This window comes from Variovorax sucrosi (assembly GCF_051216635.1).
Classification (GTDB): domain Bacteria; phylum Pseudomonadota; class Gammaproteobacteria; order Burkholderiales; family Burkholderiaceae_C; genus Variovorax.
Genome location: NZ_JBPJZU010000007.1, coordinates 1 through 54036 on the forward strand (window position 1 = coordinate 1; position 54036 = coordinate 54036).

The following is a 54036-nucleotide window of genomic DNA, read 5'->3' on the forward strand; positions in this document are numbered from 1 at the left end:
CTGGCGTGCGTTGTCGGCGTTCTGCTTGACGGTCGACGTCAGTTCTTCCATCGAGGCCGCCGTCTGCTCCAGCGAGCTGGCCTGCTCTTCGGTGCGCGAAGACAGGTCCTGGTTGCCAGAGGCGATCTGGCTCGACGCCGTCGCGATGGTGTCGGTGCCCTGGCGCACTTCGCCGACGATCTTCGCCAGGTTGTGGTTCATTTCGTTGAGGGCCTGCAGCAGCTGCCCGACCTCGTCGCGGGAATCGACCTTCGTCGTCTGGGTCAGGTCCCCGGCGGCCACCGAACGGGCCACGTCGAGCGCGCGCCCGAGCGGCCGGGTGATGCCCCGCGTCAGCCACCAGGCCAGCGCCGCGCCCAGCGCGAGCGCCGCCACGGTGAGGCTGATGAGGCCGACGCGGCCCGAGCGGTAGAGCGCATCGATGCCGGCCGCGGCGCGGTCGATTTCGCTCTGCTGGTGCGCCAGCATGGCCTGGATGCTGGCGTCGTAGCTCGCCAGCATCGGCACCAGCTTGCTGTCGGTGACCTGGCCGGCCTCGTCCTGCTTGCCGTCGGCCTTGAGCTTGAGGATGCTGTTGCGCAGCGCGATGTACTCCGAGCGCTTGGCCCGGATGTCGGCGCTCAGCACCTCTTCCTCCGGCGACGCGAGCAGGGCCTCGAGCTTCTTCTGCGTCTCCGAGATCAGCTTGCTGGTGGCGCCGATGTTCTGCTGCAGGTAGGCCTGCACGGCGGGGTCGTTGCTCTTCACCAGCGCGAAGGTGCGAACGCTGTTGTTGCTGGTGGCATGCATCCAGGCCGCGGCCAGGCGCTCCTTGGCGAGCGATTGCTGCGCCATCCGCTGGGTGCCGTCGCCCACGCGCTGCAGGCCCATCACGCCGATCGCGGCGATGACCGCCGCCAGTGCCAGCACGAGGGCGAAGCCGGTGCCCAGCCGTGTACCGATCTTCCAGTTTTTCATCGTGTCTCTCTTTGTGGTCGGCGCGGCGTCCGCTCAGCCGAACTTCTGCATGATCCGAACGAGCTTGTGCCCGTAATCGGGGTCGGTTGCGTAGCCGGCGCGCTGCAGGCCGTGGGCGGCCGCGGCCGGGTCGCCGGTGCTCAGCACGTCGGCGTAGCGCGGGTTGCGCGTCATGAAGCGGGCGTAGTCGGTGAAGGCCTCGTCGTAGGAGCCGTAGGCGCGGAACTTGGCACGCACCTTCTGCGGCTCGCCATCGACGTATTCGGTGGTCAGGGTCTCGACGACCGGGCCCTTCCAGCTGCGGTCGGCCTTGATGCCGAACAGGTTGAAGCTCTGGGTGCCGTCGTCGCCGCGGATCTCGCGCTTGCCCCAGCCCGATTCGAGCGCAGCCTGCGCCAGGATCAGCGGTGCGGGCACGCCGCTCGCGGCGCTGGCCGACCGCGCCGAGCCGCCCATGCGGGCGACGAAGTCATCGACCTTGCCTTGCAGCGAGCCGCTGTCACCACCGCCGCCCGCGCCGCGGTCACCGTTGACGCGGTACAGATTCAGGTCCGCACCGACGCGCGGCGACGGTGCCGAGCCGATCGGGATGCCGGCGTTTTCCTTCAGCGGGAAGGACACCAGTCGGTCGAGCGCAAAGCCGGCCGGCGCGTCTGCATCGGCGCTGCCCTGACTGGCGGTGGCGGTGGCGGCGGCGCTGCGGCCGAGTTGCGCGAGCATCGCCTCGGCCAGCCCCAGGCCGCGGCCGGACAGGTTCTGCGACAGCTGCTGGTCGAGCATCGAGCGGTAGACCTTCTCGTTCTGCCCGTCCATCAGGCCGCTGGAGGGCGAGGCCTCGCGCATGCTCTTGAGCACCATGTTCATGAACATCGCCTCGAACTGCCGCGAGACCTGCTTCAGGCCTTCTTCCGGCGAGCTTCGGACGGTGTGGCGCAGGGCGTCGACGCCCTGCACGTCCAGCGCGAACCGCTGGTCGAGCGCGCCGGTGCGTGCCGCATCGGCGCCCCAGGAATTGGCTGCGGTGATGGCCACGCTGCGTCCTCAGATGATCTCGAGCTCGGCGCGCAGGGCACCGGCAGACTTCATGGCCTGGAGAATCGACACCAGGTCCTGCGGGTTGGCGCCCAGGCTGTTCAGGCCCTTGACCACGTCGGCGAGCGAGGCGCCGCCCTTGACCATCTGCAGCGCGCCGCCGCCCTGGTTGACCGAGATCTGCGAGGTCTGCGCGACCACCGTCTGACCGCCCGAGAAGGCGCCCGGCTGGCTCACCACCGGCTCGGTGTTGATCACCACCGACAGGTTGCCGTGGGCCACGGCGCAGTCCTGCACGCGGACGTTCTGGTTCATCACCACCGAGCCGGTGCGGGCGTTCACCACCACCCGGGCCGAGGCCTGCGCCGGCGTGACCTCGAGCGATTCGAGCCGCGCGAGGAAACCGACGCGGGCCTCGGGCATCGGCGCGCGCACCACGATCACGCGGGCATCCTGCGCCTCGGCCGTTCCGGGGCCGAACTCGCGGTTGATGGCATCGACCGCCTGCTTGGCGGTGCCGAAGTCGGAGCGGTTGAGTTCGACCGACAGCGTGCTGTCGTTGCCGAGCGGCGCCTCGACGCCGCGCTCGACCAGGCCGCCGGCCGGAATGCGGCCGGAGCCGAGCTGGTTGATCTGCACCTTGCTGCCGTTGGCCGACGCGCCCGCGCCGCCAACGACCATGTTGCCCTGTGCCAGCGCATAGATCTGGCCATCGACGCCCTTGAGCGGCGTCAGCAGCAGCGTGCCGCCGCGCAGGCTCTTGGCATTGCCCATCGACGACACCGTCACGTCGATGTTCTGGCCCGGCCGCGCGAAGGCCGGCAGCGTGGCCGTGACCATCACTGCTGCGACGTTCTTCAGCTGCATGTTCTGGCCCTGCGGGATCGTGATGCCCAGCTGCTGCAGCATGTTGTTCAGGCTCTGTACGGTGAACGGCGTCTGCGTCGTCTGGTCGCCGGTGCCGTCCAGCCCGACCATCAGGCCGTAGCCGATCAGCTGGTTGTCGCGCACACCCTGGATGCTCGCGAGTTCCTTCAGGCGTTCGGCATGGGCGGGCGCAGCCAGCCCCGCAGCGCACAGCGCCACGAGACCCAAGATTGAACGCAGAGTGCGCGGGAGATGCATGGCTGGTTTCTTTCGGTTCTGAAGGCGCGCCATCAGAACGGCATCACGTTGAGGAAGAAGCGCTGCATCCAGCCCATGTGCTGGGCCTCGTCGATGTAGCCCTTGGCCGTGTATTCGATGCGGGCGTCGGCCACCAGGGTCGACGGCACGGTGTTGTTCCCGGAGACGGTGCGCGGGTTCACCACGCCCGAGAAGCGAATGAACTCGGTGCCCTGGTTGATGCCCATCTGCTTCTCGCCGCTCACCAGCAGGTTGCCGTTGGGCATCACGTCGGTCACGGTCACGGTGATCACGCCGTTGAAGGTGTTGTTGGCATTCGCGCCGCCCTGCGCCTGGAGCCCATTGGTGCCGGCGAGGTTGGTGTCCTGGCCGTTGAGCAGCGAGCCGATCAGCTTGGGAATGCCGCCGGCGAAGGTGCCGGTGGTGCTGCCGGTGCGGCTGGCGTTGGCGCCCGAGTTCTTGCTGGCGTTCACGCGTTCGCTGATGACGACGGTCAGGATGTCGCCGACGTTGCGCGGCCGACGGTCCTCGAACAGGGCATTGGCACCGGGGCCGTCGCGGAAGATCGCGCCGGTCGGGCGCCGGGCGGCCGCCGTCGCCTGGCTGTCGGCACGCGCGGTCATCGGCTGGTGCACCAGCGGCTCGCGTGGAATCTGGGCGCAGCCCGCTCCCACCACGGCCACGAACAGCGCCAGGAGGCGCGCTGCGGGCGCAGCGACACCGCTTGCGGGAAGAACGGGCCTGCGCATGATCACAGCTGGGCGAGACGGGCCAGCATCTGGTCCGAGGTCTGGACGGCCTTGCTGTTGATTTCGTAGGCGCGCTGCGTGGCGATCATGTTCACCAGCTCCTCGACCACATTCACGTTCGAGGCTTCGACATAGCCCTGCGTCAGGACGCCGGCGCCTTCGAGGCCGGGGACCACCACATTGGGCGCGCCCGACGCGTCGGTCTCGTTGTAGAGGTTCTCGCCCAGGCTCTGCAGGCCGGTCGCGTTCAGGAAGGTCGCCAGCTGCAGCTGGCCGACCTGCACCGTCGCGGTGGAGCCGGCCTGCGTCACCGACACCGTGCCGTCGCGGGCGACGGTGATGCTGGTGGCGTTCTGCGGGATCGTGATCTGCGGCTGCACCTGGAAGCCGCTGGCGGTCACCAGCTGGCCCTCGGCATTGGTCTGGAACGAACCGTCGCGGGTGTACGAGGTGGTTCCGTCGGGCATCAGCACCTGGAAGAAGCCGCCGCCGTTGATGGCCACGTCCTTCGGGTTGTCGGTCTTGGTGAGGTTGCCCTGCGAGTGCAGGCGCTCGGTGGCGACCACGTGCACGCCGGTGCCCAGCTGCAGGCCCGAAGGCAGGCGCGTCTGGTCCGAGGTCTGGCCGCCGACCTGGCGCATGTTCTGGTACATCAGGTCTTCGAACACGGCGCGGCTGCGCTTGAAGCCGGTGGTGCCGACGTTGGCCAGGTTGTTGGACACGACGTCGAGCTGCGTCTGCTGCGCATCGAGGCCGGTCTTGGCGATATAGAGGGAACGGATCATGGGAAATACTCCTGTGGAACGGCGTCGGGCACGGGCGGGGCCTCGGCCTCTTAGCCGTACGCCAGCAACTTGTTGGCGGATTGCGCGTTGGTGTCGGCGGTGCTGATCGACTTCATCTGCATCTCGAAGCTGCGCGCGTTGGCGATCATGGCCACCATGGCCTCGACCGGATTGACGTTGCTGCCTTCGACCACGCCGCTCATCAGCGAGACGGCCGGGTCGGCCGCGGCAGGTTGCAGGCCCTCGCGCATGCGGAACAGGCCGTCGTCGCCGCGCACCAGGTCGAGGGCCGGCGGGTTCACCAGCTTGAGCCGGCCCACCTCGGCCACGCCCACCGCCGGGTCGCCGGCACCGCGCGCGGCGATCAGGCCGTTGCTGGCCACGGTGGCGGTCGCGCCGGGCGGAATGACCAGCGCACCGTTGTCGCCGAGCACCGGGCGTCCGCCCATCGTGGTGAGCTGGCCGTCGGCGGCCACCTGCAGATTGCCCACGCGGGTGTAGGCCTCGCCCGTGGCGGTCTGCACCACCAGCCAGCCCTCGCCCTTGACGGCGACGTCGAGTTCGCGGCCGGTCTCGGTCATCGGGCCGTGGCTGAAGTCGGCGCCGGGCGTGGTGGCGACGACGAAGGAACGCGTCTGCGCTTCCTCGCCGACCACCGGCACCGCGCGAAACGCATTGACCTGGGCGCGGAACCCGGGGGTCGAGACATTCGCCATGTTGTTGGCGACCGAGGCCTGTTGCTCCATGGCCTGCTTGGCGCCGCTCATCGCGACATACAGCATTCGATCCACTGGGTTCTCCTGAAAAGGTGACGAAGGAAGGCGAGGCTTGCGCGTCAGCGGATGTTCATCAGCGTCTGCATGACCTGGTCTTGCGTCTTCACCGTCTGCGCATTGGCCTGGTAGGTGCGCTGCGCCACGATCAGGTTGACCAGTTCGGAGGTCAGGTCGACGTTCGATGCCTCGAGCGCGCCCGAAGCCAGCGAGCCCTGCTTGGTGCCGGCGCCCGGCGTGCCGGTGAGCGCGGCGCCCGAGGCTTGCGTTTCGGCCCAGACGTTCTCGCCCATCGGCTCAAGACCGTTCGGGTTGGCGAAGGAGCTGAGCACGACCTGGCCGAGCAGGTTGGTCTGCTCGTTCGAGTAGGTGCCGGTGATGGTGCCGTCGGGGTTGATCGAGAAGGCCGTCAGCGTGCCGGAGGTGTAGCCGTCTTGCGCGAGCTTGCGGATCTCGTTCACGTTGCCGAACTGCGTCGTGCCGGTGAGGTCGACCGCCGCGGTCAGCGCTACCGAGCCGTTGCCGAAGGCCAGCGGGCCGACGTTGAACGTGCCGCCCGCGGGCGCCGTCATGTTGCCGTTGCCGTCGAAGGTGTAGCTGGCCATCGGGACCGGTGGCGTGGCCGCGGAGATGGGCGCGCCGTCGATCGTGCCGTACACGTTCCAGGTGTTGGTGGCGGGGGCGGGGGCCTTGACGAAGTAGGCACCCAGCTCGTGCGGGTTGCCCAGCGAGTCGTAGATCGGGCCCAGCGCGTTGGAATAGTTGAAGGTGTCCGAATCGGTCGCGCTGAACGGCGTCTTGGTCGGCGTCGCGAGGCGGGAGTCGAGGTTGAACGCGGCATCGATGGTGGTGGTCGCCTTCGGTGCCATGGCACTGTTCGGGACCTGGATCGCTGCCGGCGTGCCGCCGTTGATGGTGCCGGTGGCCGACACGCCGTAGCCCGTCAGCTGCAGTCCGGCGGCGTTGACGATGTAGCCCTGGTTGTCGCGGGTGAACTGGCCGTTGCGCGAGTACATGACTTCACCGCTCGGGCTGGCCAGGCGGAAGAAGCCGTCACCGTTGAGGATGGCGACGTCCAGCGGGCGGCTGCTGCTCTGCGTCACGCCCTGGGTGAAGTTCTGCGTCACGCTGGCGACCGAGGCGCCGAGGCCGACGCGCGAGCCGGCATACACGTCCTGGAAGGTCGCGGCCGCCGACTTGAAGCCGACCGTGCCGGAGTTGGCGATGTTGTTGCCGATGACGTCGAGGTTCGCGGCGGCGACAGCCAGACCGCTGATGCCTTGGGAGAAAGCCATGATGATGTCCTTGTTTCAATGCGATGAGGAAACGGCGCACCGCGAGGCGGCTGCGGCCGGGAAAAAAGAGGCGCCCGGGTTCAGAGGAACATGCGCACGTCGGCCAGGCCGATGCTCTTGCCCGTCGAGAGGTCGAGCGTCACGCCGTTGGCGCCCTGCTTCACCGCAGACACCTGGGTGAAGGTGAGCGCCTCTGCCTTGACGGCGCTGCCCGCGCCGGTCGCCGCCACGGTGAATTGGTAGTTGCCTTCGGCCACCACCTCGCCCGCATCGTTCTTGCCGTCCCACTTGACGCCGTTGGCGCCTTCGGGGAGCGCGCCGAGTTCCATCGTGCGGACCTTGTTGCCCTTGGCGTCGGTGATGGTCACGGTCACGTCGGTGGCACCCTTGGCCGGCAGTTCGACAGCGAAAGGCACCTCCTTGGGCGCCGTCACGCCCGTGGTTTCGTTCTTCACCATCTCGAGCGACAGCGCGTTGCCCGGCGACAGCACGGCGTAGCCGATCAGCGACGCGGCCTGCAGCACCTGGCTGGAACCGGTCTGGTTGACCAGCCCGCTGAGCGTGGCGTTGAGCTGCTCGATGCCGCTGACCGTGCTCATCTGCGCGAGCTGCGAGGTGAGCTCGGCGTTCTCCATCGGGTTGAGCGGATCCTGGTTGTTGAGCTGGGTGACGAGCAGCTTCAGGAAGCGCTTCTCGCTGTCCGCGGTGCTGGTGCCGTTGGTACCGGCTGCTGCTGCGGCGGCGGCAGCAGCGGCGGCAGCAGCAGCCGCGGGGTCGTTGGCGACGCTGGAAGTCGAAGGAATGGCCATGGTGTGAAAGTGAGAGTGGAGAGTTACTGACCGACGGTGAGCGTCTTGACCATCAGCGTCTTGGCGGTGTTGAGCACCTCGACGTTGGCCTGGTAGCTGCGGGATGCGGAGATCATGTTGGTCATCTCCTCGACGACGTTCACGTTGGGCATGGCCACGTAGCCGTCCGGATTCGCATGCGGGTTCTTGGGGTCGTAGACCAGCTTGGGCGGCGATGGGTCTTCGCGGATCGAGGCCACCTTCACGCCACCGACGTCGCTGCGGCCGGAGCCCGCGACCTCGAACACCACCTGCTTGGCGCGGTAGGGCTGGCCGTCGGGGCCGGCCACGCTCTCGGCGTTGGCCAGGTTGCTCGCGGTCACGTTCATGCGCTGCGACTGCGCCGTCATGGCGGAGCCGGCCACGTTGAAGATGTTCATCGAGTTGCTGGGAAAGGGCATGCTTTCTCTCCGGCGGCGGTGACCGCGGTTATTGCTGGACCGCCGACAGCAGCGTCTTGATCTTCGCGCCGATGACCGTGAGGTTCGACTCGTAGCGCAGCGCGTTGTCGGCGAAGTTGATGCGTTCCACATCCATCTCGACGGTGTTGCCGTCGATGCTGGACTGGTTGGGCACGCGGTAGAGCAGGTCCTTGTCGGGCATGGCCTGCGCTTCGGCGCGCAGATGGCGAGCGGAGGTGACGGACATGCTCATCGACTGCGACGAGCGGCCGCGCTCGACGGCCTCGTTGAGCCGGCTGCTGAAATCGAAGTCGCGCGCCTTGTAGTTGGGCGTGTCGGCGTGGGCGATGTTCGACGCCAGCACTTCCTGGCGCTGGGCCCGGAGGTTGAGTGCTTCGCGGTTGAAATTCAGGGCCGCATCGAGCTTGTCCATCATGTGCTTCCATAGGTTGGAGGGGCATCGCTTCAGCACAGGGCGTGGCGACTGATGGAAAGCGAGTCTATGCACGAGGCGCTTTCGCAATGGGCCGAACAAAGGGTGTTTTGGGTGTCACTTCCTCACTTCATGGGCAGGGGTCGCTCCCTAGAATTGCTCGCACCAAGGGGCATTCCGCGCCCCTGCAGGCGCACCCAGCGCCACCCCACCGCCATGACGCCATGCCACCTTCTCCGCCGCTCGCTGCCCGCCCTGCTCGCGGCGCTCGCCCCGCTGCTCGGCCCCACCGCGGCGGGCGCCACCGAGGCGCTTCCCGCCGCGGCCATGGCGGCCATCGAACAGCTCGTGGCGCGCCAGACGAGCGGGATGCCGGGCAAGGCCAGCGTGAGCGCCAACCTCCCCGGCACCGGCACCCTGCCGGCCTGCGACGCCTACGACGCCTTCCTGCCGACCGGCGCCGCCCCGCGCGGCCGGGTCTCGGTCGGGCTGCGCTGCCGCACCGGCGCGCCCTGGACGCGCTTCGTGCCGGCTTATGTGAAGGTCGAGGGCAGCTATTACGTGGCCTCGCGCACGATCGAGCCCGGCGATTCGCTGGGCCCGGCCGACCTGACGCAGCAGACCGGCGACCTGGCCGCCCTGCCGCGCTCGGTGGTCACCCACGGCGGCGAACTGCTGGGGGTGCGGGCCACCGGCCGCATCGCCGCCGGCGCGCCGCTGCGCAAGGAACTGCTGCGCGCGCCCACGGTGATCCAGCAGGGGCAGACGGTGCAGGTGGTCGCCCAGGGCGCCGGCTTCACCGTCAGCACCGAGGCGCGCGCCCTGGCGCAGGCCGCTGCCGGCGGGGTGGCGCGGGCCAAGACCCTCGACGGACGCATGGTCACCGGCGTGGCTGACGAGGACGGGCAGATCGTCCTGTCACAGTGAGCCCGAGCAAAACTTCACACCCGGCCTAAAGTTCTTGTTCGAGCTGCCGATATCTGGGTCAACCTGTTGAGGAACTATCTTGAAGATCAACCCACCTGCCCCACCGACCACGCCCATCGCGACGGCGCCCAAGGCGGCCAATGCCGCTGCGGCGGCAGGCGTCGATGCAGCCGAACGAACCAAGGAGGCTGCCGTGAAAGCAGCAGCGCGGGTCCGCGCCATGCCCAACCCGGCCGCCAGCGGCGAATTCGACGCGGCGCGCGTTGCAGCGATCCGCGAGGACATTCGTGCCGGCCGCTATGCGATCAACCCCGAACGGATCGCCGACGGTCTGCTGACCAGCGTGCGCCATCTGATCGATTCGAAGACCCAGCCGTGAACACCCTGCTCGCTCACCTCTGCGCCGAGATTTCCTGCGTGCACGACTTCCTGGCGGCCCTGGACCGCGAGGAGAAGGCCATGCTCGAAGGCCGGTTCCACGACCTGGCGGCCATCACCGAGGGCAAGACCCGCCTGATGGACCGCATGGCCGAGCTCGACCGGGCGCGCGAAGCGGCCCAGTGCGCGTTGGGCTACGAGCCCGGCCGCGAGGGTGCGAGCGCTGCCGCCAACGCGGCCGGCGAAGCCACCAAGCAAGCCTGGAAGAGCCTGCTGCAACTGGCCGAGCAGGCCCGCGTGGCCAACCGGCGCAACGGCTCGATGGTCTACAGCCACCTCGACTTCACCCAGCGCGCCCTGCATTTCCTGCAGGCCAGCACCGAACTCTTCTACGGCCCCGATGGCGTGCGCAAGCCGACGTCGTCGCTGCGCGGGCATCTCGCCCTGGGCTGACCCGGCCGTCGCGCGGGTCCGATCGGCCCGCTCCTTGCACCTCGGGGCGTTTCGCGTCCCGCCAGAACCGAATGTCGAACCCGCCGAGCAACGACCTCCTCACGCGGCCTTCCCGGCGCAACCGGGCACTGGCCGCTTTTCCCTGGGTGCTGCTGGCCTGCGCGCTGGCGCTGTTCGGCTTTGCGGCCTACATCGCGCTGCGCTATGCCGAAGCGGCGTCCGGCGCCGCCGGGCCGGCGGCCGGTGGGCTGTGGGGCCAGTTCGGTTTTCTCATGGGCGGCATCCTCGGGCCGGCGCTCGGCTTCCTCACGGTGGTCGGGCTGGCGATGACGCTGCTGATGCAGCTCAACGCCGCCGGTGAAGCCCGCCACGATGCCGAAACGCTGCGCCAGGAGGCCGAGTTGCGCGGCCGCCAGGCCTTCCTGGGCACCAAGCTGGCGGCACTGACCACCCTGGTCGATGCGGCCAACCACGAGATCTACCGCTCCGGCGGCTCGGTGGAGCAGCGCCAGCTCTGGGAAGACCGCAAGCGGAGCCTGCTGGCGGAGATGGACGCCACCTTCGCGATCCTGCAGGCGCTGGACCCGCAGCCCCAGCCGGCCGCGCCCGTCGAAGGCACGGCCGCCGCCTGAGAAGGCACGCCGCACGCCTCGCCCGCCGTGCGAAGCCCCAACGACAAAGCGCGCGTCCGGCCGGTGGGCCGTACGCGCGCTTCGTCGCTGTCAGATGGTGCTGCCGGCCCTCAGGGCCGGCGCCGCTCAACGGTAGTGGCCGTGCCCGCCGTAGCCGCGACCGTGACCATGTCCACGTCCATGGCCGTACCCATCACCGCGGTAATAGCCGGGCGCGGGGCGGTAGTACACCGGCGGCGGTGCGTAGTACACCGGTGCCGGACGGTAGTACACCGGCGGCGGCGGACGGTAATAGACCGGGGGCGGTGCGTAATACACCGGCGGCGCCGCGTAGTAGGTCGGTGCAGCCACGCCGAGCGCCACGCCCGGCATATTGACGCCGACGGACCAGCTCACGTCGCCACGGGCGCTGGCGGCCGATGCGCCGAGCAACGCTGCGGCAGCGACGGCACCACCGGCCATCCATTTGAAGAAGGTCGAACGTGTGAGGCTCATGACGGGACTCCTGTAAAACTTTTAGCGGACGTTTTTTCAAATCCGCGGACCGGGCGAATCGCCCATGTGTGCATTGAACGCGTCAGGTGTTAATCAGGTTCACTCCGCCCGGTGAAGTTCGTTGCCAAAGGTAACTCGTGCACCCCTCCCCCTAGAATGAACAGATGACCTCCCCAGCAGACAAAGACGCCGCCAAAACGGGCGCGGCCCCCAGTAATTTCTTGCGCCACGTCATCGAAAACGACCTCCAGCAGAACACCTATGCCGGCCGCCGGTGGGGCGGCTCGCCCGGCGACGCCAGCCACCATGCCCAGGGCATGGCCGACCCGGCCAAGGTCCGCATGCGCTTCCCGCCCGAGCCCAACGGCTACCTGCACATCGGCCACGCCAAGAGCATCTGGCTGAACTTCGAACTGGCCAAGGAATACGGCGGCGTGTGCCACCTGCGCTTCGACGATACCAACCCGGAGAAGGAAGAGCAGGAATACGTCGACAGCATCCGCGACGCGGTGCAATGGCTGGGCTACGAGACCTACCTGGCCGACCGCCCCAGCGCGCCGGGCACGATGCAGCCGCACGAGTACTTCGCGAGCGACTACTTCGACTTCATGTACCGCGCGGCCGAGTACCTGATCGAAAGCAACCTCGCCTACGTCGACGAGCAGACGCCCGAAGAGATGCGCGCCAACCGCGGCGACTTCGGCAAGCCGGGCACCGACAGCCCGTTCCGGTCGCGCACGGCGGAGCAGAACCTTGCCCGCTTCCGCGAAATGCGCGACGGAAAACTCGACGACGGTGCCGCCATCCTGCGCGCCAAGATCGACATGGCGAGCCCCAACATCAACCTGCGCGACCCGGCCCTCTACCGCATCCGCCGGGCCACGCACCACAACACCGGCGACAAGTGGTGCATCTACCCGATGTACACCTTCGCGCACCCGATCGAAGACGCGCTGGAGCAGATCACCCACTCGTTCTGCACGCTCGAATTCGAAGACCAGCGCCCCTTCTACGACTGGCTGCTCGATAACCTGGCCGCCGGCGGCCTCGTCGCCAGCCCGCACCCGCGCCAGTACGAATTCGCGCGCTTGAACGTGACCCATGTGCTCACCAGCAAGCGCAAGCTGCGCCAGCTGGTCGAGGAAGGCCACGTCGACGGCTGGGACGACCCGCGCATGCCCACGCTGGCCGGCCTGCGCCGCCGCGGCTACACGCCCGAGGCGCTCAAGCTCTTCTGCGAACGCAGCGGCACCACCAAGTCCGCCGGCGGATGGACCGACTACGCCGCGCTCGAAGCCGCACTGCGCGAAACGCTCGACCCCATCGCACCGCGCGCCATGGCCGTGCTCGACCCGGTGACGCTCGTCATCAGCAACTGGGGCGAACTGATGGGCGGCGACGAGGTGCTCGACGACTGCAGCGCGCCGGTGCACCCGCACCACCCCGAGCGCGGCGAGCGCCACTTCAAGATCGGCCGCGAAGTCTGGATCGAACGCACCGACTACGAAGACGTGCAGCCCAAGGGCTTCTTCCGCCTGTTCCCCGGCAACAAGGTGCGCCTGAAGTACGGCCACACCATCGTATGCACCGGCGCCGCGCGCGATGCCGACGGCCAACTGCTCGAAGTGCAGGCCACGCTGGTACCCGACACCAAGAGCGGCACGCCGGGCGCGGACGCGATCAAGGTGAAGGGGAACATCACCTGGGTGGCGGTGGCGGATGCGGTGGCGGCGGAGGTGCGCTTGTATGAGCGGTTGTTTGCCGAGGCACAGCCTGGCAGCGGTGAGCTGCTGGACGAATTGAACGAGAACAGCCTGGTGAAGTGCTCGGCATTCGTGGAGCCTTCACTCGCGAATGCGGAGGGCGGTGCCGGCTTCCAGTTCGAGCGGCATGGGTACTTTGTGGTGGACGCAAAGGCGGGCGCGGGGCGGCATGTGTTCAACCGGGCGGCGGGGATGCGGGACAGCTGGGGCAAATAAGGCGAAGGCGACGCGCCAAGAACGGCCATCTCCCGTCCAAGTCGAAACGACCGTCATCGCATGAAAGCACGCACTGACCTCGCCGGCAAAGGCCTCGCCGCCCTGGTCATCGGCGTGCTGCTCCTCACCGTCATCCCCAACATGCTGCGCAACCAGCTGGGTCCGACCATCGGCCAGGTGCTGCGACCGGCGGGGTGGGTCGCGCTGATGCTGGGCGCCGTCCTGCTGGTGTTGAACTACTTCGTCCGGCGTTCGAACCAGGAGCCGGTCGTCGAGCCGCAGCAGCGGTCCGTCACGCCGAACACAGCACCACTGTCGAAGAAACTGGCCGCGCGCAAGTCACCCGCCGCGCCCGTGGCACCGCCCGCGCCGATGGGCGTCCGGCAGCAAGCGAGCTGGAGCCAGATCGTGCTCGCCGACATCGAATGGCGCCGCTTCGAAGCCGTGTGCGAGGCCTTCTATGCGCAGGCGGGGCTCACGACACGCAGCCAGTCTCACGGTGCAGACGGCGGCGTGGACATCTGGCTGGAATCGCAGCACATGGACCAGCCGCGCATCGTCCAGTGCAAGCACTGGCAGGGCAAGCCGGTGGGTGTGAAGGAGATGCGCGAATTCCTCGGCGTGATGACGGCGAACAAGCTGCGGCACGGCACCTTCGTGACAAGTTCGACCTTCACCGCCGATGCGCTGGCCTTCGCGGCGGACAACGGCATCCACCTGCAGGACGGCGCGGCATTGCTGAAGCTGATCGGCCAGCGCACGCCGGAGCAGCAGGCCGCCCTGCTCGCGGTGGCCTACGAAGGCGAGTACTGGCGGCCCACCTGTGCCAGTTGCGGCACCAAGATGGTCGAGCGCACCTCGGGCAAGTTCGCGCGGCCGTTCTGGGGCTGCACGAACTATCCGACATGCCGCGGGCGGGCGATTCCGAAGGCCCGCGCCAGCACCGTCTAAACGAGGCGCTGACGGCCGCTATCCTTGCCGGACCATCACCCCAGGAGCCCTCGCATGCAAGCCGTGTCCATCCACATCGTCGACGTCGCCAACGGCGTGGTCGCCACCGGCATGCGCGTCGACATTGCGCGGGTGGACGGCGCTGCGGGCGCGCCAACGTGGAGCCCAGTGGTCTCCGGCCAGGTCGGCCGCAACGGCGTGGTCGATGGCATCGAGGGCCGCGAGCGGCTGTTCGACATCGGCGTGTACGAACTGCGCCTGCACGTCGGCGACTACTACCGCGCTCGTGGCACGGCCCTGCCCGAGCCGGCCTTCATGGACGTGCAGGTGTTCCGCTTCGGCATTGCCGACCTCTCGCAGCACTACCACCTGCCGGTGAAGCTCACGCCCTGGGGGCTGTCGTGCTTCCGCGGCGCGGCCTGAGAACGCCCGAGGCACGGGCGGCGTGCGGCCCGCCGACGAAACAGCGTGTGTGAAGCAGGGGCCTCTACACAGTGCGATACGCAAAAGGCACTGAGGCCCGGTGGCGCGACGAACAATGGCCCGGTCAACCCCGACCGACCACCTTCAGAGGCCCACCATGCGCATCCGCACCAGCGTTCTCGCCCTCACCGCGGCCACGGCCGCGTGCATCGCCGCACTCACCTTCGCCGCAGCACCGACCGGCGGCAGCGTGCCCGCCGGCAACGCCCGCGCCGCGCCGGAATTCCAGCAGATCGACACCTGGCTCAATTCGCCGCCCCTGCGGCTCGACGCGCTGCGCGGCAAGGTGGTGCTGGTCGACTTCTGGACCTACACCTGCATCAACTGCCTGAACCATCTGCCCGCGGTGAAGGACTGGCACGCTCGCTACAAGGACCAGGGCCTGGTGGTAGTGGGCGTGCACACGCCGGAGTTCGCCTACGAGAAGTCGACCAAGAATGTGCGCGAGGCCATCGAGCGGCTGCACATCCGGCATGCGGTGGCGCAGGACAACAGCTATGGCACCTGGAAAGCCTTCAACAACCAGTACTGGCCGGCCATCTACCTGATCGACAAGCAGGGGAAGATCGTCTACTCGCACTTCGGCGAAGGCCGCTACGGCGAGACCGAGAAGAAGATTCAGGCACTGCTGGCCGAGCCGGCCTCGGCCGACACGGCGCCGGCAGCCACCACGCCGAAAGGCTCATGAGATGAAGAGCCTGTGGTTCGCCCTGCTCTTCCTGGCCGGCGGCTTCTCGCACGAGGTCCGCAACCCGGTCGGCTGCGAATGCATCAGCTCCGCTACGCGCGGGCTTCTACCGCCGACGAAAAGACGTAGCCCTCGCTGCGAACCGTCTTGATGTAGCGCGGCTCGCGCGCGTCGTCGCGCAGCCGCTGGCGCAGCCGGCTGACCAGGAGGTCGATGGAACGCTCGAACAGCTCGGCGTCACGGCCCTGCGTCATGCTCAGCAGTTGGTCGCGGCTCAGCACCCGCTGCGGATGGTCGAGGAACACGCGCAGCAGCCGGTACTCGGCGCCGCTGAGCGCGACCATCGTGCCGCTCGCATCGATCAGGTGGCGGGCGATCGTGTCGACCTGCCAGTCGCCGAAAGCCAGCGTCGACGCGTCTTCGGCCGCCACATGCATGTTGGGCGGCAGCATGCGGGTGCGGCGCAGCACCGCACGGATGCGCGCCAGCAGCTCGCGCGCGGCAAAGGGCTTGGCCAGGTAATCGTCGGCGCCCATCTCGAGGCCGAGGATGCGGTCGGCCTCTTCGCTGCGCGCGGTGAGCATGAGGATCGGCGTGGCCTTGTACTTGCCCGCGCGCAGGTCACGGCACAGCGTGAGCCCGTCTTCGCCCGGCAGCATCAGGTCGAGGATGATCAGGTCGAAGGGGCCCGAACTCTCCAGCGCCGCACGCATGTGCCGGCCGGTGGGCACGCCCATCACCCGCAGCCCGTTCTTCACCAGGTAGGTGGTGAGCAGCTCGCGGATCTCGCGGTCGTCGTCGACGATGAGCACATGGTCGGAGCTTCGGGCGGTCATGGCGTGGGGGTCGTGCGTGGGCGGCATGGCAGCCGGAATGTAGCCCGGCCGCCATGCGAGTGGGAAGCGCCGATCAGGCGACCGCGAATTCGACCTCGATATTGCCTCGGGTCGCGTTCGAGTACGGGCAGGTCTGGTGCGCGCCTTCGACCAGCTGCCACTTCTGCGCATCGCTCAGACCGGGCAGCGTGACGCTGAGCTTGACCGCCAGCGCGTAGGCGACGTCGCCCGCGGTCTTGCCGAGCGACACCTCGGCATCGACCGCCACGCTGTCGGGCACCCGGATGCCGAGCCGGCCGCCGGCCAGCTTGATGGCGCCCATGAAGCAGGCCGAATAGCCGACGCCGAACAGTTGCTCGGGGTTGGTGCCGGGCTTGCCCGAGCCGGGCGGGCTGAGCTGCACGTCGAGTGCGCCGTCGCTGGATGTGCCGGCGCCGTCGCGGCCACCGGTGGTGTGGGTGTGGGCGGTGTAGAGCCGGTTCTCGATCTTCAAGGTCATGGTGACTTCTTTCGTTGGTTGCGGAATGGGAAAAGGGAACGGAATCAGGGAGCGTCAGGCGCGGGCGCGCACGAGCGTCATCACCGCATCGGCGAAGACCTGGGGCGCTTCCTGCGGCACGTTGTGGCCGGCTTTCACCACGCGATGGGTGCGCGGGCCGGTGAACTTCGCGGCCTGGGCGCTGCCGTCGGTGGCCGGCACCACGCCGTCGGAATCGCCGTCCATCGTGAGGGTCGGCACGCCGATGGTCGGGAAGGCGGCGAGCTTCTTCTCGTTGGCCTCGTAGGCCGGGAAGCCGTCTGCCAGGCCGAGACGCCAGCGGTAGTTGTGGATGACGATCGCGACGTAGTCCGGGTTGTCGAAGGACGCTGCGGTGCGCGCGAAGGTCGCGTCGTCGAAGGCCCACTTCGGCGAGTTCGTGGTCCACAGAATCCGCGCGATGTCGCGCCGGTTCGCCTCCAGCCCGAGCCGGCCGCGCTCCAGCGCGAAGTAGTACTGGTACCACCAGCCGTGTTCCGCCTTGGCCGGCAGCGGCAACTGGTTGCCGGGCCGGTTGGTCATGATGTAGCCGTTGACCGACAGCAGGCCGAGGCAGCGTTCCGGCCACAGCGCGGCGAGGATGCAGGCGGTGCGCGCGCCCCAGTCGTAGCCGACCATCACCGCCCGGTCGATCTTCAGGGCGTCGAGCAATGCGATCTGGTCCAGCGCCACCGCGGCCTGCTGCGCCGAGCGCGGGTTGGCGCTGTCGAGGAAGCGGGTGCTGCCGTGGCCGCGCAGGTGCGGCACGATGACCCGACAGCCCTGGGCCGCGAGCAGCGGTGCCACCTCGGCATAGCTGTGGATGTCGTACGGAAAGCCGTGCATCAGCAGCACCGGCACGCCGTCGGCCGGCCCCATCTCGACATAGCCGACGTCGAGCTCGCCCGCGCGGATCTGCCGCACCGGGCCGAACGCGGGCAGCGTCGGGCTCGCGGCATTCGCCACGCCCATGAGTCCGAGCTCTGCAGCGGCGAGGCCGACGACGGCGCCGCCCAGCAGCAGGCGTCGTTGAAGGTCGATGGAAGGGTGGGACATGCGTGCTCCTGTCTTTCTGTCTGTGTTGTGGGAGCCGCCATTGGATGCACCGCATGTGTTCGCGATGTGTTCGGAAACCGGCTTCTTGTATGCCCGTGTATGTCGGACGCGCCAGATACACAGGCATACAAAAGGGGCCGGCAGGTAATGTTCCGTGTCGCGGTGGTCGCCGGACACACTGCCATACACAGGCACGGCGGCAACGCGATGCGGGGTCTATAAACGGCGCCATGCCCGATCCAGCACCCTCCTCTTCGCCCCTTCCCACCGCCGCATGGCAACGGCTGCTGCCGCGCTCGCTGTTCGCGCGGGTCACGCTGATCATCGTGGTGGGCCTGGCCATCGCGCAGCTGCTGACCTTCGCGGCCGTCCGCTACGAACGCGGCATGGCGATGCGCGAGCTGATGATGATCGGCATCGAACGCGACATCGCGAGTTCCATCGCGATCCTCGACCGCCTGCCGGCCGCGGAACGCGAAGGTTGGCTGGCAAGGTTGGAGCGGCGCAACTACCGCTTCGTGCTCAACGGCCAGGCCGTCGGCACCGCGCCCGACAGCGCCACCTCGCAGGCCTTCGCAAAGGCGATCGTCGAGGCGCTGCGGCCCTTCGAGATCGTCAAGGTCGGCCAGGTCGCGCAACCCGAGGGGCTGCAGATCGAGGTGCGGCTCGGCGACGGCTCGACCGTCGTCGTGATGGCCAGGCGCGCCGACATGCCGCTGTCGCCGTGGGTGCTGTGGCTGCTCGCGCTGCAACTGCTGGTGCTGGCGCTGTGCGTCTGGCAGGCCGTGCGGCTGGTCACGCGGCCGCTGGCTCAGCTGGCGTCGGCCGCCGATGAACTGGGCCCCGACCTGAAGGCTCGCCGGCTCGACGAACAGGGGCCGACCGAAGTCGCCCATGCGGCACGCGCCTTCAACGCGATGCAGCAGCGCATCGCCGGCTACATGGCCGAGCGGGTCGAGATCCTCGCGGCGATTTCGCACGACCTGCAGACCCCCCTCACCCGCATGCGGCTGCGCACCGACCTGATGGACGAGGGGCCGGAGCAGCGCAAGTTTCGCCACGACCTGGACGCGATGAGCGTGCTGGTGAAGGAAGGCGTGACCTATGCGCGCACGCTGCACGGCACCACCGAGCCGGCGTCGCGCATCGATGCCGATGCGCTGCTCGGCAGCCTGGTCGCCGACTATGCGGACACCGGGCAGCCGGTGCGGCTCGAAGGCCAGCTCGGCGCACCCGTGGTGAGCCGGCCGAACGCGCTGCGGCGCATCGTGGCGAACCTGGTCGACAACGCGCTGAGTTTCGGCAGCCAGGTGCAGGTGCAGTTGCGCGCCGATGCGGCCGAGCGCTTCGTCGTGGCGGTGATCGACAACGGGCCGGGCATCCCGCCCGATGAGCTGGAGGCGGTGCTCAAGCCCTTCTACCGCGTCGAGGGCTCGCGCAACCGCAGCACCGGCGGCACCGGGCTGGGGCTGGCCATCGCGCATCAGCTCGCGGTCGCGATGGGCGGCCAGCTCGTGCTCCTGAACCGTGCGGAAGGCGGGCTCGAAGCCCGGCTCACGCTGCCCCGCCAATCCACTTGAGATCCACGCCTGAGAACCGACGCCGGAGACCCCGACCATGCTCATCCTCGCCCTCGCCTACCTCGGTGGCGTGCTCACCATCCTGAGCCCCTGCATCCTGCCGGTGCTGCCCTTCGTCTTCGCGCGGGCCGACCGCCCCTTCCGCGCGCATGGCCTGCCGATGCTGGCGGGCATGGCGCTGTCCTTCGCGGCCATCGCCACGCTGGCGGCGGTCGGGGGCGGCTGGGTCGTCACGCTCAACGAATACGGGCGCACCGCCGCCATTGCCCTGCTCGCGCTGTTCGGGCTCACGCTGCTGTTCCCGGCGCTGGCCGACCGGCTGAGCCGGCCGCTGGTGGCCTGGGGCCAGCGCCTGGCGGCATCGCCATCGAATGCATCCGGTGCCTCGGCCTCCTGGCTGTCGCCGCTGTTGCTGGGCGTGGGCACCGGGCTGCTGTGGGCGCCGTGCGCCGGGCCGATCCTCGGACTGATTCTGACCGGTGCCGCGCTGAATGGCGCGAGCGTCGGCACCTCGCTGTTGCTGCTCGCCTATGCCGCCGGCGCCTGCACCTCGCTGGCCGCCGCCCTGCTGCTGGGCCGGCGGGTGTTCGAGCGCATGAAGGGCTCGCTGCGCACCGGCGAGCGGGTGCGGCAGGTCGCCGGTGCGGCCGTGCTGCTGGGTGTGGGCGCGATCGCGCTGGGGCTGGACACGGGATGGTTGTCGCGCCTGTCGATCGGCACCACCGGCACGCTCGAACAGGCACTGGTCGACCGGCTCGCCCCGCCCCCGGCGCAGCCGACGAGCGATGCGACCGAGCCGGAAAGCCCGATGCAGAAGGTCGCAGCGCAGGCGCCATCGCCCGCTCGTGGCCCGCGCGCCGACGGCCCGTTGTCGGCGCTGGCCGGCGCCACCGGCTGGATCAACTCGCCAGCGCTCGGCGCCGACGCGTTGCGCGGCAAGGTGGTGCTGGTCGACTTCTGGACCTACTCCTGCATCAATTGCCTGCGCACGCTGCCCTACCTGCGCGCCTGGGCCGAAAAGTACAAGGACGCCGGCCTGGTGGTGGTCGGCGTGCATTCGCCGGAATTCGCCTTCGAGAAGCGCAGGTCCAACGTGGAGAAAGCCGTCGGCGACCTGCACATCGGCTTCCCGGTAGCGCTGGACAGCGACTTCGCCGTCTGGCGCGCCTTCGGCAACCAGTCGTGGCCGGCGTTCTACTTCATCGATGCAGAGGGCCGGGTGCGCCATCGGGCGGCGGGCGAAGGCGACTACGACCAGATGGAGCGCGTGATCCAGCGCCTGCTGGCCGAGGCGGGACAGACCGGCGTGCCGTGGACGCTGGCCGCGCCCGAGGGCGAAGGCACGCAGGCGGCACCGGGCGCGACACCGGCCCGCTCCGGCGAGACCTACCTCGGCTACGAACGCGCCAGCGGCTTCGCCACGCCGGGCGGCATCGTGCCCGACCGCGTGACCTCCTATGCGCCAGCATCGCCGCTGCGCACCAACGAGTGGGCCCTCAGTGGCGACTGGAAGGTGCAAAAGGAAACGGCGGTGCTGGCGCGCCCGCTGGGGCGCATCGCCTACCGCTTCCAGGCACGCGACCTGCACCTGGTGCTGGGCCCGGCGGACAACGGCCAACCCGTGCGATTCCGCGTGCGCATCGATGGCCGGCCACCGGGCCCCGACCACGGCGCCGACACCGACGCCGAAGGCAACGGCACCATCGAGGCGCAGAAGCTCTACCAGCTGGTGCGCCAGCGCGAGAACGGCAAGCCGCGCCTGTTCGAGATCGAGTTCCTCGACGCCGGCGCGCAGGCCTACGCCTTCACCTTCGGCTGAGCGCGCGCGGCGGCCCCCCCCGGCGCAGCCGGCGCTTCGCGCCCGCGGCTGACATGCGGTGCCGGCGCGGCACGCCAGAATGCCTCACACCCTGCCCTTGCCGTCCAGGCTCCGACCCCGATGAAAAACTTCCTGCGCCTGTACTCCCTCATCCATGCGCTGATGGCGCTGCTGTTCGCCGGCGCCGGCATCGCGCTCATGGTGGTGGCGGCGCACAACGGCTGGATGGCGGTGGTGGGCAGCATCGACACCACAGCCGGCGAAGCCATCATCGAGGCGATGGGCCTGCTGGCCGCCGCGGTCGTCGCGCTGCAGATCTCTCAGACCATCACCGAGGAAGAGGTGATCCGCGACGCGCACATCAGCGCACCGACGCGGGTGCGGCGCTTCCTGTCGCGGTTCATGGTGGTGATCGTCGTGGCCATCGCGGTCGAGGCGCTGGTCGCGACCTTCAAGGCGCGCGAGAAGCCGGAGCTGATGCTCCATGCGGCGGCCGTCTTCGCCGCGGTCGGCCTGATGCTGGCGGGCTGGGGGGTCTTCATCCACCTGAACCGCTCGGCCGAGGAACTCGAGCCCGAGGCGATGGAGGAGGCGAAACGCGAGGATCGGAAGCTCGAGTGAAACCGATGGGCGCTATCCTCGGCGCCCCATGGTTTCTTCCGTTGCTCCCCGCCTCATCCGCTTCAACAAACCCTACGGCGTGCTGAGCCAGTTCACGCCCGAAGGCCGCTGGCAGGGGCTGAAGGACTTCATCGACCTGCCCGGCGTGTACGTCGCCGGCCGCCTCGACGCCGACAGCGAAGGCCTCCTGCTGCTGACCGACGACGGCAAGCTGCAAGCGCAGATCGCCGACCCGCGCTTCAAGATGGAGAAGGTGTACTGGGTGCAGGTGGAGGGCATGCCCGACGACGCGGCGCTGGCCGCCCTGCGCGATGGCGTGACGCTCAACGACGGCCCGACGCGCCCGGCCCGTGCGCGCCTGCTCGACGCGCCGCCCGGCCTGTGGGAACGCGACCCGCCCATCCGCGTGCGCCAGGCCATCCCCACCACCTGGATCGAACTCGCGATCAAGGAAGGCCGCAACCGCCAGGTGCGGCGCATGACAGCGGCCGTCGGGCACCCGACGTTGCGGCTGATCCGCGCGGCCATCGGGCCCTACACACTGGACGGCCTGGCGCCGGGCGCCTGGGCCGCTCGCTAGACTTGCCCGATGGTCTTCCCCCACCCTTCTCTTTTCTCTCACGCTTCGCACGCCTCCCAGCGCCGCACCGCCCTGCTCGGCGCGCTCGGCGCCCTGCTGCTGCCGACGATGCCCGCCCATGCGGCGCCGCCGGTGACCGCGCCCGAGCTCTGGCCGCAGGCCTCCGCCGTGCCGGGCGGCGTGGTGCGGCTGTCGCTCGGCCCGGCGGCGGCGCGCCCGACGGCGCACACCGAAGCCGACGTGCCGCTGCTGGTCACCGGCGACCCGATCGAGTGGACCGCGCTGGTCGGCATTCCGCTGGCGGCCCCGGTCGGCAGTGCACGCATCGTGGTGCGCACCGACGGCGGCGGCGAACGGTCCATCGCCTACGCCATCGCCCCCAAGCGCTACAGCGAGCAGCGCCTGAAGGTGGCGCCGGACACGGTCGATCTGTCGGCCGCCGACCAGGCGCGCTACGAGCGCGAGCGCGACCACCAGGCCCGCGTGATGGCGACCTTCACCGAGCCGCTGCCGATCGACCTGAAGATGGCGGTGCCGGTGCCCGGCCGACGCTCGAGCTCCTTCGGCCTGCGCCGCGTGTTCAACGGCCAGTCGCGCAATCCGCACAGCGGCATGGACATCGCCGCCGGCACCGGCACGCCGGTGCGTGCCCCGCTTCCGAGCCGCGTGATCGACACCGGCGACTACTTCTTCAACGGCGGCACGGTGTGGCTCGACCACGGCCGCGGCCTGCTGAGCATGTACTGCCACCTGAGCGCCATCGACGTGAAGGTCGGCGACCTGCTGCAGACCGGCGACCGCTTCTGCGCCGTGGGCGCCACCGGCCGCGTGACCGGGCCGCACCTGCACTGGGGCGTGATGCTCAACCGCACGATGGTGGACCCGGCGCTGTTCGTGACGGCCTAGTGACGTCCTGGTCACGAACGAACAGACCGGGTAAACGATCAGGCCACGCGGCGCGCTGCGGGTTGTCCCACGCCCGACACGCCGTGATGATCGATCTCCTCGAGAACAACAGGAGACGCGAGACATGAGCTTCACTTCACGCATGGCAGCGCACGCGCTGCGCGCCCTCGCGGCCACGGCCGCCATCGTCGCGCTGGCAAGCTGCGCAACGTCGACAAGCAACGTGGCGGCGCCGACCTTCCGCGTCGACCCGAACTGGCCCAAGCCCCTGCCCAACAACTGGATCCTCGGCCAGGTCAGCGGCATCGCGACCGATGCGCAGGACCACATCTGGGTGCTGCAGCGCCCGGGCACGCTGACCGAGGACGAGCGCGGTGCTGCGCTCAACCCACCGCATTCGAAGTGCTGCGTGCCGGCCCCCTCGGTGCTGGAGTTCGACGCGGCGGGCAACCTGCTTCGGTCGTGGGGCGGCCCCGGCGCCGGCTACAACTGGCCCGAGAACGAGCACGGCATGCACGTCGACGCCAAGGGCTTCGTCTGGATCACCGGCAACGGCAACAACGACGGGCAGGTGCTCAAGTTCACGCCCGATGGCCGCTTCGTGCTGCAGATCGGCAAGGTCGGCCCGCAAACCGGCAGCGCCGACACCACACGGCTGGGCCGCGCCGCGGGCGTCGAGGTCGACATCGATGCGCGCGAGGTGTACGTGGCCGACGGTTACCACAACAACCGCGTGATCGTGTTCGATTCGGAGACCGGTGCCTACAAGCGCCACTGGGGCGCCTACGGCAAGCCACCGATCGCGGTCGGCCCGCCCGACGGCCGCCGCACCGCCCCGCCGACCGCCACGCAGCTCACCACCTTCGGCAGCCCAGTGCACTGGGTGCGCGTGGCGCGCGACGGGCTGGTGTACGTGTGCGACCGCCTCAACAACCGCGTGCAGGTGTTCCGCAAGGACGGCAGCTACGTCAAGGAGTTTTCGGTCGAGCCACTGACCGCGGGCAACGGCGCGGTGTGGGACCTGGTGCTGTCGCGCGACCCGCAACAGCGCTTCCTGCACATGGCCGACGGTCGCAACAACCAGATCCTCACGCTGCTGCGCGCGACCGGCGCGGTGGTCGGCAGCGTGGGTCGGCCGGGCCGCTATGCCGGCGAGCTGCACTGGGTGCACGACCTGGCCGTCGACTCGCAGGGCCATCTGTACGCCGGCGAGGTCGACACCGGCAAGCGGGCCCAGAAGTTCGTGCGCCAGCCCTGACGTCCGCCCGCTCAATGCGCCGACCGAGGACCTTCGTTTACTTCGTCGACTTCAGGGCGGCGCGATTCGCCCACCGTGCCACCAGCAGTGTCTCAATGTCGTGCACACGCCGCCCGGTCGCGCGCGCGACCGCATCGCGATAGGGCGGCATGTTGGTGCACTCGAGCACGATGTTCTCGATCGACGGGAAACGAGCGACGAGGCGACATGCGGCGTCGACCACGTTGCGGCCGGCCTCCACGACGTCGAGTTGCGTTTCGTTGTGAAGGATGCGCTGATGGAATTCGCACCCTGGCGCCACGCCTTGCACAGGCGTCGCCGGCGGCACCTCCGCCGCGGCGAGGATCTGAGGGCTCAGCGCATCGGCGTCAAAGGTCAGGATGCCTGGTCGTGCGAGATCCTTGCATTGCAGCAAGCTCGACGTGACGACAGGAACGGCCACGGCCGCCGCCAGCGTGTGCTGGTAAGCAGCCAGGAAGCCGCAACTGGTCGTGATCATCACCGCGCCTTGCGCCGCCATGGCCTGAGCGGCTTCGACGAAGGGTTTCAGGAACGCCGGATCTGCCTGCTTCACGATGCGCTCGGGCGACGCCCCCTCGACCACAAGGAACCGGACGGGGATGCCATGGCGGCGGAAGGTTTCGGGACTGCCGATGTCGCCCACAGGCCGTGGAAAGCGTGTGTCGAGCATCAGCACGCCGAGAAACGCGTCCGACTTCATTGCACCGTACTGCGGCGATCGATCTTGCGGCTCAGTACGATGGATGTTTGCGTTTGCTTGACACCGTCGATCTGCCCCACCTGGTCGAGCAGCGCGTCCAACCGTTCGTGGGTGCTGCATTGCAACAGGACCATGTAATCGAATTGGCCGCTCACGGCCCAGACCTCTTCCACTTCCGGCAGCCGCTCGAGCGCCTTGATGATCGCCGCCGCCCCTTTCGCATTCACGCTCAACCCGCAAAAGGCTCGCACCGCGGCGTGTTCGAGCCGTTGACCGAGGCGCACGCCATAACCCGCGACGATACCTTCACGCTCCAGCCGTGCGATACGTGCGACGACGGTGGTGCGGGCGACCTTGAGCTTGCGCGCAAGGTTGGCAGCAGGCTCGCGGGCATTGCCTTGCAGCAGCGTCAACAAATAGCGATCCAGGTCGTCGAGTCGTAGATCCATGTCGGTCACGCCACTGTATCGACACCGGCAGCTTCCGACGACGCCTTGAAACGCCCGAGGAAGGCCCGCGTCGATGGCTGTCGTGGGTTGTCGATCACGACGCTCGGCGGGCCGCATTCTGCGACGACGCCATCGCGCATGAAGATCACCTGGTCGGCCACTTCGCGCGCAAAACCGATCTCGTGCGTCACGAGGATCATCGTCATTCCCTCACGGGCCAGGCCCTTGATGACATTGAGCACTTCGCCGACAAGCTCCGGGTCGAGCGCGGAAGTCGCTTCGTCGAACAGCATGACCGAGGGCTTCATGGCCAGCGCACGTGCGATCGCCACGCGCTGCTTCTGTCCGCCCGAGAGCTTGTCGGGGTAGTAGTCGGCGCGTTCGAGCAGACCCACCTTGGCCAGCAGCGCACGCGCTTCGGCCTCGGCCTGCGCCTTGGGCGTCTTCAACACGGTGACCGGCCCCTCCATGACGTTGCCAAGGGCCGTCATATGGGGAAAAAGGTTGAAGTGCTGAAACACCATGCCCGTGGAGGCCCGGAAGCGCGCGAGGCTGCGTTCGTTGGGCAACGCGGTTCGCGCGCCGTCGAACTCGATGGTCTGCGCGCCGACCGTGATGCGGCCACCGTTGGGGATCGACAGCAGGTTGATGCACCGCAGCAGCGTCGACTTGCCGGACCCGGAGGGCCCGATCATCGCGACCACCTGGCCGCGCTCGATCTGCAGCGAGATGTCCTTCAGGACGATGTTCTGCCCGAAGGCTTTCTTCAGGTTGGAGATTTCGATCAGAGGGCGGTCCATGTCAAACCTCGCTGGGACGGGCGCCGTATTCCATGCGCTTGGCCCAGATCGTGATGGGCAGCAGAACTGCGAAATAGGCGATCGCGATGAAGGTGTAGAGCTCCAACGGCCGGTAGGTGTCGTGGGCGATGACCTGCCCCTGGTAGAGCAGGTCGGGCACGGCAAGCACCGACAGCAGCGAGGTGTTCTTCAGCTGCATGATCGATTGATTCATCAACGGCGGCACCATCTTCTTGAACGCCTGCGGCAGGATCACGCGCCACAGTAGTTGCAGCCGCGTCATGCCGATGGCCTTCGCGGCTTCGGTCTGGCCGGCATCGATGGAGATGATCCCGCCGCGCACGATCTCCGAATAGAAAGCCCCGCCGTACAGCGACAGACACAGCGTGGCGGCCACCACCGCCGACATTTCGAGTCCGGTCAGCACGGGCAACGCGTAGTAGAACCAGACGAGCTGAACCAGCACGGGCGTGCAGCGAAAGACCTCGATGTAAGCGCGCAGCGGCGCGGTGATGAGCGGGTTGCTGGACAGTCGGCCCAAGCCCGTCACCAAGCCAACGAGCAACCCGAGGACCACACAGATCACCGTGAAGAGCAAGGTGTAGAGCAGGCCGGAGACGAGCAGTCCACGGTATTTCCAGAGCACGCCGAAGTCCCAGTCGTAGCCGGCCGCACCGATCCCGGAGCTCCCGCCCAAGAGGTGCTTCAGGGCCGCCCAGCCACCTGCGAGGGCCAGGACCACCAGCAGGGCCGTGCCCAGGTGGGAGCGGCGCTTCGGCTCGCTCAAAGATTCCACGCGGTCCATCGAGGCGTCCTCAGAACTTGATTTCGGGCGGGAATGCGCTGGCGGGCACACCCGCGAGTTTTTCCATGTTCTTCAGGATGACGCCGCGGACTTCGCCTTTCGCGCGCACCTCGGCCAGCCAGGCGTTGACGGCCTTCTGCATGCCGGTGTCACTCTCCTTGCGCAGGCCGATGCTCACCGGCGCGGTGTAGACCGGCTCCGGGATGTACATGGTGCCGATCGATGCACGCTTCGCGAGCAGCGGCTGGGCGAGCAGGATCACGAGAACCTGGCAATCCGAGCGCCCTGCCTGCAGCGACATCGTGGCGGCGCCCGAGTTCTCGAGGCGAGAGACGTCCGCCTTGGGCAGCACGCGGGTCGCAAGCTGGTCGTGGCTGGAGCCGACATCCACGACGATCTTCATGTCGGGCGCGTTGAGCTGGTCCCAGGTCTTCAGCGGGATGCCCTTCTTGCACACCACGGTGTAGGTGTTGTCGAAGAGGGTGTCGGAGAAGCCCACGACTTCCTTGCGGGCCGGCGTCGGGGCCATGCCGAACATGGCATCGATCTTGTTGGACTGCAGGTCGAGCACCGCGTTGCCCCAGGTGGTCTCGACGTACTCGACCTTGGCGCCGAGCTTTTGCGCCAGGCTCTCCGCGAAGTCGGGCCCGAAGCCTTCCCACTTGCCGGTGCTGATGTCCTTGGCGAAGTATGGAATGGCACCGGCGACAGCGCCGACGCGCAGCACCTTGGTGCGTTGCACCCGGGCCAGTGAGTTCTCGGCTTCCTGGGCGAAGGTCGAGCCCAGCGCGCACAGGGTTGTCACAGCCACGAGGGCACGAAAAAGGATTCGTTTGGTCAGCAGCACATTCACTCCAAGCAAGAAGTTCGCCATAAAAAAATAATAAAAGTCGCTTCACCGCGGGTCCAAGTCTAGAAGTCCGGACTGTCACAATCAACGCGGCACATCGTCACGACGGCGTCATTCTCTCGTCATAGCGTCAGCATCGCTGACGAAATGCATCTCGGCGAAGCGCTTGGTCGTTGGCCCCGGCATGGAAGCGCACTGCGACGCATGTCGAGCCCGCAGCGGCCAACATGACGAACAGCGCCGTCGGATCGACGAAGCGCACCGTGCTTTCGCCGTTCTGCTCTCTACCATCTGCCAAGACTCGCTTTTACAGTTCTTTTACAGGGCAACGGTGCCCGCAGGAGAACTGAAATGACGAAGGTGAAGATCGAAAACGTGCTGGTCCTGGGCGCCGGCAAGGTCGGCAGCACTGTGGCCGACATGATCGCGGAATACCACCGCACGCCCGTAACGCTGGCCGACGTTCGGCCGGGCCAGGGCAACGACAGCGACCCGCTGGTGCGGCCCCTGGTGCTCGATGTCGAAAGCACCGAAGACCTGCGCACGGCGCTCCGCGCGCACACCGCGGTGATCAACTGCCTGCCGTTCTTTCTCGCGCAGCGCGTGGCCACCGAAGCGGCGGCGTGTGGCGTGCACTATTTCGATCTCACGGAAGACGTGGCGGCGACCAAAGCCATCCGCGAGATCTCGAAAACGGCGACCTCGGTCCTCATGCCCCAGAGCGGCCTGGCACCCGGCGTGATCGGCATGCTCGGCGGCTATCTCGCCAGCCGCTTCGACGAGCTCTACGACCTGCGGCTGCGCGTGGGCGCCCTCACGCGCAATGCCACCAACAGCCTGCGCTACAACTTCACCTGGAGCATCGACGGCGTCATCAACGAGTACTGCAACCCATGCGACGCCATCGTGAATGGCCAACGGGTGTCGGTGCAGCCGATGGAAGGACACGAGACCTTCACGCTCGACGCCGAAGCCTTCGAAGCCTTCAATACCTCCGGCGGCCTGGGCACGCTGTGCGAGACGCTCGAAGGCAAGGTGCGCAACCTCGACTACAAGACCATGCGCTATCCCGGCCATCGCGACGCCATGAACTTCCTGCTGCACGACCTGCGGCTGATCGAGCGCCGCGATCTGCTGCGCCAAGTGCTCGAACATGCCGTTCCGCACAGCCGGGAAGACGTGGTGATTCTTTTCGCCTCGGCGTCGGGCCGGCGCCACGGGCGCTTCGAACAGGAAACGCGCGTCGGACGCGTGTTCGGCGCGCCGCTGCGCGGCAAGGACCGCACCGCCATCGAACTGACCACGGCCGCGGGCGTCGTCGGCGTGTTCGAGCTGCTGCGGCAAGGCCGGCTCCCGTCGCGCGGCTTCGTCGGCCAGGAGCAGGCGCCACTCGGTGAGTTCCTGGCCACCCAGGTCGGCCACTACTACCAAGGCCTCGGCGTGGCGTCGTTCGCCCCGGCGCCCCGGCCCGAGCGCGAGCCCGCGAGCACCTGATCGCCGTTGCAGTGCCGGCCGCCGAAAGGGGGCGGCAACCGCTTCGTTCTCTTCATCCCTTCTGAAATTGGAGCTACCCATGCGTGGTGCAGATGTGCTCGTGCAAATGTTGATCAACTACGACGTCGACGTCCTCTTCGGCGTGCCCGGGGACACCAACGTCCCGTTCTACGAGGCACTGCAGCGCCGCATGAACGAGATCGAGCACGTGATGGCGCGCGACGAGCGCTCCGCAGGCTACATGGCCGACGCCTATGCGCGCCTCACCGACAAGCCCGGCATCTTCGAATGCCCGTCGGGGGCCGGCGCCATGTACTCGCTGCCGCCACTTGCCGAATCGAACGCGTCCTCCGTGCCGGTCATCCTGTTGACGATCGACCTGCCGCTGCCCGGCGAAGGCCGCGGCATGATCACCGAACTCGATTGCGCGAAGCTCTTCGAACCCGTCACGAAGATGTCGGTGCAGGTCAAGTCGGCGGACAAGCTGCCCGAGATCATCCGGCGCGCCTTCCGCGTCGCCTGCTCCGGCACGCCCGGCGCCGTGCACTTGCAGATCCCCGAGGACATGCTGCTCGCCGAGATCGACCCGGCCAGCATCTCTCTGCATGCCGAACCGGAGTGCAAGACCTTCCCCGCGTTTCCGATGGCGCCGGCACCCGGCAAGCTGGACGCGCTGTTCGACCTGCTCCAGGCCGCGCGCAAGCCGCTGTTCGTGGCGGGCGGCGGCGTGAACCGCTCCTGCGCCGGCAGCGTGCTGACCGATGTCGCTGTGCGGCTGAACATTCCGGTCGTCAACACGATCACCGGCCAGGGTGCCTTGCCGGACGAGCATCCATTGGCCATCGGCGTGATCGGCGACAACGGCTTTCATCCGCATGCCAACCGCGCGCTCGAAGAGGCCGACCTCGTCGTCTTCATCGGTTCGCGCATGGGCTCGGTGGTCACCGTGGGATGGACCTTTCCGAAGACGACGCTGAACAAGCGCGTTGTGCAGATCGACATCAATCCCGAGCGCCTGGCCAACAACTACGAGAACCTGCTGTCGATTGCCGGCGACGCTCGACTCGTGCTGCGGCAAATGCTGACAGAAGTGCCCACGGACTTCGACACCTCGAAGCACCAGGACTGGGTCGACCACCTCAACGCGTACCGCGCGAACTTCTGGGCGCATGCCGAGTCGGTGCTGTCGCTCGACGACGTGCCGCTGCGGCCCGAGCGCGTGGTGCGCGAATTCAACCGTCGCCTCGAGCAGCATGGCAGGGCCGTCCACATCCTGTCCGATGCCGGCACACCGACGCCTTACATGACGCGCTTCCTGCGCATCGGCGATCGTCGCACCCGCTTCGTCATCCCACGCGCTTTTGGCGGGCTCGGTTCGGCCATCCCCGCGGTCGTCGGCGCATGGTATGCGGACAAGAGCCGGCGCCCCATCGGCATGTTCGGCGATGGCTCCTTCAACATGGCGGTGGGCGAGCTCGAAACACTTGTGCGCAAGAAGGTGCCTGCACTCCTGATGCTGTTCAACAACGGCTGCTTCGGATGGATCAAGGGCCTGCACCGCCTCAAGGGCCATGACGAGTGCTTCGGCGTCGATTTTTTGCCACCACGCGGTCAGGCGATCGCAGAAGCCTTCGACATCAAGGCTTGGACGGTCGAGACGCCCGAGCAGTTGATTGCGGCGCTGGGCGAGGCTTTTGAATACGACGGCCCCTGCCTCATGGACATCCGCATCGAGTCGCTGGCCGACCGCGTGCCACCGGTGTATTCCTGGCTCGCCAGGAAAGAGCGCGATCCGCTGGCGCTGCAGCCCGAAGACGTCGCGTACCTGGCGTAGCGGCTCCTCCGCGCGGGTGAGAATCGGCCTGATGAGGAATAACACTGTTGCCGTTCTGGGCGCCGGCATCGTCGGCGTGTCGTGCGCCCTGGAACTCCAACGGCGAGGATTCGAGGTCACGCTTTTCGACCGCTCGGAGCCGGGCCGAGAAACTTCGTACGGCAACGCCGGGGTGATCGCGCGCAGTTCGCTGATGCCATTCAACCATCCCGGACTGTGGTCGGCACTTCCGAAGCTGTTGAAGAACACTTCAGCGAGCTTTCGCTACGACGCCCTCTTCCTCGCCAAGAACCTCCGTTGGGCCGCACGCTTTCTCTCCAGCACGCGCGCCAGCGTTTTCCGGGAAACGACCGCCGCGCTGGATGCGCTGATCCGACTCTCCATGGCGGAGCACCGGCGCTTGCTCGTCGAGGCCCATGCCGCACATCGCCTGCGCACCAACGGGTGGCTGTTTCTTTACCGGAGCGAGCAGGCCTTTGCCAGCAGCCGGCGTTCGCGCGAAACCTTCGACCAGTTCGGCGTTGCGACGCAAGTCTTGAAGGCGAAAGAGCTCTCGGACCTGGAGCCTCATCTGAGGCCTCTCTTTCCGCGCGCACTGTGGATCCAGGACAGCGCTTCGGTGGACAGCCCCGGCCGCGCCGTGGAGGCGTATGCCCGACTTTTCGTTTCCCGCGGAGGACAGCTCCGGCAGGCGTCGATCGGCGGGCTCGGTCGATCCGGTGCAGCCGATGGTTGGCAGATCCGCGAGGAGAGCGGTGCGGTGCACGAGACATCGAAGGTCGTGCTCGCGCTGGGGCCATGGACCCGCGAATTCGCCCGGAAGGCGCTGGGCATCACGGTGCCGATGGCGTTCGAGCGCGGCTACCACATGCACTACAGCGCCACCGGCAACGCCTCGCTCGGACGGCCCGTCTACGACACCGGTGGCGCCTACGTGCTGTCGCCCATGGCGCAGGGGCTGCGCCTGTCCACCGGCGTGCAGCTCACACGGCGCGATGCGCCGAAGAACCTCGTGCAACTCGACCTTGCGGAACGCTCGGCACGCGAAGCATTTCCGCTGGAAGACCGTCTTGAACCCGAGGCCTGGCTGGGCAGCCGACCGACGCTGCCGGACAGTCGGCCGATCGTCGGCGAGATGCCGCGGCACCCCGGCCTGTGGCTCGCCTTCGGCCATCAACACATCGGCTTCAGCACCGGTCCTGGAACCGCTCGCCTGCTGGCGTCGCTGATGCTCGACGAGCCCTGCGAGATCGATCCACGGCCATTCGCGCCCGAGCGCTTTCTGGCGTAGTTGTCCCCTTCAGGCCCGCTCAGTGCGCCTGCGCCACACCCGGCCAGAGGCGCACGGCGAGCGCGCCGGCCGCCGATGCCGCGGCCAGGCCGACCACCGCCATCCAGCCCCACTGCGCCAGCATCAGCGCACCGAGCGCCGAGCCGAGTGCCATGCCCAGGAACATGCCGACGAACAGCACCGCGTTGAGGCGGCTGCGTGCCGCCGGCTCGATGCTGTAGACGATGCTCTGGTGCGCGATCAGCGTGGCCTGGATGCCCAGGTCGAAGCCGATGGCGCCCACCACCAGCAGGGCCAGCTGCGCATGCGGCTGCATCCACGGCGCGAGCGCCATGACCGCGAAGGACGCCAGCACCAGCGATGCACCGAGGCGGGTGACCAGTTCGGGGCCGCGCTTGTCGGCGATGCGTCCGGCGATCGGTGCCGCCAGCGCACCGGCCGCACCGGCCAGGCCGAAGGCGCCGGCGGCCGCGCTGCCCAGATGGAAGGGCTCGCCGTGCAGCATCACGGCCAGGGTCGACCAGAAGGCGCTGAAGCCGATCGACAGCAGGGCCTGCGCGAAGGTGGCGCGGCGCAGGGCACCATGGCGCTTCCACAGCTTGACCAGTGAACCCATCAGCGCGCCGTAGCTCAGCTGCGTGGTCGGCCGGAAGCGCGGCAGGCCACGCCAGGCAGCCGCACCGATCAGCGCGATGCTGAGCGCGGCGGCGATGAACATCGTGCGCCAGCCGAAGTGCTCGGCGACGAAACCGCTGACCACCCGCGACAGCAGGATGCCCAGCAGCAGCCCGGTCATGACGGTGCCGACGATCTTGCCGCGGCTGGCCTCCGGTGCCAGCGTGGCGGCGGCCGGCACGATGTCCTGCGCCAGCGTGGCCGACAGGCCGATCACCAGGCTGGCGACCAGCAGCACCGCGATCGACGGTGCGGCACCGGCCAACAGCAGCGCGACGCAGAGCACCGCGGCCTTCATCAGGATGATGCGGCGGCGGTCGTAGCGGTCGCCCAACGGGGCAAGCAGCAGGATGCCCAGCGCATAGCCGAGCTGCGTGAGCGTCGGCACGAAGCCGACGGCGCGCGCCGAGGCGCGGATGTCGGCGCCCAGCACGCCGAGCATCGGCTGCGAGTAATAGAGCGTCGCCGCCGCCAGGCCGGCGCCGGTGGCGAGCAGCAGGACGAGCGAGCCGGGCAGAGCCGGTGCCGCAGCCGGGCTGGCAGCAGCGGGCGTATGCGCGGTTTGAATGGGAGACATACTGGTAAACCCTTGATTGCGAAAGACTGGGTCGGAGTGTGCGCAAGAAGCGCGTGGTGCGGTAGGGGTGGCTGGCGCAAAATGCTTATACGCCCAACGCATGCAAAGACCCGATGCCTACCTCGACCGTTCCGATCGCCTCATCGCCCTCCGCCGCCGCGGCGCCAGTCTCTGCGCCCGGCGTGGCTGTCGACCGTATCCAGTTGATGCAGACCTTCGTGCGCATCGTCGAAGCCGGCAGCCTGTCGGCCGCGGCAGCGCAACTGGGCGCCACCCAGCCCACGGTGAGCCGCCGCCTGCAGGCGCTGGAGCGGTCGCTGGGCACGCGCCTGCTGAGCCGCTCGACGCACGCCATGAAGCTCACCGAAGACGGCGAGCGCTGCTTCGCGCGCGCCAAGGAGCTGATCGCCGCCTGGGACAGCTTCGAATCCGACCTGCGCGGCGCGGGCGCGGAGCCCGAAGGCACGCTGCGCGTGGTGGCGCCGCATGCCTTCGGCCAGAACGTGCTGGTCAGGCCGCTGGCCGACTACCTGCACCGCTACCCGCGCATGTCGGTCGACTGGCTGCTGCACGACCGCGCGCCCGACTTCATCGCCGACGCGGTGGATTGCGCGATTCATGTCGGCGAAGTGAGCGACCCGCAGTGGGTCGCCATCAAGCTGGCCGAGGTACCGCGCATCGTGGTGGCGGCGCCGTCGGTGCTCGGCGATGGGCCGGCGCCATCGCATGCCAAGGAGCTGGCGGCCCTGCCCTGGCTGGCACTGCGCAGTTTCTACCGGACCGACATCACCTTGACCCATGTGCAGAGCGGCGAACGGCACAGCGTGCCGATCACCCCGCGCCTGAGCACCGACAGCCTGTACGCGACCTGCAACGCCACGCTGCTGGGCCTGGGCGTGAGCGTGGTGTCGGCCTGGGCGGTAGCCGACGACCTGGCGGCAGGGCGGCTGGTGCACCTGACGCCGCAATGGCACGCCAGCCCGCTGCCGATGCACCTGGTGTACCCGTATGCGCGCCACTATCCGGCGAAGCTGCGACGTTTTGTGGAAGCCATGCGCGAGTCGGTACCCGGCGCGGTGAGCACGGGGTTGTCGACCGGCAGTTGATGCCGCGGCGTCCAAAGACATCGGGCAGCGTCGTGCGGAAATTGGGAACCATGACTGCCATTTGAACTTCCAGGCGAGAGATCGATGCTCGTCGCCAAAAACCCGAAAGCGGCGCCCCAATCCCCGGCTTTTTAATTCACCATCCCGACTGCCTTTTAATTGTTCAAGCACGCGTAGGAGAAAGTCTTTTTCGCCTTGGATTGCGGTCCTACATTACGCTCGTCAATCGCGCTGATTGCCCACCGGTGCTTTGTCGGCGTGCTGACGCGTTTTCGAAGACTGGCGCAAACCACTATTGCCGAAGCAATTGCCGTGCGTTTTTTGCAGGCATGTCAGATGAAAGTACACGGTAACTCGTTGCATTTTTAAAAAGGCAATAGCGTCCACTTGAAAATTCCGATTCGCAAGCGGCGAATGTCCTTTTTGGCGCCCTGGACGACGGAATACAGAAATTAAAGTTTCTTCCGCCGTTTATCGCGCATGGCATCATGACGTTTGCCGGTGTATTTATCTTTGAATTGCATCCGGCCGATGAATTCCATTTCCGCATCTGGCCACGCTCCAGAGGGATATTTACTACTCGGACACTTGAGCAAGACCTATGAATTCACCACGCAGTTCCTCCGTGCGATCGCCACTCGCTTGGTCCTGGATGCTTCTCGCATTCCTGCTCTTTGGCTGCGGCGGCGGCGGCGGCACCGGTGCACTCGACCCGATCCTGGGCCCTCCCGTCCTTGGCGTGCCCCCGATCGTCTCCTCGACCTCCCCGGCAGCGAATGAGCCCCCGGTCAGCGGCGTGGCAACCAACAGCAGCGTGCAGGCGACGTTCAGCAAGCCCATGTCCGCGAACAGCCTCACGGCCAGCAGCTTCACGCTGGCCTGTCCGGCAGCAGCCTCGATAAGCGCGACCGTCACTTACGACGCGGCGTCATCGACCGCGACTTTGACGCCGACGGCCGCCCTGCCCGCTGGCGCGCTGTGCGTTGCAACTGTCACTACGGCAGCGCGGGACACCACGGGACTGGCGCTGGCGACGAACTTCAGCTGGAGATTCCGGACCGCGGGCGTGCCCGATGCCACCCGGCCCACCGTGATCCTCACGGTGCCGGCGCCGACGGCAACGGGCGTGGCGACCAACACCCGCATCACAGCGACATTCAGCGAAGCGATGAACGCCGCCTCGCTCTCCGCCGACAGCTTTACCGTCACAGGCGGGAGCCCTGCCGCACCCATCGGCGGCACCGTGCGCTATTCGGCTTCCAGCCGCACGGCGACGTTCACGCCGACCGCGGCCACGCTTCCGGTGAACACCTCGTTCACCGCCACGATCACCACGGCTGCTACGGACGCTGCGGGCAATGCACTGGCAGGGAACACCGCTGTGGCGCCGAACGCGGGCAACCACGTCTGGACGTTCGCCACCGGATCGACGGCGGACGCGACTGCGCCCACCGTACTGGTGGTCAATCCGGTTGCCGGTGCGACCGCCGTGTGCCGCACCAAAGCGATCAATGCAAGCTTCAGCGAACCGATGAATCCGGCTTCAATCGACACGACGACCTTCCGGGTGACCGAGAACGGCGTGGCCGTATCCGGCGCGGTCAGCTATGACGCCTTGAATCGCATCGCAACGTTCACTCCCACGGCCGCAACCGGCTTTTCCGCCAACGTGGCCTTGCTCGTCACCGTCGCTTCGGGTGCAGCGGGTGTGAGAGACCTGGCAGGCAATTCTCTGGCGGCCGACCAGGTATGGAGTTTCTCGACGGGCGCGCAAGCCTGCACGCCACCGATCGACTTGCGTTCGATCGCGGGCTTCGGAGCCTTCGGCGGCGGCGCCGGGGTCACGAACCAAGGCATCAACACCGTGATCGGCGGCAATCTCGGCACGACTGCGGCATGCACGCTCGTGACCGGTCTGCACGATCGCTTCGACATTTACACCGAAACGCCGTTGAACGTCGGTGCGGTCGACGGAACCATCTACTGCGCACCGCCCGCACCCGGCACCGTTGCAAAGTTCGACATCGCCACCCAGGCTCGCGCAGACGCTCAAGCAAGCTACAACCAACTCGCTGCGCTGCCGGCCGGTAGCGACCCTGGCGCAGGCCAGCTCGGCGGTCTGGTTCTGCCGCCCGCCGTCTACACCGCTGCAGGGGGCACTTTCGCGATCACCAGCGGCGACCTGACGCTCGACGCGCTGGGTGATGCCAACGCGACCTGGGTCTTCCAGAGTTCCGCCGCGATGACGGTCGGCCTGCCCGGCATCCCGCGTCGAGTGTTCCTGATCAATGGTGCGAAGGCGGCCAACGTATTCTGGCAAGTTGGTTCCGCCGGGCGCATTGAAGATGGCAGCGCGATGGTGGGCACCATCATCGCGCCAGCAGGCGTCACGATCTCCACGGCCGGGCAGACGGTGCAAACGACCCTCACGGGGCGGGCCATCGGTCTGACCGCGTCGGTCACCATGGTCAACACAACCATCGTCGCGCCATGACACGTCCGATGCTCTGCCTTGCTCCCCCGTCGCCTTCCAGAAAGACCTCGATGAATTCCAAGCACATGCTGCGTGTTCTCGGTGCCGCCGCAATCGCTTCGCTGTCCGGTGCCTCGGCACTGGCACAGGAGGGCGGTTACTACTACGGCGGGCTTTCCGTCGGACAGTCGCGGGCGAGGATCGACGATGAGCGCATCACCGCCGGTCTTCTCGGCGCGGGCCTGCAGACCACCTCGATGTCGCTGGACGAACGGGGCACCGCCTTCAAGCTGTTCGGCGGCTATCAGTTCAATCGCTACTTCGCACTGGAAGGCGGCTACTTCGATCTGGGCAAGTTCGGCTACACCTCCACCACGTCGCCAGCGGGCGAGCTCAACGGTCAGATCAAGCTGCGCGGCCTCAACCTCGATCTGGTCGGAACGTTGCCGATCACCGATCGACTGTCCGCCATCGGCCGGGTAGGTGCACAAGTCGCCAAAGCCAGTGACAGGTTCAGCGGGACGGGTGCTGTCCAGGTTCTCGGCCCCGATCCTCACAAGCGCGATACGAACTACAAGGTCGGCCTCGGCCTTCAGTACGAGATCACTCCGTCATTTCTGATCCGCGGTGAGGCAGAACGCTATCGGATCAACGATGCGGTTGGCAACCGCGGCGACGTGAACATGTTCTCCGTCACGCTTGTCATGCCTTTCGGTCGCACCGCGGCGCCGGCGCCCCGCTCTGCGATGGCGTCCGCCTACGTCGCACCCGTCCCGGTGGCCGAGCCGCCCCCGCCGGCACCCGTCCCGCCGCCGCCGATGCGTCCACGGATGAGCTTTTCAGCCGACTCGCTGTTCGCATTCGATGCCTCCACGCTGCGCCCGGAAGGCCGCAGCGCGCTCGACAGATTCATGGCAGAGATCGGCAGTACGCGGTTCGATGTCATCACCATCGAAGGACACACGGACCGACTCGGGCCCGCCGAATACAACCAGAAGCTTTCGTTGCGGCGCGCGGAGTCCGTGAAGGCGTACTTCGTCGCAGGCGGACGCTTCGCGCCTGAGAGGTTCGCTGTGACAGGCAAAGGCGAAACCGCGCCAGTCACCCGTGCGGAAGACTGCAAAGGCACCGCGCCGACCGCGGCGTTGATCGCCTGCCTGCAGCCTGATCGCCGTGTGGTGGTCGAGGTCACCGGCGCACCGTGACAACCGGTGCGAGGTCTTACTCGCGCCCGAAGAACGCCTCGACCAGCCGCACCCAGTAGGTCGACCCCACCGGCAGCAGCGCGTCGTTGAAGTCGTAGTTCGGGTTGTGCAGTTCGCACGGACCCATGCCGTGGTACGTCTCTTCGCGGTGGCCGCCGCCCCCGTTGCCGACGAAGAGGTAGCAGCCCGGCACCTTCTGCAGGTAGAACGAAAAGTCTTCGGCACCGCCGTGCTGCGGCGTGTTGCCGTCGACCTTGTCGGCGCCGAAGGTGTCCTTGGCGACCTGCATCGCGAAGTCGGTCTGCGCGTCCCAGTTCACCAGCGGCGGGTAGGCGCGGTGGAACTTCAGTTCGCCCGTGCCGCCGTGCGCCTGCGGCAGCATCTCGGCGATGCGGCGCATGTTGGCCTCGATGTCGTCGAGCACCTCGGTGCTGAAGGTGCGCACCGTGCCGCGGATCACGGCTTCGCCGGGCAGCACGTTGTAGGCGTCGCCCGCATGAATCTGCGTGACGCTCACCACCGCGACGTCGATTGGGTTCTTGTGGCGCGAGATCAGCGTCTGCAGCGCGCCGACCATCTGCGCGGCGATGACGATGGTGTCGACCGACTTGTGCGGTTGCGCCGCGTGGCCGCCGGTGCCGCGCACGATGATGTCGAAACGATTGCTCGACGCCATCGTCGGGCCCTTGCGGAAGGCGAAGTGGCCGGCCTCGAAGCCCGGCATGTTGTGGATACCGTAGATCTCTTCGCAGGGAAACTTGTCGAACAGGCCGTCGTCCATCATGGCCTTGGCGCCGGCGTTGCCGCCCTCTTCCGCGGGCTGGAAGATGAAGTTGACGGTGCCTTCGAAGTCGCGGTGCGTCGACAGGTAGTGCGCCGCACCCAGCAGCATCGCGGTGTGGCCGTCGTGGCCGCAGCCGTGCATGCGGCCGGGGTTCTTCGAGGCATGCAGGAAGCGGTTGTGCTCGGGCATGGGCAGCGCGTCCATGTCGGCGCGCAGGCCGATGGCGCGTTCGCCGGCGCCACGCGTGCCGTGCAGCACGCCGACGACGCCTGTGGTGCCGAGGCCGCGGTGCACTTCGATGCCCCAGGCCGCGAGGCGCTCGGCCACCAGGTCGGAGGTGCGCGTTTCCTTGAACGCGAGTTCGGGGTGCGCGTGGATGTCGCGGCGCAGCGCGGTGAACTCCGCGTGCTTGTCTGCAATATCGGCGATGAGCGTCATTTGACTTGGTCCTTCACGTAGGTTGCGATGTCTTGCGAGACGCCTGTGAGCGCATCTTGCAGAGCCTGGAAGCCTGCACTGCGCTCGCGGGTGATTTCGTTCATGTACAGGCCGCGGTGCACTTCGATCTGAATGCTGTGGCGGCGCTCGGCCGGCCGGCCCAGGCGGGCGATCAGCGCGACACCCTTGAAGGGGTCGTTGATGGCCACGCTGAAGCCGCGCTTCTTCAAGGCCTCGGCCACCAGCGCGGTGAACTCGGGCGCGGCGGTGGTCCCGTCGCGGTCGCCCAGCACGAAGTCGGCGAGCGGATGGTCGCTCTGGATCTGCAGGCCCTCGTACGAATCGGCAGGCATCGAATGCAGGTTCAGGTGCCACACGGCACCAAAGCGCGCATAGGCCGCCTCGATCTGTTCGCGCATGGCCGCGTGGTACGGCGCGTGGTAGATCGCGATGCGGTTCTGGATCTCGGCCACCGGCAGCTTGCGGTCGTAGATGGCGCCGTTGCCGTTCTTCTTCGCGTCGCGCCAGATCAGGCCGATGCCCAGGCGGGTCTTCTCGCTGGGCCGCAGCGGCGCCGGCCAGGGCTCGGCGAGCATGCCGGCATCGATGTCCTCGATGTCACGGTTCGGGTCGATGTAGGCGCGCGGGAACTCGGCCGCCAGCAGCGTAGCGCCGACCGACGGCAGCGCGTCCCACAACACATGCACGTCGGTGTCTTCGCCGGCGCGTAGCAGATCGAAGGGCACGGCGTAGCCGAAGTCGTCAGGGTACTTCGTGCCGCTGTGGGGCGAGTCGCAGATGAGCGGCAGGGGCTCGCCTTCGGGCAAGCGCAGCGTGAAGGGCGGGAACGGCGTGGGGACGCTCGGGAGAACGGGTATCGAAGCGGTCATGCAGAGAGATCGTTGAGGTGGCACGCGCTGGTGTGGCCGGGCTGCAGCGTGCGCAGCGGCGGTGCCTCGACCTGGCAGCGCGGCATCGCGTGCGGGCAGCGCGGGTGGAAGGCGCAGCCGGGGGGCGGCGCCAGCGGGGATGGCAGTTCGCCCTTGATGGGCTGGTAGGCGCGGCGCGTGGTCTCGAGCGTCGGCAGCTCGGACAGCAGCGCCTGCGTGTACGGGTGGTTCGGCGCGTTGAAGATGGTCTCGGTCGGCGCGACCTCGACGATGCGGCCGAGGTACATGATGACCACGCGGTCCGACACATGCCCCACCACGCCGAGGTTGTGGCTGATGAAGAGATAGGTCAGGTCGAACTCGCGGCGCAGCGCCAGGAACAGGTTGAGCACCTGCGCCTGGATCGACACGTCGAGCGCGGCCACAGCCTCGTCGCAGACGATCAGCCGCGGCTTGAGCGCCAGCGCCCGCGCGATGCCGATGCGTTGCCGCTGCCCGCCCGAGAACTGGTGTGGGTAGCGCTGCGCGTAGTCGGGGTCGAGGCCGACCTGGCGCATCAGCGCACCGACGTAGTCGGCTTTGTCCTTGGCCTTCACCAGGCCATGCACGACCGGCGCTTCGCCCACGATGTCCATCACCCGCATGCGCGGGTTGAGAGAGGCCATTGGGTTCTGGAAAATCATCTGCACGCCCAGGCCCCAGGCACGGCGCTCGGTCGCGTTCATGTCGGCGATCGGCTTGCCGAGGTAGCTGACGGTCCCTTCGGTCGGCGGGTTGATGCCGGCGATGACGCGGCCCAGCGTCGATTTGCCGCAGCCCGATTCGCCGACCACGCCGATCACCTCGCCGGGTTGGATGTCGAGATCGACGTCGGCCACCGCATGCACGACGGACGCGCGGTTGTCCGCGCCCATCAGGTTCGCGATGCGCCCGGCCAGATCGATGTCCTGCACGAAGCGCTTGGAGATGCCACGCAACTGCAGCAGCGGCGTGCCGGTGCTGACAGGGCTCATGGGGGTGGGTTCGAGAAGGGTTTCCATGCAGTGTGTTCAGGCCATCTCGGGGGTCAGCATGTGCCAGCAGCGCACCGTCTTGCCGGCCGGTGCCGGCTCGGGCTGCGGCACGGCCAGGCAGGTGTCGGTCGCATGGCTGCAGCGCGGGCGGAAGGCGCAGCCCTGCGGCAAGTGCAGCAGCGACGGGGTCATGCCCGGGATCTGCCGCAGCAGCGTGCCGTGCGTGGCACGCGTGGGGATGGAATCGATCAGGCCGCGCGTGTACGGATGCGAGGGCGCGCGGATCACGTCGGCGGTCGCACCGCTCTCGACGATGCGCCCGGCGTACATCACGGCGATGCGATCGGCCAGGCCCGACACCACGGCCAGGTCGTGCGTGATCCAGATCATCGCGGTGCCGGTCTCGCGGCACAGCTTCTGCACCTCGAACAGGATCTGAGCCTGGATGGTCACGTCGAGCGCGGTCGTCGGCTCGTCCGCGATGATGAGCTTCGGCCGGTTGAGCAGCGCGATGGCGATCGCCACGCGCTGGCGCATGCCGCCCGACAACTGGTGCGGGTAAGTCTGCAGCCGCTCCTCGGGCGACGGAATGCCGACCATCGCCAGCGCATCGCGCGCCCGCGCCAGCGCGGCCTTGGCGCTGACCTTCTCGTGCGCATGGATCGCCTCGACCATCTGCGTGTCGACGCGCAGCACCGGGTTGAGCGTCATCATCGGGTCCTGGAAGATCATCGCGATCTCCTTGCCGCGCAGCTTCTGCAAGCGCTGCTCCGTGGCACCGACCAGTTCTTCGCCGAGGTAGCGGATGTGGCCGCCGGCGATGCGCCCGGGTGCGTCGATCAGGCCGATGACCGAGAAGCCGGTGATGCTCTTGCCCGAGCCCGACTCGCCGACCAGCCCGAGGATTTCGCCGGCATGCACGCGCAGGTCGACGCCGTCGACCGCCTTGACCACGCCGCCATGGGTGAAGAAATGGGTCTGCAGGCCCTGCACGTCGAGCACGGGCATGGCGTTCGACATCTTGGATTCCATCGTCATGCTCAGTGCGCGTTGTGCGGGTTGAGGATGTCGCGCAGGTGGTCGCCCACCAGGTTGATGCCGACGATCGACAGCGCCAGCGCGATGCCCGGGAAGAACGAGATCCAGTAGTTGCCTGACAGCAAAAACTCGAAGCCGTTGGCGATCAGCATGCCCAGCGACGGTTCGGTCACCGGCACGCCGACACCGAGGAACGACAGCGTCGACTCCAGCGCGATGGCGTGCGCCAGGTCGATGGTCGCGATCACGATCAGCGGCGGCAGGCAGTTGGGCAGCATGTGGCGCAGCAGCACGCGCGGCCAGCCGAGCGACATGCACTGTGCGGCCTCGACGTATTCCTTGGCCCGCTCCACCAGCGCCGCGCCGCGGGCGGCCCGCGCGAAGTAGGCCCACTGCACGATGATGAGCGCGATGATCACCTTGTCGACGCCCTTGCCCAGGATGGCCAGCAGGATCAGCGCGACGAGGATGGCCGGGAACGAAAGCTGGATGTCGACGATGCGCATCAGCAGCGCGTCGATCCAGCCACCGAAGTAGGCGGCGGCCAGGCCGACCACGCTGCCGATGGCAAGCGCCGCGGCCACCGAGATGCCGCCCACCATCAGGCTGGTGCGCAGGCCGTAGAAGATGGCCGAGAGCAGGTCGCGCGCCTGGCCGTCGGTGCCCAGCCAGTAGGTCATGGTGTCGGCCGCATCCCGGCTGCCCGGGGGCAGCTTCGAATCGAAGATGTCGAGCTTGCCGATGTCGTACGGGTCCTGCGGCGAGATCCACGGCGCGAACACCGCGACGAACACCGCCAGCGCGAGCAGCACCAGGCCGAACATCGCCAGCTTGTTCGCCATGAACTCGCGGCGGAAGCGCTGCCACGGCGTCTCGGGCGGCGGCAGTACCACCGGACCCTCAGCGATGAGGGCGGGGATGGCGTCGGGCGCCATCGTGGTGACGTGGAGGGTCGTGTCGTTCATGCCTTGGCTCCCTGCAGCCGCACGCGCGGGTCGAGCACCGAATAGAGGATGTCCACCGCGAGATTGAGCATCACGAGGAAGAACACGATGAGGATGAGGTAGGCCACGACCACGGGACGGTCGAGCGTGATGATGGAGTCGAGCAGCAGCTTGCCCATGCCGGGCCAGGCGAAGATGGTCTCGGTGACGACCGCGAAAGCCACCACCTGGCCGAACTCCAGCCCGCCGACCGTGATGATCGGGATCATGATGTTCTTCAGCAAGTGCACGCGCAGGATGCGGCTCCAGCCCAGGCCCTTGGCGCGCGCGAACTTGATGTAGTCCATCGGCAGCGCCTCGCGCGTGGCGGCCCGCGTGACGCGGATGATGAGTGCGCCCTTGGCGAGCGCGATGGTCACGGCCGGCAGCACGAGGCGCGACCAGCCGTCGAGCGTGAGCACGCTCAGGTCGAGCGGCCCGATGTGCCGCGTGGCGCCGCGCCCGCTGGCCGGCAGCCAGCCCAGGTACACGGCGAACACCATGATGAGCATCAGCCCGACCCAGAAGTTGGGCAGCGAAAAGCCCAGCACCGAGCCGGTCATGATGCCGCGCGTGCTGATGGCGTTCGGCCGCAGCCCGGCCCAGATGCCCAGCGGCACGCCGACGAGCATCGACAGGCCCATCGACACGATGGCCAGCTCCAGCGTGGCGGGCATGCGCTCCAGGATCAGCCCCATGGCCGACTGGCCGGTGAGGAAGCTCTTGCCGAAGTCCAGTTGCAACGCATGCGACATGAAGATGCCGTACTGCTGCCACAGCGGCTTGTCGAGCCCGAAGTTGGCGCGGATCTCGTCGCGTTCAAGGTCGGTGGCTTCGGCGCTCGCCATCATCGACACGGGGTCGCCCACGACGTAGAGGCCGACGAAGACCAGGCCCGACATGACCGCCATGACGAGCACCGCCTGCAGCAGGCGGCGAATGATGAAGGCCAGCACCTGCTACTTCTTGGCGGGCACCGCGTACTGGACCATCGTCTGCTGGTCTGCACGGCCCTTGAAGCTGATGTCCTTTTTCATCGCCCACACAGAGTGCTCGAAGTGGATCGGCAGCATCGCGAAGTCGGCCATCGCGAACTCGCTGGCCTTGGCCAACGTCTCGGCGCGCGCGGTCCCGTCCATCTGCGTCGCGGAGTCAGCCACCAGCTGGTCCAGCGCGCGGTTGGAGTAGCGGCTGCGGTTGGTCGTGCCGACGCCCTTTTCCTTGTTGGGCGTGACCAGCAGCGAATTCAGCGTGTTCGACATCTCGCCGGTCGAGGTGCCCCAGCCCGCCAGGTAGGCGCTGTAGACATAGGTGTCGCGGTTCTTGAAGAACACCGCCGGCGCGTTGGCATCGATCGAGGTCTTCACGCCGATGCGCGTCCACATGGCGGCCAGGGTCTGCGCGACCTTGCTGTCGTTGATGTAGCGGCCGTTCGGTGTGCCCAGCACCAGCGTGAAGCCATTCGGGTAGCCGGCTTCCTTCAGCAGCGCCTTCGCCTTTTCGGGGTTCGGCTTGGCGGCGGTCGTGAGGTTCTTGCTGGCACCGAACATCGGGTACGGCAGCAGCTGCGCGGCCGGCGATGCGACGCCACCCATGGTGCGCGAGACGAGCGCCTGGCGGTCGATGGCCAGCGACAGCGCTTCGCGCACGCGCTTGTCGAGCAGCGGGTTCTTGCCGTTGGTGTCGGTGATGCCCGGCGTGGTCTCGCCATTCTGGTCGAGCGCGACGTAGATGATGCGGTTCGAGGCCTTGGTTTCGACCGTGAGCTTCGGGTCCTTCTTCAGGCGTTCGAGGTCGTCGGTCGGTGGGTCTTCGACCAGGTCGACGTCACCGGCGAGCAGCGCGGCCACGCGGGCGGCCGGGTTGCTGATCGGGCGGTAGATGACCTTGTCCCACGCGGGCGCCTTGCCCCAGTAATGCGGGTTGCGCTCGAAGATGATTTCGGAGCCACGCTTCCACGAGACGAACTTGTACGGACCGGTGCCCACCAGGCCGGTGCCGGCATTCAGCTCGGTGGTGGTCTTGCCTTCGGGCGCGGAGCCCGCGGCCGCCTTGGCCGACATGATCGGCAGGCCCACCATGTTGATGGCCAGCAGCGGGTACGGTTCCGAGGTGGTGATGCGCACCGTCAGCGGATCGGGCGCCTCGACCTTCTCGATCTTCTGCAGGTACACCTTGAAGGACGATGGGCTGTTCGGCACCTTGGGGACCCGGTCCATCGTGAAGAGCACGTCGGCCGAGGTCATGGGCGAGCCGTCGGAGAACTTGACGTTGGGCCGCAGCTTGAAGGTCCAGACATTGCCCTCGGCCTTCCACGACTCGGCCAGGCAGGGCTCGGGCTTCAGCTCGGCATCGCCGCACACCAGCGGATCGAACAGTGTCTGCGACAGCTGGATGTTGGGCGTGAGCGCGTGGTACTGCGGGTCCATCGACGTGGGCTCGGTCTTCAGCGCGACAACGAGGTCGCGGGCGAACGCAGCACCCGAGAAGGTGGCGCCGGCGACGACGGCAGCGACCATCAGGCGTCGACCGCTGGGCCGAAAGGAAGTCATTCCTCGCATGTGTGTATCTCTCCAGGGAGGGGTCATAAAAAAAGCGCCTGAGCGCACTGCAGAGGAGCATGCAAGAAGCGCACCACTTTGCGTCGCCCGTCGGAACAGAATAGGGTCGCCCCGGAGGGCAGGTAACCCGTGCTAACCCGCTGGACACGGGTGCGCGCGCGCCCGCTCAGAGCGGCCGGGTGAGGTAGACCGCTTCGCGCCCGACGATCGTGCGCTGGGCCGGCATGAAGACGGTGCAGTCGTCGCAAGGCGAACGAATTTCCTCGTTGCCGTTGGTGGCGATGAGCTCGCCCTTGGCGAAGGTTTCGAAGCCGATCAGCGGGCGCACGAAATGGAAGTCGGCGTCCTTGATCATGTGCGTCTGCAGCAGCTCGAAGCGGCGCTGCGGGCCGGGCGCCGGCGCCGCGGGGTCCTTGTCGATCAAGCCGAAGTGCGCGAGGAAACGCAAGGTCACCGTCGTCGCCAGTTCGGCGGCCGACTGCTTGAAGTGCTGGCCGCACTCGACCACTATCGCTGCGCCCTTGCCGTCCGTCTCGCCATGGTGGCCATACTGGATCAATGGCGTGCCGGAGCCCAGGCCGTTGGGCATGACCAAGTGCACCGCCGGGATGCCAACGGCCAGCGCCACCTCGGCGTTGCGCTCGTAGGCGGGGTAGACCCAGAAGGGCACCACGTCCTGGCTGGTGGAGTGGATGTCGAGGATGTAGTCGGCCGCGTCGATCACCGGCCGCAGCGCGCGTGCACGTCGCAGCTCGGGGCTGTCTTCGGTGCCGTCGAGCATCTCGGCTGACCAGATGCGGTTGAGGTTGTGCACGATCTGTCGGTTGTCGAAGGGCTTCTCGGCATCGAAGGCGTTGTAGGCCTCGACGTGGGAGAAGCTGACGGTCAGCGTCCCGATCTTCGGGCGCACGCCGGTGTCGAGCAGATGCGTGGCGGCGACCATGCCGCAGATCTCGTTGCCGTGCGTCAACGCGTTGATGAGCACGTGAGGGCCGGGTTGGCCGGATTCGAAGCGGTGGACGTAGTCGATGCCGGTGTTACCGTCTCGGTAGGCGCTGATGTCGCGAGGCAGGACTTCGAGAACGGGAGGGGCTTGCGTCATGGGGCTGGTGGGGCTGGAAGCGAGGAGAGAGGTGTTTTTTTCGGGGCACGCCGGAGCGCCATCCCAGTTTGCTACAACTGCAGAGCTCGCCTTGCCAAGGCGGCCATTTCTCCGACAGGCTCAGGCCGTCGGATCGCGTCCAATCGAAGCTTCCATCAATGAAGGAGGATCCGAGAATGAGCCAATTCGCCACCATCCAGGGCCACGTCAGTTATTCGCCGGGAGACGGCGTGCCGCTGGTCATCCCGGTCGGCACCCTCGTCGAAGTGGTGCTTGCACCGGACAGCGCGACGTTGAGCTGGGAGGCTGAGAAAGGGGTGGTCGGCCTCACGGCCATTCCGCGGATGCAGTACGACGAGTACGTCGAAGCCGGAAAAATCGTTCCGAAGTCCTGAGGTCACGAAGCGATCTACCTGCCCGTGTCCGCCGCGGGCTCGCGCCTCCCCTTGCCGCCACGCGCCTCTTTCTTCGCCTGCCGCTCGGCATCGAGCTGCTGCCCTTCGGCCAGCCACAACGCAAATTCCTCCGGCGTCTCCAGCGTGATGCGCCCGAGGCTGCCGTCGCGGAACGCGTGCATCACGATCTCCGCCGCCTTCTGCAGGTTGACGCGGCCCTTGCCCAGCAACGCGCCGCGCTTGCGCCCGATGGTTTCGAGCAGCGCCTCGTCCGTCATGCCGGCGACTGCCGCCCCGTCGAGGTCGAGCTTGAAGCGCACGGCAAGCATCGCGGCGTAGTGCCGCTTCACGTAGTCGAGCAGTTCGAGTGCCACCTCTTCATCGTCGAAGGCGTTGCGTCCGACCGCGCCACTGGCGGCCAGGTTGTAGCCGCTCTTGGCCACGATGATCCGCGGCCACAGCATGCCGGGCGTGTCCCACAGGTAGAAGTCGTCGGCCAAGGTGATGCGCTGTTCGAGCTTGGTGATGCCGGCCTCGTCGCCGGTCTTGGCCTTGCGGCCGCCCGCCAGCGTGTTGATCAGGGTCGACTTGCCCACGTTCGGAATACCGCAGATCAGCACCCGCATCGGCTTGGCCATGCCGCCGCGAAGGGGGGACAGCGCATGGCAGGCGTCCACCAGCTGGCGCGCCGGCGTCGTCTGGCTGGCGTCGAGACCGATGGCGCGCGTGTCAGGCAGCGCGTTGTAGTGCGCCAGCCATTGCTGGGTGCGCCCGGGGTCGGCCAGATCCTGCTTGTTCAGCACCTTCAGCCCCGGCTTGTGGCCGGTCAGCTCGGCCAGCATCGGGTTGGCGCTCGAGGCCGGCAGGCGGGCGTCGAGCAGCTCGATCACCACGTCGATGTCCTTGATCCGCTCGCCGATGGCCTTGCGGGTCAGGTGCATGTGGCCGGGGAACCACTGAATGGCCATCGTGTGTATCTCTTTCTGTCGGGCGTCCGGAAGGGTATGCATTGTGCGGGAAGGCCGGCACGGCCTTCCCAATGGCGAAAGGGGCCCAAGCCCCTTTCTGTTGCCAGCGCGGGATGCGTCCCCGGCTACTTGCGGATCGTCACCTCGACGCGGCGCGATTCGGCATGGGTGTCGCCGCTGCCGGTGATGTCGACCGGCTTCTGCAAGACGATGCTGGACTCGGCCAGGCCAGCCGCCTGCAGCGCGGCCGACACGGCCTGCGCGCGCTGCTGCGACATCGCGGCGTTGGCCGCGGCGCCCCCGGTCGGATCGCTGTAGCCCGAGACCACGGCCTGCGAGCCGCCGTGGGCCCGCAGGAATTCGACCAGCGGCTTGGCGCGTTCGGCGAACTCCGGCGAGATATCCGACTTGCCGGTGTCGAAGTACACCTTGAGCGCAGGCTGCCCGTCGACCATCGCCGCGAGGGCGCCGGCGCCCGAAGGAATCGCGTCGAGCGTGGCCTGCACCGCACCGGCCGCCGCGCTGGCAACGGCCCTGGCCGCAGTGGGCACGCCAGGGCCCGCCGCCAGCTGGCGGCACTGCACGATGAGGAGGATCGCGGCCAACGCAACCAGCAGCCACGCCAGCCACTTGAAGAAACCGCTGCGGCGCTGCGGCTCGGCGCGCTCGGCGCTGGGGGTGGCTCGTGCGGTGCCGACCATGCCTTCGAGTTCCGTCGGCGCCAGCGTCGGCCAACGCCCGCCCGCTGCCAGGCGTCGCATGATCGTGGGTGCCGCCAGGGCAATGGCCGAGGCGATGATCGACGGGCTGCTGCCCAGTCGCTCGGCAATGCGGCCGACCAGCCCGCCGGGGCCGCCCAGCACCGATTCGACCTGCGTGGCGCTCAACACCGGCGCTGCCATGGGCCCTGCCGGCGTCAGCCAGTCCTGCACGGCCTCGTCTGCGCCGGCCTGCCTGAAGCGATCGGCAAATCCGCTCAGGCCGCCGGTCCGCGCGTCGGCCATGGCCGCGAGCAGCAGCCTGACCAGATCGCCGGCCTTGTGGCCCAGCGCGAAGCGCGAAGCAATTTCCTTGATGAGTTCATCAAACATTTTTTCTCTCCCTGGGTGAAGCCATGGCAAAGCGCCTTCGGCGGCGCGGACCATAGCCGACCGCGCTGTGCGTCGGAACCCCAGGAACACGCAAACACCGCGGAAGCGGGGAATTGCACACGCCAGGCGCGTTCGCCAGCCTTGCAGCGCGCCGAACGCGTGCGCAGTGGCTTAGGGCCGTCCAGACTGTTGATCGCGCCGCAGGGCGCCCTAGGATGGACGCCGCGCAAGGGCCGCAGCCGGCGCTCCCGAAGACGCATGCGCTGCGAGCGCCCTGCTCGAAGTCCGGCTTCGCGACGAAGCCATTCGTGTACCTAGCCACGGACCGCGACACACCCCTATGATGAATGCAGCGCGTCCCGAACGCACCGCCTGCTATCCAATCCGAGGGAGTGACCATGAAACCTGTTTCCGTCCTGCTCGCCCAGCGCCGCAATGCCGGCCTGTGGCATACCGGCCCCGACGCCACGGTCTTCGATGCCTTGCACGTGCTGGCGCGGCACGAAGTCGGCGCCCTGGTCGTCATGGCAGACGAGCGACTGGTGGGCGTCTTCTCCGAGCGCGACTACACCCGCAAGGTCGCGCTGCTCGGCAAGAATTCCAAGGAGATGCGCGTGGCCGAGATCATGACGGCCAACGTCTTCACCGTCACGCCGCAGACGCCGACCCACGAATGCATGGCCCTCATGAGCCAGAAGCGCATCCGCCACTTGCCGGTGGTCGAGGACGACAAGGTGGTGGGCATGCTGTCGATCCGCGACCTGATGGACGACATCATCGCCGACCACGAGAAGACGATCGAGCAGCTGACCCACTACATCCAGAGCTAGCCGGGGCCGGGAGCGATCGCTCCCGCGCTGGCTAGATCGACTGGTCTGCCTTGGCCCGCTGGTAGACGGCGTGCAGGCGTGCAAACACCGGCCCCGGTACGCCATTGCCGACCGGGCGGTCGTCCAACAGCGTGACCGGCAGCAGTTCCTTGCTGGCCGAACTCAGCAGCAGCTCATCGGCCGCGCGGACTTCCGCCTCGCCGAGCGGACGCAGGTCGTACGGAATGCCTTCGGCCTCGCACAGTTCGCGGATCAGGTCGTAGCGGATGCCTTCGAGCACATGCTCGCTCTTGGGGACGCCGAACAGCGCACCGCCCCGCACCACCCAGACGTTCGAGGACGAGGCCTCGGTCAGCAGGCCATTGCGGAACAGGATGGTCTCGGCCGCGCCGACGTCGGCCGAGATCTGCCGTGCCAGCACGTTGCCCAGCAGCGAGGTGCTCTTGATGTCGGCACGCTCCCAGCGGAAGTCGCGCGCGGTGACGCAGGCCACGCCCTTTGCGAGCACCGCGGCGGCGGGCAGCTTCATCGCATTGGTCATCATGAACACCGTCGGCACCACGTCCTGGGGCATGACGTGGTCGCGCGGTGCGACGCCACGGCTCACCTGGATGTAGAGCATCTGATCCTCTGCCGGGTGGTCGGCGATGAGGCGGCGCGCTCGTTCGAGCCAGCCGGCTTCGTCCAGCGGACTCGCGATGCGCAGGCTGGCCAGGCTGCGGTTCAGCCGGGCCATGTGCGGCCCGAAGCGGAACAGCTTGCGGCCGTAGACCGGCACCACTTCGTAGATGCCGTCACCGAAGATGAAGCCGCGGTCCAGCACCGAGATCTTGGCGTCGGCCAGGGCCGTGTACTCGCCGTTGAGGTAGCAGAGGGAATCGGGAAAAGCGTGCATGCGGAAGCCGAAAGGAGTGAAGCCCCGATTCTCCCCGCAGTGCATGCGCGGCGTGCGACGCGCCATGCCGGCCAGCCTGGCAACAGGCCCTAACGGTGCGCGCCTTCGCAGTAGGCGAGCAACTGATCGATCTCGGCGGACTTGTCGAAGAAGGCGTCTGCTCCCAATGCACGCGAACGCTCGCGCATGTCGGCCGTGGCGTAGTTGCTGAGCACCACCACCTTCTGATGCGCTGAGCGGTTGCGGCAAGCGTCGACCACGCCGAAGCCGTTGCCCTCCTGCAGGAACAGGTCGACGATGGCCATGTCCCACCCGTCGTGGTGGCCGCGAAGCCACTGGACGGCCTCCTGCTCGCTGCTCGCATGGGCCACCACGGTGGTGTCGGCCACATCCTCGAGAAAGCCGACCAGATTCTCTCGAATCACGGGGTTGTCTTCGACCAGGTAGGTCTTGTAGGGCATGGAGGAATGGATCACGGCGGACCAAAGAGGCTGAAGAGGCTGTTTGACCTCATCTTGCGCACTGCAACGCGGCGCGCGGTGAGCCATGCTGGCCAAACGTGGTAGGTCGACGCCTACCGGTCGCGTGCGCCGCGGGCCCGCCGACGGGCCGGCGCGCTCGCACCGGCCCCGGCCTCAAGCGGTGGCGGTGCTGCGTGCCCGCGCGCCGAGCCCGAGCCGGGCCGGCGACACGTACTGCTGCCGGTAGATCTCGAAGGGCATGGTGTCGGCCGCCTCGATGCGCTTCTGCGCCTCGACCGACTCCAGGCTGGCCTGGACGAAGCGTGCCTGGTCCTCGGGGGCGAAGGGCCGCGTCAGAAGTGCCTGCCGCACCGCCTCGGAGCGCGCACGCGCGAAGCCGGTGAACGAGTCCCCGTGATCGGCCGCCATCGCGGCCAGCACCCGCGCCGAAGGCAGGCTATGCGCGTCGCGCAGGCCGGTGACCGCCGCGTCGAGCGCCTCCGCATAGGCGGCGCCGCCATGCACCGCATCGAGCGCCTCGGCGATCGGCCGGCACTGGGCGACCAGATCGGCGCCCCATTCGGTGAGCGCAATCTCCTGGCCGCCGCGCAGAAGCTGCAGGCCGGGCTCTCGCCCGCGGGCCGCGGTCAGGTGCTGGTTGTGCGCCAGTTCGGCGATCTCCTGCGGCGTGTCGTCGGGGCTGTCGCTGAGCAGGCAGTGCAGCAGGAAGACGTCGAGGAAACGGATGGTCTGGGCGGTGATGCCGATCGGCACGAAGGGGTCGAGGTCCATCAGCCGCACCTCGACATACTCGACACCGCGCTCGCGCAGCGCGTGCAGCGGGCGCTCGCCGGGGTAGATCACGCGCTTGGGGCGGATGGTGCCGTAGAACTCGTTCTCGATCTGCAGCAGCGTGGTGCCCAGCTGGTTGTAGTCGCCGCCAGGGTTCTGGATGCCGATGGCTTCGTAGGCCGGCCAGGGGCGGGTGAGCGCGTCCTGCAGCGACGCGCCATAGCCCTCGAGGCTGTTGTAGCTGACCTGCAGCGAGGCCTGCGCCTCGCTCTGGTAACCGAGCGGCCCCATGCGCAGCGAGGTGCCGAAGGGCATGTGCATGCTGCCGTCGCCGATCGGTCGCAGCTCGTGCGGCCGGCCGGCCACGAAGCTGGAGCACAGCGCCGGCGATGCACCGAAGAGGTACAGCAGCAGGAAGGCATGGCGGCGGAAGTTGCGGATCAGCGCGAAGTACTGCTCGCTCGACACCTCGGGCAGGGACCAGTTGTAGTGAATGCCCGAGATGGTCTGCATGCGCCGGCCATAGCGGTGGCCCAGGCCCATGCGGTAGACGCTCTTGGCGCGGCCCACGTTCGAGCTGCCGTAGCGGCCGATCGGGATCGTCTCGTCGGTGGGCAGGCCGCAGGGCATGCTCGACACCCACAGGCGCTCGTCGCCCAGTTCATTCAGCACGCGGTAGGTGAACTGGTGCACCTGAGTGAGTTCGTCCAGCGCCGCCTCGACGCTGCCATGCACGCCGGTGATCAGCTCGAGCTGCGATTCGCTGAAGTCGGTGGTGATGTTCGAATGCGTCAGCGCCGAGCCCAGCGGCAGCGGATGCGGCGTCAGCGCGAGCTGCCCATTGGGCTGCGCGCGCAGGCTTTCCTTCTCGATGCCGCGCCGCACGCCCCTCAAGCGCGCGGGCGAGAGCGCGGCGAGCCGCTCCTGCAATTTGCTCATGTTCTTATCGCTTGTCCGT

At 67.8% G+C, this 54036-nt stretch carries 56 protein-coding genes; 22 read left to right on the forward strand and 34 right to left on the reverse strand.

Going from position 1 to position 54036, the window contains the following annotated elements:
- The 10 genes from ACSFBE_RS14390 to flgB all read right to left on the reverse strand — a co-directional run.
- The coding region (locus ACSFBE_RS14390; protein WP_435491080.1) for an MCP four helix bundle domain-containing protein at positions 1 to 957 on the reverse strand (957 nt) is incomplete at its 3' end.
- 33 nt (positions 958 to 990) lie between these two features.
- Positions 991 to 1983 (reverse strand): flagellar assembly peptidoglycan hydrolase FlgJ, encoded by a 993-nt coding sequence (gene flgJ / locus ACSFBE_RS14395; RefSeq protein ID WP_435491431.1) that lies wholly within the window; start codon positions 1981 to 1983, stop codon positions 991 to 993.
- A 15-nt stretch (positions 1984 to 1998) separates the two neighbouring features.
- Complete coding sequence (locus ACSFBE_RS14400) at positions 1999 to 3114, reverse strand: flagellar basal body P-ring protein FlgI (RefSeq protein WP_435491081.1); 1116 nt, start codon at positions 3112 to 3114, stop codon at positions 1999 to 2001.
- Between the two features lie 32 nt (positions 3115 to 3146).
- Positions 3147 to 3863, reverse strand: coding sequence for a flagellar basal body L-ring protein FlgH (locus ACSFBE_RS14405; protein ID WP_435491082.1), 717 nt, complete (start codon positions 3861 to 3863; stop codon positions 3147 to 3149).
- A 2-nt stretch (positions 3864 to 3865) separates the two neighbouring features.
- Complete coding sequence (gene flgG, locus ACSFBE_RS14410; RefSeq protein ID WP_435491083.1) at positions 3866 to 4648, reverse strand: flagellar basal-body rod protein FlgG; 783 nt, start codon at positions 4646 to 4648, stop codon at positions 3866 to 3868.
- Between the two features lie 50 nt (positions 4649 to 4698).
- Entirely contained in the window at positions 4699 to 5439 is a 741-nt protein-coding gene (gene flgF, locus ACSFBE_RS14415) for a flagellar basal-body rod protein FlgF (RefSeq protein ID WP_435491084.1), read from the reverse strand.
- 44 nt (positions 5440 to 5483) lie between these two features.
- The gene (gene flgE, locus ACSFBE_RS14420) at positions 5484 to 6716 is read right to left on the reverse strand and encodes a flagellar hook protein FlgE (protein ID WP_435491085.1); all 1233 of its coding nucleotides are present in this window, start codon (positions 6714 to 6716) and stop codon (positions 5484 to 5486) included.
- An 80-nt stretch (positions 6717 to 6796) separates the two neighbouring features.
- Complete coding sequence (locus tag ACSFBE_RS14425; RefSeq protein ID WP_435491086.1) at positions 6797 to 7525, reverse strand: flagellar hook assembly protein FlgD; 729 nt, start codon at positions 7523 to 7525, stop codon at positions 6797 to 6799.
- Positions 7526 to 7548: 23 nt separating this feature from the next.
- Complete coding sequence (gene flgC / locus ACSFBE_RS14430; RefSeq protein WP_435491087.1) at positions 7549 to 7965, reverse strand: flagellar basal body rod protein FlgC; 417 nt, start codon at positions 7963 to 7965, stop codon at positions 7549 to 7551.
- A gap of 28 nt (positions 7966 to 7993) precedes the next feature.
- Positions 7994 to 8401, reverse strand: a complete 408-nt coding sequence (flgB, locus tag ACSFBE_RS14435; RefSeq protein WP_435491088.1) for a flagellar basal body rod protein FlgB — start codon at positions 8399 to 8401, stop codon at positions 7994 to 7996.
- A gap of 213 nt (positions 8402 to 8614) precedes the next feature.
- Here flgB and flgA point away from each other — a divergent pair, with 213 nt between their 5' ends.
- The 4 genes from flgA (at position 8615) to ACSFBE_RS14455 (ending at position 10788) form a co-directional block, all read left to right on the forward strand.
- Complete coding sequence (gene flgA / locus ACSFBE_RS14440) at positions 8615 to 9325, forward strand: flagellar basal body P-ring formation chaperone FlgA (RefSeq protein WP_435491089.1); 711 nt, start codon at positions 8615 to 8617, stop codon at positions 9323 to 9325.
- Between the two features lie 79 nt (positions 9326 to 9404).
- The gene (gene flgM, locus ACSFBE_RS14445) at positions 9405 to 9704 is read left to right on the forward strand and encodes a flagellar biosynthesis anti-sigma factor FlgM (RefSeq protein WP_435491090.1); all 300 of its coding nucleotides are present in this window, start codon (positions 9405 to 9407) and stop codon (positions 9702 to 9704) included.
- Complete coding sequence (locus ACSFBE_RS14450; RefSeq protein WP_435491091.1) at positions 9701 to 10156, forward strand: flagella synthesis protein FlgN; 456 nt, start codon at positions 9701 to 9703, stop codon at positions 10154 to 10156. The genes flgM and ACSFBE_RS14450 overlap by 4 nt, the downstream gene beginning before the upstream one ends.
- A 71-nt stretch (positions 10157 to 10227) precedes the next feature.
- Entirely contained in the window at positions 10228 to 10788 is a 561-nt protein-coding gene (locus ACSFBE_RS14455; RefSeq protein ID WP_435491092.1) for a hypothetical protein, read from the forward strand.
- A gap of 126 nt (positions 10789 to 10914) precedes the next feature.
- Here the strand turns inward: ACSFBE_RS14455 and ACSFBE_RS14460 are convergent, their stop codons facing one another.
- Positions 10915 to 11283 (reverse strand): hypothetical protein, encoded by a 369-nt coding sequence (locus ACSFBE_RS14460; RefSeq protein WP_435491093.1) that lies wholly within the window; start codon positions 11281 to 11283, stop codon positions 10915 to 10917.
- 164 nt (positions 11284 to 11447) lie between these two features.
- On the opposite strand from ACSFBE_RS14460, the gene ACSFBE_RS14465 reads away from it, so the two are divergent.
- From ACSFBE_RS14465 to ACSFBE_RS14480, 4 genes are all read left to right on the forward strand, one after another.
- Positions 11448 to 13262, forward strand: coding sequence for a glutamine--tRNA ligase/YqeY domain fusion protein (locus tag ACSFBE_RS14465; RefSeq protein WP_435491094.1), 1815 nt, complete (start codon positions 11448 to 11450; stop codon positions 13260 to 13262).
- Between the two features lie 60 nt (positions 13263 to 13322).
- Positions 13323 to 14213 (forward strand): restriction endonuclease, encoded by an 891-nt coding sequence (locus ACSFBE_RS14470; protein WP_435491095.1) that lies wholly within the window; start codon positions 13323 to 13325, stop codon positions 14211 to 14213.
- A 54-nt stretch (positions 14214 to 14267) separates the two neighbouring features.
- Positions 14268 to 14636: a hydroxyisourate hydrolase gene (locus ACSFBE_RS14475; protein WP_435491096.1), complete on the forward strand. Its 369-nt coding sequence runs from the start codon at positions 14268 to 14270 to the stop codon at positions 14634 to 14636.
- A gap of 157 nt (positions 14637 to 14793) precedes the next feature.
- Positions 14794 to 15384 carry a thioredoxin family protein gene (locus ACSFBE_RS14480; RefSeq protein WP_435491097.1) on the forward strand — a complete coding sequence of 197 codons (591 nt, stop codon included), beginning with the start codon at positions 14794 to 14796 and terminating at the stop codon, positions 15382 to 15384.
- 92 nt (positions 15385 to 15476) lie between these two features.
- On the opposite strand, the gene ACSFBE_RS14485 is transcribed toward ACSFBE_RS14480, so the two are convergent.
- The 3 genes from ACSFBE_RS14485 to ACSFBE_RS14495 form a co-directional block, all read right to left on the reverse strand.
- Positions 15477 to 16220, reverse strand: coding sequence for a response regulator (locus tag ACSFBE_RS14485; RefSeq protein WP_435491098.1), 744 nt, complete (start codon positions 16218 to 16220; stop codon positions 15477 to 15479).
- Between the two features lie 73 nt (positions 16221 to 16293).
- A complete protein-coding gene (locus tag ACSFBE_RS14490) occupies positions 16294 to 16719 on the reverse strand; it encodes an organic hydroperoxide resistance protein (RefSeq protein WP_435491099.1) in 426 nt (141 codons plus the stop codon).
- 54 nt (positions 16720 to 16773) lie between these two features.
- Complete coding sequence (locus tag ACSFBE_RS14495; protein ID WP_435491100.1) at positions 16774 to 17793, reverse strand: alpha/beta fold hydrolase; 1020 nt, start codon at positions 17791 to 17793, stop codon at positions 16774 to 16776.
- A gap of 230 nt (positions 17794 to 18023) precedes the next feature.
- Here ACSFBE_RS14495 and ACSFBE_RS14500 point away from each other — a divergent pair, with 230 nt between their 5' ends.
- The 6 genes from ACSFBE_RS14500 (at position 18024) to ACSFBE_RS14525 (ending at position 24557) form a co-directional block, all read left to right on the forward strand.
- Positions 18024 to 19373, forward strand: coding sequence for an ATP-binding protein (locus ACSFBE_RS14500; RefSeq protein WP_435491101.1), 1350 nt, complete (start codon positions 18024 to 18026; stop codon positions 19371 to 19373).
- A 37-nt stretch (positions 19374 to 19410) separates the two neighbouring features.
- A complete protein-coding gene (locus tag ACSFBE_RS14505; RefSeq protein ID WP_435491102.1) occupies positions 19411 to 21192 on the forward strand; it encodes a cytochrome c biogenesis protein DipZ in 1782 nt (593 codons plus the stop codon).
- A gap of 120 nt (positions 21193 to 21312) precedes the next feature.
- The gene (locus ACSFBE_RS14510; protein ID WP_435491103.1) at positions 21313 to 21813 is read left to right on the forward strand and encodes a hypothetical protein; all 501 of its coding nucleotides are present in this window, start codon (positions 21313 to 21315) and stop codon (positions 21811 to 21813) included.
- 28 nt (positions 21814 to 21841) lie between these two features.
- Positions 21842 to 22393, forward strand: coding sequence for a pseudouridine synthase (locus tag ACSFBE_RS14515; RefSeq protein WP_435491104.1), 552 nt, complete (start codon positions 21842 to 21844; stop codon positions 22391 to 22393).
- Between the two features lie 9 nt (positions 22394 to 22402).
- Positions 22403 to 23299, forward strand: coding sequence for a peptidoglycan DD-metalloendopeptidase family protein (locus tag ACSFBE_RS14520; RefSeq protein WP_435491105.1), 897 nt, complete (start codon positions 22403 to 22405; stop codon positions 23297 to 23299).
- A gap of 124 nt (positions 23300 to 23423) precedes the next feature.
- The gene (locus ACSFBE_RS14525) at positions 23424 to 24557 is read left to right on the forward strand and encodes an NHL repeat-containing protein (protein ID WP_435491106.1); all 1134 of its coding nucleotides are present in this window, start codon (positions 23424 to 23426) and stop codon (positions 24555 to 24557) included.
- Positions 24558 to 24594: 37 nt separating this feature from the next.
- Here the strand turns inward: ACSFBE_RS14525 and ACSFBE_RS14530 are convergent, their stop codons facing one another.
- Genes ACSFBE_RS14530 through ACSFBE_RS14550 form a run of 5 tightly spaced genes read right to left on the reverse strand, consistent with a single transcriptional unit; the run spans position 24595 to position 28143 of the window.
- Positions 24595 to 25278: an aspartate/glutamate racemase family protein gene (locus tag ACSFBE_RS14530; RefSeq protein ID WP_435491107.1), complete on the reverse strand. Its 684-nt coding sequence runs from the start codon at positions 25276 to 25278 to the stop codon at positions 24595 to 24597.
- Entirely contained in the window at positions 25275 to 25727 is a 453-nt protein-coding gene (locus tag ACSFBE_RS14535; protein WP_435491432.1) for an Lrp/AsnC family transcriptional regulator, read from the reverse strand. The genes ACSFBE_RS14530 and ACSFBE_RS14535 overlap by 4 nt, the downstream gene beginning before the upstream one ends.
- A 5-nt stretch (positions 25728 to 25732) precedes the next feature.
- Positions 25733 to 26527 (reverse strand): amino acid ABC transporter ATP-binding protein, encoded by a 795-nt coding sequence (locus ACSFBE_RS14540; RefSeq protein WP_435491108.1) that lies wholly within the window; start codon positions 26525 to 26527, stop codon positions 25733 to 25735.
- 1 nt (position 26528) lies between these two features.
- Positions 26529 to 27332, reverse strand: a complete 804-nt coding sequence (locus ACSFBE_RS14545; protein WP_435491109.1) for an amino acid ABC transporter permease — start codon at positions 27330 to 27332, stop codon at positions 26529 to 26531.
- 10 nt (positions 27333 to 27342) lie between these two features.
- The gene (locus tag ACSFBE_RS14550; RefSeq protein WP_435491110.1) at positions 27343 to 28143 is read right to left on the reverse strand and encodes a transporter substrate-binding domain-containing protein; all 801 of its coding nucleotides are present in this window, start codon (positions 28141 to 28143) and stop codon (positions 27343 to 27345) included.
- Between the two features lie 390 nt (positions 28144 to 28533).
- Here ACSFBE_RS14550 and ACSFBE_RS14555 point away from each other — a divergent pair, with 390 nt between their 5' ends.
- The 3 genes from ACSFBE_RS14555 to ACSFBE_RS14565 all read left to right on the forward strand — a co-directional run bounded on the left by ACSFBE_RS14555 (position 28534) and on the right by ACSFBE_RS14565 (position 32801).
- On the forward strand, positions 28534 to 29676 hold the full coding sequence (locus ACSFBE_RS14555) for a saccharopine dehydrogenase family protein (protein WP_435491111.1): 1143 nt from the start codon (positions 28534 to 28536) through the stop codon (positions 29674 to 29676).
- Between the two features lie 79 nt (positions 29677 to 29755).
- Positions 29756 to 31510, forward strand: coding sequence for a thiamine pyrophosphate-binding protein (locus ACSFBE_RS14560; RefSeq protein WP_435491112.1), 1755 nt, complete (start codon positions 29756 to 29758; stop codon positions 31508 to 31510).
- Between the two features lie 31 nt (positions 31511 to 31541).
- Positions 31542 to 32801, forward strand: a complete 1260-nt coding sequence (locus ACSFBE_RS14565) for an NAD(P)/FAD-dependent oxidoreductase (RefSeq protein WP_435491433.1) — start codon at positions 31542 to 31544, stop codon at positions 32799 to 32801.
- Positions 32802 to 32820: 19 nt separating this feature from the next.
- Here ACSFBE_RS14565 and ACSFBE_RS14570 read toward each other — a convergent pair whose 3' ends face one another.
- Positions 32821 to 34053, reverse strand: a complete 1233-nt coding sequence (locus ACSFBE_RS14570; RefSeq protein ID WP_435491113.1) for an MFS transporter — start codon at positions 34051 to 34053, stop codon at positions 32821 to 32823.
- Between the two features lie 113 nt (positions 34054 to 34166).
- Here ACSFBE_RS14570 and ACSFBE_RS14575 point away from each other — a divergent pair, with 113 nt between their 5' ends.
- Entirely contained in the window at positions 34167 to 35159 is a 993-nt protein-coding gene (locus ACSFBE_RS14575) for a LysR family transcriptional regulator (protein ID WP_435491114.1), read from the forward strand.
- 222 nt (positions 35160 to 35381) lie between these two features.
- Here the strand turns inward: ACSFBE_RS14575 and ACSFBE_RS14580 are convergent, their stop codons facing one another.
- On the reverse strand, positions 35382 to 35546 hold the full coding sequence (locus tag ACSFBE_RS14580; protein ID WP_435491115.1) for a hypothetical protein: 165 nt from the start codon (positions 35544 to 35546) through the stop codon (positions 35382 to 35384).
- Between the two features lie 265 nt (positions 35547 to 35811).
- On the opposite strand from ACSFBE_RS14580, the gene ACSFBE_RS14585 reads away from it, so the two are divergent.
- Positions 35812 to 37653: an Ig-like domain-containing protein gene (locus tag ACSFBE_RS14585; RefSeq protein WP_435491116.1), complete on the forward strand. Its 1842-nt coding sequence runs from the start codon at positions 35812 to 35814 to the stop codon at positions 37651 to 37653.
- A 50-nt stretch (positions 37654 to 37703) separates the two neighbouring features.
- A complete protein-coding gene (locus ACSFBE_RS14590; RefSeq protein WP_435491117.1) occupies positions 37704 to 38837 on the forward strand; it encodes an OmpA family protein in 1134 nt (377 codons plus the stop codon).
- Between the two features lie 16 nt (positions 38838 to 38853).
- Here ACSFBE_RS14590 and ACSFBE_RS14595 read toward each other — a convergent pair whose 3' ends face one another.
- The 8 genes from ACSFBE_RS14595 to ACSFBE_RS14630 form a co-directional block, all read right to left on the reverse strand.
- Positions 38854 to 40059 (reverse strand): M20 aminoacylase family protein, encoded by a 1206-nt coding sequence (locus tag ACSFBE_RS14595; protein ID WP_435491118.1) that lies wholly within the window; start codon positions 40057 to 40059, stop codon positions 38854 to 38856.
- Entirely contained in the window at positions 40056 to 40949 is an 894-nt protein-coding gene (locus ACSFBE_RS14600) for an N-formylglutamate amidohydrolase (protein ID WP_435491119.1), read from the reverse strand. The genes ACSFBE_RS14595 and ACSFBE_RS14600 overlap by 4 nt, the downstream gene beginning before the upstream one ends.
- Entirely contained in the window at positions 40946 to 41962 is a 1017-nt protein-coding gene (locus tag ACSFBE_RS14605; protein WP_435491120.1) for an ABC transporter ATP-binding protein, read from the reverse strand. The genes ACSFBE_RS14600 and ACSFBE_RS14605 overlap by 4 nt, the downstream gene beginning before the upstream one ends.
- Positions 41963 to 41998: 36 nt before the next feature.
- On the reverse strand, positions 41999 to 43000 hold the full coding sequence (locus ACSFBE_RS14610) for an ABC transporter ATP-binding protein (protein WP_435491121.1): 1002 nt from the start codon (positions 42998 to 43000) through the stop codon (positions 41999 to 42001).
- Between the two features lie 2 nt (positions 43001 to 43002).
- Positions 43003 to 43935 carry an ABC transporter permease gene (locus tag ACSFBE_RS14615; protein WP_435491434.1) on the reverse strand — a complete coding sequence of 311 codons (933 nt, stop codon included), beginning with the start codon at positions 43933 to 43935 and terminating at the stop codon, positions 43003 to 43005.
- Positions 43936 to 43961: 26 nt separating this feature from the next.
- On the reverse strand, positions 43962 to 44939 hold the full coding sequence (locus ACSFBE_RS14620; RefSeq protein ID WP_435491122.1) for an ABC transporter permease: 978 nt from the start codon (positions 44937 to 44939) through the stop codon (positions 43962 to 43964).
- A 3-nt stretch (positions 44940 to 44942) separates the two neighbouring features.
- On the reverse strand, positions 44943 to 46535 hold the full coding sequence (locus tag ACSFBE_RS14625; RefSeq protein ID WP_435491123.1) for an ABC transporter substrate-binding protein: 1593 nt from the start codon (positions 46533 to 46535) through the stop codon (positions 44943 to 44945).
- 175 nt (positions 46536 to 46710) lie between these two features.
- On the reverse strand, positions 46711 to 47646 hold the full coding sequence (locus ACSFBE_RS14630; protein WP_435491124.1) for a M14 family metallopeptidase: 936 nt from the start codon (positions 47644 to 47646) through the stop codon (positions 46711 to 46713).
- A gap of 176 nt (positions 47647 to 47822) precedes the next feature.
- On the opposite strand from ACSFBE_RS14630, the gene ACSFBE_RS14635 reads away from it, so the two are divergent.
- The gene (locus ACSFBE_RS14635; RefSeq protein ID WP_435491125.1) at positions 47823 to 48041 is read left to right on the forward strand and encodes a hypothetical protein; all 219 of its coding nucleotides are present in this window, start codon (positions 47823 to 47825) and stop codon (positions 48039 to 48041) included.
- Positions 48042 to 48055: 14 nt separating this feature from the next.
- On the opposite strand, the gene ylqF is transcribed toward ACSFBE_RS14635, so the two are convergent.
- Together ylqF and ACSFBE_RS14645 are read right to left on the reverse strand one after the other, a co-directional pair.
- Entirely contained in the window at positions 48056 to 49009 is a 954-nt protein-coding gene (gene ylqF, locus ACSFBE_RS14640; RefSeq protein ID WP_435491126.1) for a ribosome biogenesis GTPase YlqF, read from the reverse strand.
- Between the two features lie 125 nt (positions 49010 to 49134).
- A complete protein-coding gene (locus tag ACSFBE_RS14645) occupies positions 49135 to 50100 on the reverse strand; it encodes an OmpA family protein (protein WP_435491127.1) in 966 nt (321 codons plus the stop codon).
- Positions 50101 to 50498: 398 nt separating this feature from the next.
- On the opposite strand from ACSFBE_RS14645, the gene ACSFBE_RS14650 reads away from it, so the two are divergent.
- Entirely contained in the window at positions 50499 to 50930 is a 432-nt protein-coding gene (locus tag ACSFBE_RS14650) for a CBS domain-containing protein (protein WP_435491128.1), read from the forward strand.
- A gap of 31 nt (positions 50931 to 50961) precedes the next feature.
- Here ACSFBE_RS14650 and ACSFBE_RS14655 read toward each other — a convergent pair whose 3' ends face one another.
- The 3 genes from ACSFBE_RS14655 to gshA form a co-directional block, all read right to left on the reverse strand.
- Entirely contained in the window at positions 50962 to 51825 is an 864-nt protein-coding gene (locus ACSFBE_RS14655) for a D-amino acid aminotransferase (protein ID WP_435491129.1), read from the reverse strand.
- 89 nt (positions 51826 to 51914) lie between these two features.
- Positions 51915 to 52286, reverse strand: coding sequence for a response regulator (locus ACSFBE_RS14660; protein WP_435491435.1), 372 nt, complete (start codon positions 52284 to 52286; stop codon positions 51915 to 51917).
- A gap of 174 nt (positions 52287 to 52460) precedes the next feature.
- A complete protein-coding gene (gene gshA, locus ACSFBE_RS14665) occupies positions 52461 to 54017 on the reverse strand; it encodes a glutamate--cysteine ligase (RefSeq protein ID WP_435491130.1) in 1557 nt (518 codons plus the stop codon).
- Between the last annotated feature and the right edge of the window lie 19 nt (positions 54018 to 54036).

What these genes read in the sequence shown, in the direction of transcription:
- ACSFBE_RS14495 (WP_435491100.1), bottom strand. Translation starts at nt 17,793, where the DNA reads ATGTCCCACCCTTCCATCGACCTTCAACGACGCCTGCTGCTGGGCGGC.
- flgG (WP_435491083.1), bottom strand. Translation starts at nt 4,648, where the DNA reads ATGATCCGTTCCCTCTATATCGCCAAGACCGGCCTCGATGCGCAGCAG.
- ACSFBE_RS14635 (WP_435491125.1), top strand. Translation starts at nt 47,823, where the DNA reads ATGAGCCAATTCGCCACCATCCAGGGCCACGTCAGTTATTCGCCGGGA.
- ACSFBE_RS14560 (WP_435491112.1), top strand. Translation starts at nt 29,756, where the DNA reads ATGCGTGGTGCAGATGTGCTCGTGCAAATGTTGATCAACTACGACGTC.
- ACSFBE_RS14555 (WP_435491111.1), top strand. Translation starts at nt 28,534, where the DNA reads ATGACGAAGGTGAAGATCGAAAACGTGCTGGTCCTGGGCGCCGGCAAG.
- ACSFBE_RS14650 (WP_435491128.1), top strand. Translation starts at nt 50,499, where the DNA reads ATGAAACCTGTTTCCGTCCTGCTCGCCCAGCGCCGCAATGCCGGCCTG.
- ACSFBE_RS14525 (WP_435491106.1), top strand. Translation starts at nt 23,424, where the DNA reads ATGAGCTTCACTTCACGCATGGCAGCGCACGCGCTGCGCGCCCTCGCG.
- flgE (WP_435491085.1), bottom strand. Translation starts at nt 6,716, where the DNA reads ATGGCTTTCTCCCAAGGCATCAGCGGTCTGGCTGTCGCCGCCGCGAAC.
- ACSFBE_RS14610 (WP_435491121.1), bottom strand. Translation starts at nt 43,000, where the DNA reads ATGACGATGGAATCCAAGATGTCGAACGCCATGCCCGTGCTCGACGTG.
- ACSFBE_RS14565 (WP_435491433.1), top strand. Translation starts at nt 31,542, where the DNA reads ATGAGGAATAACACTGTTGCCGTTCTGGGCGCCGGCATCGTCGGCGTG.
- ACSFBE_RS14535 (WP_435491432.1), bottom strand. Translation starts at nt 25,727, where the DNA reads ATGGATCTACGACTCGACGACCTGGATCGCTATTTGTTGACGCTGCTG.
- ACSFBE_RS14485 (WP_435491098.1), bottom strand. Translation starts at nt 16,220, where the DNA reads ATGACCGCCCGAAGCTCCGACCATGTGCTCATCGTCGACGACGACCGC.
- ACSFBE_RS14590 (WP_435491117.1), top strand. Translation starts at nt 37,704, where the DNA reads ATGAATTCCAAGCACATGCTGCGTGTTCTCGGTGCCGCCGCAATCGCT.
- ACSFBE_RS14490 (WP_435491099.1), bottom strand. Translation starts at nt 16,719, where the DNA reads ATGACCTTGAAGATCGAGAACCGGCTCTACACCGCCCACACCCACACC.
- ACSFBE_RS14470 (WP_435491095.1), top strand. Translation starts at nt 13,323, where the DNA reads ATGAAAGCACGCACTGACCTCGCCGGCAAAGGCCTCGCCGCCCTGGTC.
- ACSFBE_RS14500 (WP_435491101.1), top strand. Translation starts at nt 18,024, where the DNA reads ATGCCCGATCCAGCACCCTCCTCTTCGCCCCTTCCCACCGCCGCATGG.
- ACSFBE_RS14545 (WP_435491109.1), bottom strand. Translation starts at nt 27,332, where the DNA reads ATGGACCGCGTGGAATCTTTGAGCGAGCCGAAGCGCCGCTCCCACCTG.
- ACSFBE_RS14655 (WP_435491129.1), bottom strand. Translation starts at nt 51,825, where the DNA reads ATGCACGCTTTTCCCGATTCCCTCTGCTACCTCAACGGCGAGTACACG.
- ACSFBE_RS14520 (WP_435491105.1), top strand. Translation starts at nt 22,403, where the DNA reads ATGGTCTTCCCCCACCCTTCTCTTTTCTCTCACGCTTCGCACGCCTCC.
- ACSFBE_RS14625 (WP_435491123.1), bottom strand. Translation starts at nt 46,535, where the DNA reads ATGACTTCCTTTCGGCCCAGCGGTCGACGCCTGATGGTCGCTGCCGTC.
- ACSFBE_RS14615 (WP_435491434.1), bottom strand. Translation starts at nt 43,935, where the DNA reads ATGGCGCCCGACGCCATCCCCGCCCTCATCGCTGAGGGTCCGGTGGTA.
- ACSFBE_RS14595 (WP_435491118.1), bottom strand. Translation starts at nt 40,059, where the DNA reads ATGACGCTCATCGCCGATATTGCAGACAAGCACGCGGAGTTCACCGCG.
- ACSFBE_RS14405 (WP_435491082.1), bottom strand. Translation starts at nt 3,863, where the DNA reads ATGCGCAGGCCCGTTCTTCCCGCAAGCGGTGTCGCTGCGCCCGCAGCG.
- ACSFBE_RS14600 (WP_435491119.1), bottom strand. Translation starts at nt 40,949, where the DNA reads ATGACCGCTTCGATACCCGTTCTCCCGAGCGTCCCCACGCCGTTCCCG.
- ylqF (WP_435491126.1), bottom strand. Translation starts at nt 49,009, where the DNA reads ATGGCCATTCAGTGGTTCCCCGGCCACATGCACCTGACCCGCAAGGCC.
- ACSFBE_RS14460 (WP_435491093.1), bottom strand. Translation starts at nt 11,283, where the DNA reads ATGAGCCTCACACGTTCGACCTTCTTCAAATGGATGGCCGGTGGTGCC.
- ACSFBE_RS14515 (WP_435491104.1), top strand. Translation starts at nt 21,842, where the DNA reads ATGGTTTCTTCCGTTGCTCCCCGCCTCATCCGCTTCAACAAACCCTAC.
- ACSFBE_RS14475 (WP_435491096.1), top strand. Translation starts at nt 14,268, where the DNA reads ATGCAAGCCGTGTCCATCCACATCGTCGACGTCGCCAACGGCGTGGTC.
- ACSFBE_RS14510 (WP_435491103.1), top strand. Translation starts at nt 21,313, where the DNA reads ATGAAAAACTTCCTGCGCCTGTACTCCCTCATCCATGCGCTGATGGCG.
- ACSFBE_RS14425 (WP_435491086.1), bottom strand. Translation starts at nt 7,525, where the DNA reads ATGGCCATTCCTTCGACTTCCAGCGTCGCCAACGACCCCGCGGCTGCT.
- ACSFBE_RS14630 (WP_435491124.1), bottom strand. Translation starts at nt 47,646, where the DNA reads ATGACGCAAGCCCCTCCCGTTCTCGAAGTCCTGCCTCGCGACATCAGC.
- ACSFBE_RS14455 (WP_435491092.1), top strand. Translation starts at nt 10,228, where the DNA reads ATGTCGAACCCGCCGAGCAACGACCTCCTCACGCGGCCTTCCCGGCGC.
- ACSFBE_RS14585 (WP_435491116.1), top strand. Translation starts at nt 35,812, where the DNA reads ATGCTTCTCGCATTCCTGCTCTTTGGCTGCGGCGGCGGCGGCGGCACC.
- gshA (WP_435491130.1), bottom strand. Translation starts at nt 54,017, where the DNA reads ATGAGCAAATTGCAGGAGCGGCTCGCCGCGCTCTCGCCCGCGCGCTTG.
- ACSFBE_RS14530 (WP_435491107.1), bottom strand. Translation starts at nt 25,278, where the DNA reads ATGAAGTCGGACGCGTTTCTCGGCGTGCTGATGCTCGACACACGCTTT.
- ACSFBE_RS14540 (WP_435491108.1), bottom strand. Translation starts at nt 26,527, where the DNA reads ATGGACCGCCCTCTGATCGAAATCTCCAACCTGAAGAAAGCCTTCGGG.
- ACSFBE_RS14465 (WP_435491094.1), top strand. Translation starts at nt 11,448, where the DNA reads ATGACCTCCCCAGCAGACAAAGACGCCGCCAAAACGGGCGCGGCCCCC.
- ACSFBE_RS14400 (WP_435491081.1), bottom strand. Translation starts at nt 3,114, where the DNA reads ATGCATCTCCCGCGCACTCTGCGTTCAATCTTGGGTCTCGTGGCGCTG.
- ACSFBE_RS14605 (WP_435491120.1), bottom strand. Translation starts at nt 41,962, where the DNA reads ATGAGCCCTGTCAGCACCGGCACGCCGCTGCTGCAGTTGCGTGGCATC.
- ACSFBE_RS14570 (WP_435491113.1), bottom strand. Translation starts at nt 34,053, where the DNA reads ATGTCTCCCATTCAAACCGCGCATACGCCCGCTGCTGCCAGCCCGGCT.
- ACSFBE_RS14480 (WP_435491097.1), top strand. Translation starts at nt 14,794, where the DNA reads ATGCGCATCCGCACCAGCGTTCTCGCCCTCACCGCGGCCACGGCCGCG.
- ACSFBE_RS14645 (WP_435491127.1), bottom strand. Translation starts at nt 50,100, where the DNA reads ATGTTTGATGAACTCATCAAGGAAATTGCTTCGCGCTTCGCGCTGGGC.
- ACSFBE_RS14505 (WP_435491102.1), top strand. Translation starts at nt 19,411, where the DNA reads ATGCTCATCCTCGCCCTCGCCTACCTCGGTGGCGTGCTCACCATCCTG.
- ACSFBE_RS14575 (WP_435491114.1), top strand. Translation starts at nt 34,167, where the DNA reads ATGCCTACCTCGACCGTTCCGATCGCCTCATCGCCCTCCGCCGCCGCG.
- flgA (WP_435491089.1), top strand. Translation starts at nt 8,615, where the DNA reads ATGACGCCATGCCACCTTCTCCGCCGCTCGCTGCCCGCCCTGCTCGCG.
- ACSFBE_RS14660 (WP_435491435.1), bottom strand. Translation starts at nt 52,286, where the DNA reads ATGCCCTACAAGACCTACCTGGTCGAAGACAACCCCGTGATTCGAGAG.
- flgC (WP_435491087.1), bottom strand. Translation starts at nt 7,965, where the DNA reads ATGCCCTTTCCCAGCAACTCGATGAACATCTTCAACGTGGCCGGCTCC.
- flgB (WP_435491088.1), bottom strand. Translation starts at nt 8,401, where the DNA reads ATGATGGACAAGCTCGATGCGGCCCTGAATTTCAACCGCGAAGCACTC.